The organism is Acinetobacter towneri DSM 14962 = CIP 107472, from assembly GCF_000368785.1.
Lineage (GTDB): Bacteria > Pseudomonadota > Gammaproteobacteria > Pseudomonadales > Moraxellaceae > Acinetobacter > Acinetobacter towneri.
In genome coordinates this window covers 317,655-368,923 of sequence record NZ_KB849690.1, presented here as the reverse complement: position 1 = coordinate 368,923, position 51,269 = coordinate 317,655, and the positions used below count along the sequence as shown (strand labels likewise).

The 51,269-nt window shown below is 43.1% G+C and carries 60 protein-coding genes and 2 pseudogenes (1 of these 62 only partly in view); 11 read left to right on the top strand and 51 right to left on the bottom strand.

What is annotated here, in order from left to right:
• From F947_RS09075 to F947_RS09050, 6 genes and pseudogenes are all read right to left on the bottom strand, one after another.
• Positions 1–282: pseudogene (locus F947_RS09075) on the bottom strand (RNA-guided endonuclease InsQ/TnpB family protein); the annotation flags it as partial.
• Positions 283–491: 209 nt separating this feature from the next.
• Complete coding sequence (locus F947_RS14990) at positions 492–1,865, bottom strand: TRAP transporter large permease subunit (protein WP_410468202.1); 1,374 nt, start codon at positions 1,863–1,865, stop codon at positions 492–494.
• 1,054 nt (positions 1,866–2,919) lie between these two features.
• On the bottom strand, positions 2,920–3,501 hold the full coding sequence (gene rrtA, locus F947_RS09065; RefSeq protein WP_004974760.1) for a rhombosortase: 582 nt from the start codon (positions 3,499–3,501) through the stop codon (positions 2,920–2,922).
• A gap of 103 nt (positions 3,502–3,604) precedes the next feature.
• Positions 3,605–4,651: a hypothetical protein gene (locus F947_RS09060; RefSeq protein WP_004974758.1), complete on the bottom strand. Its 1,047-nt coding sequence runs from the start codon at positions 4,649–4,651 to the stop codon at positions 3,605–3,607.
• 445 nt (positions 4,652–5,096) lie between these two features.
• Complete coding sequence (locus tag F947_RS09055; RefSeq protein WP_004974754.1) at positions 5,097–5,519, bottom strand: hypothetical protein; 423 nt, start codon at positions 5,517–5,519, stop codon at positions 5,097–5,099.
• Positions 5,512–5,769, bottom strand: coding sequence for an FAD assembly factor SdhE (locus tag F947_RS09050; RefSeq protein ID WP_004974752.1), 258 nt, complete (start codon positions 5,767–5,769; stop codon positions 5,512–5,514). The genes F947_RS09055 and F947_RS09050 overlap by 8 nt, the downstream gene beginning before the upstream one ends.
• Positions 5,770–5,954: 185 nt before the next feature.
• Between F947_RS09050 and F947_RS09045 the strand changes: the two genes are divergently transcribed.
• Positions 5,955–7,127 carry an acyl-CoA dehydrogenase family protein gene (locus F947_RS09045; protein WP_004974751.1) on the top strand — a complete coding sequence of 391 codons (1,173 nt, stop codon included), beginning with the start codon at positions 5,955–5,957 and terminating at the stop codon, positions 7,125–7,127.
• A 75-nt stretch (positions 7,128–7,202) separates the two neighbouring features.
• Here the strand turns inward: F947_RS09045 and F947_RS09040 are convergent, their stop codons facing one another.
• The 30 genes and pseudogenes from F947_RS09040 to F947_RS08895 all read right to left on the bottom strand — a co-directional run bounded on the left by F947_RS09040 (position 7,203) and on the right by F947_RS08895 (position 23,624).
• A complete protein-coding gene (locus F947_RS09040) occupies positions 7,203–8,693 on the bottom strand; it encodes a flavin-containing monooxygenase (protein WP_004974748.1) in 1,491 nt (496 codons plus the stop codon).
• Between the two features lie 201 nt (positions 8,694–8,894).
• Positions 8,895–9,260, bottom strand: a complete 366-nt coding sequence (gene rplQ / locus F947_RS09035) for a 50S ribosomal protein L17 (protein ID WP_004974746.1) — start codon at positions 9,258–9,260, stop codon at positions 8,895–8,897.
• Positions 9,261–9,278: 18 nt separating this feature from the next.
• Entirely contained in the window at positions 9,279–10,286 is a 1,008-nt protein-coding gene (locus tag F947_RS09030) for a DNA-directed RNA polymerase subunit alpha (protein WP_004974745.1), read from the bottom strand.
• Positions 10,287–10,303: 17 nt separating this feature from the next.
• Complete coding sequence (gene rpsD / locus F947_RS09025; RefSeq protein WP_004974744.1) at positions 10,304–10,930, bottom strand: 30S ribosomal protein S4; 627 nt, start codon at positions 10,928–10,930, stop codon at positions 10,304–10,306.
• A gap of 12 nt (positions 10,931–10,942) precedes the next feature.
• Positions 10,943–11,329: a 30S ribosomal protein S11 gene (gene rpsK, locus F947_RS09020; protein WP_001040166.1), complete on the bottom strand. Its 387-nt coding sequence runs from the start codon at positions 11,327–11,329 to the stop codon at positions 10,943–10,945.
• A 19-nt stretch (positions 11,330–11,348) separates the two neighbouring features.
• Positions 11,349–11,705, bottom strand: coding sequence for a 30S ribosomal protein S13 (gene rpsM / locus F947_RS09015; protein ID WP_004974734.1), 357 nt, complete (start codon positions 11,703–11,705; stop codon positions 11,349–11,351).
• A gap of 107 nt (positions 11,706–11,812) precedes the next feature.
• Positions 11,813–11,929, bottom strand: a complete 117-nt coding sequence (gene rpmJ / locus F947_RS09010) for a 50S ribosomal protein L36 (RefSeq protein WP_000867907.1) — start codon at positions 11,927–11,929, stop codon at positions 11,813–11,815.
• A 20-nt stretch (positions 11,930–11,949) separates the two neighbouring features.
• Entirely contained in the window at positions 11,950–13,269 is a 1,320-nt protein-coding gene (secY, locus tag F947_RS09005) for a preprotein translocase subunit SecY (RefSeq protein ID WP_171062591.1), read from the bottom strand.
• Positions 13,270–13,314: 45 nt separating this feature from the next.
• Entirely contained in the window at positions 13,315–13,755 is a 441-nt protein-coding gene (rplO, locus tag F947_RS09000; RefSeq protein ID WP_004974728.1) for a 50S ribosomal protein L15, read from the bottom strand.
• A gap of 3 nt (positions 13,756–13,758) precedes the next feature.
• Positions 13,759–13,935, bottom strand: a complete 177-nt coding sequence (gene rpmD / locus F947_RS08995; RefSeq protein WP_004786899.1) for a 50S ribosomal protein L30 — start codon at positions 13,933–13,935, stop codon at positions 13,759–13,761.
• Between the two features lie 6 nt (positions 13,936–13,941).
• Positions 13,942–14,439 (bottom strand): 30S ribosomal protein S5, encoded by a 498-nt coding sequence (rpsE, locus tag F947_RS08990; RefSeq protein ID WP_004974725.1) that lies wholly within the window; start codon positions 14,437–14,439, stop codon positions 13,942–13,944.
• 2 nt (positions 14,440–14,441) lie between these two features.
• The gene (gene rplR / locus F947_RS08985) at positions 14,442–14,792 is read right to left on the bottom strand and encodes a 50S ribosomal protein L18 (RefSeq protein ID WP_004281497.1); all 351 of its coding nucleotides are present in this window, start codon (positions 14,790–14,792) and stop codon (positions 14,442–14,444) included.
• 14 nt (positions 14,793–14,806) lie between these two features.
• On the bottom strand, positions 14,807–15,340 hold the full coding sequence (gene rplF, locus F947_RS08980) for a 50S ribosomal protein L6 (protein WP_004974722.1): 534 nt from the start codon (positions 15,338–15,340) through the stop codon (positions 14,807–14,809).
• Between the two features lie 16 nt (positions 15,341–15,356).
• Complete coding sequence (gene rpsH / locus F947_RS08975) at positions 15,357–15,752, bottom strand: 30S ribosomal protein S8 (protein WP_004974720.1); 396 nt, start codon at positions 15,750–15,752, stop codon at positions 15,357–15,359.
• A 12-nt stretch (positions 15,753–15,764) separates the two neighbouring features.
• The gene (gene rpsN / locus F947_RS08970; RefSeq protein WP_004825185.1) at positions 15,765–16,070 is read right to left on the bottom strand and encodes a 30S ribosomal protein S14; all 306 of its coding nucleotides are present in this window, start codon (positions 16,068–16,070) and stop codon (positions 15,765–15,767) included.
• A 9-nt stretch (positions 16,071–16,079) separates the two neighbouring features.
• Complete coding sequence (rplE, locus tag F947_RS08965; RefSeq protein WP_004974719.1) at positions 16,080–16,616, bottom strand: 50S ribosomal protein L5; 537 nt, start codon at positions 16,614–16,616, stop codon at positions 16,080–16,082.
• 16 nt (positions 16,617–16,632) lie between these two features.
• Positions 16,633–16,950 (bottom strand): 50S ribosomal protein L24, encoded by a 318-nt coding sequence (rplX, locus tag F947_RS08960; protein WP_004974717.1) that lies wholly within the window; start codon positions 16,948–16,950, stop codon positions 16,633–16,635.
• A 9-nt stretch (positions 16,951–16,959) separates the two neighbouring features.
• Positions 16,960–17,328 (bottom strand): 50S ribosomal protein L14, encoded by a 369-nt coding sequence (gene rplN, locus F947_RS08955; protein WP_001982634.1) that lies wholly within the window; start codon positions 17,326–17,328, stop codon positions 16,960–16,962.
• Positions 17,329–17,419: 91 nt separating this feature from the next.
• The gene (gene rpsQ, locus F947_RS08950) at positions 17,420–17,677 is read right to left on the bottom strand and encodes a 30S ribosomal protein S17 (RefSeq protein ID WP_004974714.1); all 258 of its coding nucleotides are present in this window, start codon (positions 17,675–17,677) and stop codon (positions 17,420–17,422) included.
• Positions 17,674–17,871, bottom strand: coding sequence for a 50S ribosomal protein L29 (gene rpmC, locus F947_RS08945; protein WP_004650482.1), 198 nt, complete (start codon positions 17,869–17,871; stop codon positions 17,674–17,676). Before rpmC ends, rpsQ begins: the two co-directional genes overlap by 4 nt.
• A complete protein-coding gene (gene rplP / locus F947_RS08940; RefSeq protein WP_004691317.1) occupies positions 17,871–18,284 on the bottom strand; it encodes a 50S ribosomal protein L16 in 414 nt (137 codons plus the stop codon). Before rplP ends, rpmC begins: the two co-directional genes overlap by 1 nt.
• Positions 18,224–19,040 (bottom strand): annotated as a pseudogene (rpsC, locus tag F947_RS08935) (30S ribosomal protein S3). Before rpsC ends, rplP begins: the two are co-directional and overlap by 61 nt.
• Before the next feature lies 1 nt (position 19,041).
• Positions 19,042–19,371 (bottom strand): 50S ribosomal protein L22, encoded by a 330-nt coding sequence (rplV, locus tag F947_RS08930; protein ID WP_001982638.1) that lies wholly within the window; start codon positions 19,369–19,371, stop codon positions 19,042–19,044.
• Positions 19,372–19,382: 11 nt separating this feature from the next.
• Positions 19,383–19,658 carry a 30S ribosomal protein S19 gene (gene rpsS / locus F947_RS08925; protein WP_004673001.1) on the bottom strand — a complete coding sequence of 92 codons (276 nt, stop codon included), beginning with the start codon at positions 19,656–19,658 and terminating at the stop codon, positions 19,383–19,385.
• Between the two features lie 19 nt (positions 19,659–19,677).
• Positions 19,678–20,502, bottom strand: a complete 825-nt coding sequence (gene rplB, locus F947_RS08920) for a 50S ribosomal protein L2 (protein ID WP_004974706.1) — start codon at positions 20,500–20,502, stop codon at positions 19,678–19,680.
• Positions 20,503–20,513: 11 nt separating this feature from the next.
• On the bottom strand, positions 20,514–20,834 hold the full coding sequence (rplW, locus tag F947_RS08915; protein WP_004974703.1) for a 50S ribosomal protein L23: 321 nt from the start codon (positions 20,832–20,834) through the stop codon (positions 20,514–20,516).
• Positions 20,831–21,433 carry a 50S ribosomal protein L4 gene (rplD, locus tag F947_RS08910; RefSeq protein ID WP_004974702.1) on the bottom strand — a complete coding sequence of 201 codons (603 nt, stop codon included), beginning with the start codon at positions 21,431–21,433 and terminating at the stop codon, positions 20,831–20,833. Before rplD ends, rplW begins: the two co-directional genes overlap by 4 nt.
• Before the next feature lie 11 nt (positions 21,434–21,444).
• Complete coding sequence (rplC, locus tag F947_RS08905) at positions 21,445–22,083, bottom strand: 50S ribosomal protein L3 (protein ID WP_004974700.1); 639 nt, start codon at positions 22,081–22,083, stop codon at positions 21,445–21,447.
• A gap of 59 nt (positions 22,084–22,142) precedes the next feature.
• A complete protein-coding gene (rpsJ, locus tag F947_RS08900; RefSeq protein WP_000070912.1) occupies positions 22,143–22,454 on the bottom strand; it encodes a 30S ribosomal protein S10 in 312 nt (103 codons plus the stop codon).
• Positions 22,455–22,880: 426 nt separating this feature from the next.
• Positions 22,881–23,624 carry a type 1 glutamine amidotransferase gene (locus F947_RS08895; RefSeq protein ID WP_004974698.1) on the bottom strand — a complete coding sequence of 248 codons (744 nt, stop codon included), beginning with the start codon at positions 23,622–23,624 and terminating at the stop codon, positions 22,881–22,883.
• A gap of 148 nt (positions 23,625–23,772) precedes the next feature.
• On the opposite strand from F947_RS08895, the gene F947_RS08890 reads away from it, so the two are divergent.
• The 6 genes from F947_RS08890 (at position 23,773) to F947_RS08865 (ending at position 30,204) form a co-directional block, all read left to right on the top strand.
• On the top strand, positions 23,773–24,963 hold the full coding sequence (locus tag F947_RS08890) for a PLP-dependent transferase (protein WP_004974695.1): 1,191 nt from the start codon (positions 23,773–23,775) through the stop codon (positions 24,961–24,963).
• A gap of 51 nt (positions 24,964–25,014) precedes the next feature.
• On the top strand, positions 25,015–26,598 hold the full coding sequence (locus F947_RS08885) for a helicase HerA-like domain-containing protein (RefSeq protein ID WP_004974693.1): 1,584 nt from the start codon (positions 25,015–25,017) through the stop codon (positions 26,596–26,598).
• A gap of 239 nt (positions 26,599–26,837) precedes the next feature.
• Entirely contained in the window at positions 26,838–28,049 is a 1,212-nt protein-coding gene (gene hmpA / locus F947_RS08880; protein WP_004974691.1) for an NO-inducible flavohemoprotein, read from the top strand.
• A 91-nt stretch (positions 28,050–28,140) separates the two neighbouring features.
• Positions 28,141–28,584, top strand: a complete 444-nt coding sequence (locus tag F947_RS08875) for an RrF2 family transcriptional regulator (protein WP_004974689.1) — start codon at positions 28,141–28,143, stop codon at positions 28,582–28,584.
• A 130-nt stretch (positions 28,585–28,714) separates the two neighbouring features.
• Positions 28,715–29,575: a ribosome biogenesis GTP-binding protein YihA/YsxC gene (gene yihA / locus F947_RS08870; RefSeq protein WP_004974687.1), complete on the top strand. Its 861-nt coding sequence runs from the start codon at positions 28,715–28,717 to the stop codon at positions 29,573–29,575.
• A gap of 215 nt (positions 29,576–29,790) precedes the next feature.
• On the top strand, positions 29,791–30,204 hold the full coding sequence (locus F947_RS08865; RefSeq protein WP_004974684.1) for a VOC family protein: 414 nt from the start codon (positions 29,791–29,793) through the stop codon (positions 30,202–30,204).
• Positions 30,205–30,282: 78 nt separating this feature from the next.
• Here F947_RS08865 and F947_RS08860 read toward each other — a convergent pair whose 3' ends face one another.
• Both F947_RS08860 and F947_RS08855 read right to left on the bottom strand, forming a co-directional pair.
• A complete protein-coding gene (locus F947_RS08860; protein WP_004974680.1) occupies positions 30,283–31,524 on the bottom strand; it encodes a dicarboxylate/amino acid:cation symporter in 1,242 nt (413 codons plus the stop codon).
• Positions 31,525–31,689: 165 nt separating this feature from the next.
• Positions 31,690–32,562: an acyl-CoA thioesterase gene (locus F947_RS08855; protein ID WP_004974677.1), complete on the bottom strand. Its 873-nt coding sequence runs from the start codon at positions 32,560–32,562 to the stop codon at positions 31,690–31,692.
• A gap of 304 nt (positions 32,563–32,866) precedes the next feature.
• Between F947_RS08855 and plsB the strand changes: the two genes are divergently transcribed.
• A complete protein-coding gene (gene plsB, locus F947_RS08850; protein ID WP_004974675.1) occupies positions 32,867–35,431 on the top strand; it encodes a glycerol-3-phosphate 1-O-acyltransferase PlsB in 2,565 nt (854 codons plus the stop codon).
• 90 nt (positions 35,432–35,521) lie between these two features.
• On the opposite strand, the gene F947_RS08845 is transcribed toward plsB, so the two are convergent.
• The 3 genes from F947_RS08845 to F947_RS08830 form a co-directional block, all read right to left on the bottom strand.
• Positions 35,522–35,857 carry a type II toxin-antitoxin system HicB family antitoxin gene (locus F947_RS08845; RefSeq protein WP_004974672.1) on the bottom strand — a complete coding sequence of 112 codons (336 nt, stop codon included), beginning with the start codon at positions 35,855–35,857 and terminating at the stop codon, positions 35,522–35,524.
• Between the two features lie 128 nt (positions 35,858–35,985).
• Entirely contained in the window at positions 35,986–37,047 is a 1,062-nt protein-coding gene (locus tag F947_RS08835) for an RNA-guided endonuclease InsQ/TnpB family protein (protein WP_004974671.1), read from the bottom strand.
• A 124-nt stretch (positions 37,048–37,171) separates the two neighbouring features.
• Complete coding sequence (locus F947_RS08830) at positions 37,172–37,951, bottom strand: NAD-dependent epimerase/dehydratase family protein (protein ID WP_004974669.1); 780 nt, start codon at positions 37,949–37,951, stop codon at positions 37,172–37,174.
• 36 nt (positions 37,952–37,987) lie between these two features.
• Here F947_RS08830 and recG point away from each other — a divergent pair, with 36 nt between their 5' ends.
• Entirely contained in the window at positions 37,988–40,033 is a 2,046-nt protein-coding gene (gene recG / locus F947_RS08825) for an ATP-dependent DNA helicase RecG (protein ID WP_004974667.1), read from the top strand.
• 18 nt (positions 40,034–40,051) lie between these two features.
• Complete coding sequence (locus F947_RS08820) at positions 40,052–40,687, top strand: ComF family protein (protein WP_004974665.1); 636 nt, start codon at positions 40,052–40,054, stop codon at positions 40,685–40,687.
• A gap of 74 nt (positions 40,688–40,761) precedes the next feature.
• On the opposite strand, the gene F947_RS08815 is transcribed toward F947_RS08820, so the two are convergent.
• Both F947_RS08815 and F947_RS08810 read right to left on the bottom strand, forming a co-directional pair.
• Entirely contained in the window at positions 40,762–41,172 is a 411-nt protein-coding gene (locus F947_RS08815) for an NUDIX hydrolase (protein WP_004974664.1), read from the bottom strand.
• A gap of 1 nt (position 41,173) precedes the next feature.
• The gene (locus F947_RS08810; RefSeq protein ID WP_026438479.1) at positions 41,174–41,776 is read right to left on the bottom strand and encodes an LOG family protein; all 603 of its coding nucleotides are present in this window, start codon (positions 41,774–41,776) and stop codon (positions 41,174–41,176) included.
• A gap of 154 nt (positions 41,777–41,930) precedes the next feature.
• Between F947_RS08810 and F947_RS08805 the strand changes: the two genes are divergently transcribed.
• Complete coding sequence (locus tag F947_RS08805; RefSeq protein ID WP_004974662.1) at positions 41,931–42,944, top strand: magnesium and cobalt transport protein CorA; 1,014 nt, start codon at positions 41,931–41,933, stop codon at positions 42,942–42,944.
• Positions 42,945–43,168: 224 nt separating this feature from the next.
• Here F947_RS08805 and F947_RS08800 read toward each other — a convergent pair whose 3' ends face one another.
• The 8 genes from F947_RS08800 to dxs form a co-directional block, all read right to left on the bottom strand.
• The gene (locus tag F947_RS08800; RefSeq protein WP_004974653.1) at positions 43,169–43,456 is read right to left on the bottom strand and encodes an STAS domain-containing protein; all 288 of its coding nucleotides are present in this window, start codon (positions 43,454–43,456) and stop codon (positions 43,169–43,171) included.
• Between the two features lie 12 nt (positions 43,457–43,468).
• Entirely contained in the window at positions 43,469–44,104 is a 636-nt protein-coding gene (locus F947_RS08795; protein ID WP_004974651.1) for an MlaC/ttg2D family ABC transporter substrate-binding protein, read from the bottom strand.
• Between the two features lie 15 nt (positions 44,105–44,119).
• A complete protein-coding gene (gene mlaD, locus F947_RS08790) occupies positions 44,120–44,797 on the bottom strand; it encodes an outer membrane lipid asymmetry maintenance protein MlaD (RefSeq protein WP_004974648.1) in 678 nt (225 codons plus the stop codon).
• Positions 44,797–45,576 (bottom strand): lipid asymmetry maintenance ABC transporter permease subunit MlaE, encoded by a 780-nt coding sequence (mlaE, locus tag F947_RS08785; protein WP_004974646.1) that lies wholly within the window; start codon positions 45,574–45,576, stop codon positions 44,797–44,799. Before mlaE ends, mlaD begins: the two co-directional genes overlap by 1 nt.
• On the bottom strand, positions 45,573–46,391 hold the full coding sequence (locus tag F947_RS08780) for an ABC transporter ATP-binding protein (protein WP_004974642.1): 819 nt from the start codon (positions 46,389–46,391) through the stop codon (positions 45,573–45,575). Before F947_RS08780 ends, mlaE begins: the two co-directional genes overlap by 4 nt.
• 389 nt (positions 46,392–46,780) lie before the next feature.
• A complete protein-coding gene (locus tag F947_RS08775) occupies positions 46,781–48,631 on the bottom strand; it encodes a DEAD/DEAH box helicase (protein WP_004974640.1) in 1,851 nt (616 codons plus the stop codon).
• Positions 48,632–49,115: 484 nt separating this feature from the next.
• On the bottom strand, positions 49,116–49,946 hold the full coding sequence (locus F947_RS08770; protein ID WP_019836885.1) for an inositol monophosphatase family protein: 831 nt from the start codon (positions 49,944–49,946) through the stop codon (positions 49,116–49,118).
• Between the two features lie 104 nt (positions 49,947–50,050).
• Positions 50,051–51,269, bottom strand: partial view of a 1-deoxy-D-xylulose-5-phosphate synthase gene (gene dxs, locus F947_RS08765; RefSeq protein WP_004974635.1) — the 3' portion only. It continues 692 nt past the right edge of the window; the window shows 1,219 of its 1,911 coding nt (coding positions 693–1,911); its start codon lies beyond the right edge, outside the window; it ends in the stop codon at positions 50,051–50,053.

Below are 51,269 nucleotides of genomic sequence, written 5' to 3'. Positions count from 1 at the left end.
TTTATTACTGACACGCCATTTTAGTTTTGCTTTTTTGAACTGCTTGCGTCTTGTGACCAATTCTTCTGTCACTGCCTGAATAGTTTGACTGTGCAAGTTGCATTCTTTCGATGTGCCTTTCGTGTATTTTGCAAGGTCGTATGCTGAAAAGAATTGTTGTTTACGTTGTAGATGCTTAAAACACAAATCATTGACATAATTCCAGACAAAATTTACTTCGGATGCTAACTGATTTAGCACCTTGCAATGTTTGTCTTTTATGCGTAATTTGAGTGTCTTCATCCAATTATTTTAACAGTATTTTTCTTAATAGTGACTATAGTACAAGTATTTAAAACGACATTTCGTGTCGTTCATATGGTTTACTCCAGTCGCTTATATCCTCGTGCTGAACCACGAGGTTTTTCGCTCCAGTGGATAAAAAAACACCCCATAGCGAACTACAGGGTGCTGTTAAATAATAAGATGACAGTGATTAAGTATCCATGTGCTTATTCATACCAGCCGAATAGCTTAAACGCATACGGTGCATAAGCAATAATCAACATCGCAGGAAGCATCACAATCATAGGCAAAATCCAACGCTCATAACGATAATAGAACGATTTATGACGAACTTCTGCATCGGCTGCAGCGACTTCTTCATCACCAATCGACTGCCTTGCCAATAAGTGATTCAGCGCTACAGGTGGCGTCACATAGCCTAGTTCAAAACCAATTAAGGTAATCATCCAGAAATGCACAGGATGAATCCCATATTGATAAGCCACAGGTGCAACCGTTGCAGAAATTAGAATCACCGCACCAAATGGATCCATAATCATGCCCACAAAAATCATCAGGGCAACAATCAGGCTAATCACAATAAAGATGCTGCTAATGTCGGTTGGGAACGCTTCCATAATTTCAATGCGTTCTAAATAGCCACCTACACTGACTGAAAGCGCCATCAAAATTACCAATGCCCCAATATGTCCCACCGTTTCACTGGTCGATAAATGCAGAGCTTTGAAGAAACCATACTGACGCAATGGTGAATCAGGTGCAGTCAATAATGAGCGCTCAGATGAAGCTGCTGTCTGTTGTGCTACAGGCTTGTGATCTAAAGTCTGATCCCACTGCCCCATCGCTGGAATAGGCGCAGGTTCATGGCGCAATTTATCAAACAACACCATCATCAATAAAATAACCGGCATCATTACAGGTGCAGTAAATTCATTCATATTGGTGTCTAAAGCATATTTATAGAACAACCAAATCAACACAAAAATGAGGATATATGGTAGTACAGGGCCAAAAGCACGTAAGGACAATGGCGCAGCTATGTTCGGTGCAGCAATGCGGAATTTATTTTCAGCAAAGAACAACGAAATCACTAAAAATAGGGTTGAAGTCAGTAGGAACACATACAAACCATAGTGATACAGCATGTCCGTTGTGACTTCTTTATTCAGCGATGCCACCACAACAATCAATAGGCATGGACGAAGCACGACCCCCATTGAACCCGACATAGCTGTTGCCGCCAGTGCAAACTGACGTCGTCCACCCGCATTCCAAACTTCTTTATAAATGATCGCACCTGCAGCAATGACAAAAATCCCCGATGCACCGGTATAAGCCGTTGGTAATGCAGCAGCAATCAGAATCAGCCAGGTTAAGGTTTCAGGTGCCAAATTCCACGGACGCAGAATATTCAGGAACAAATCCACAATTCGGGTTTGTTTGAGCAACATCCCCGCCCAAATAAACAATGCCAAGTTCAGGAAAATACTGGAGAATTCGACCAGTTGCCCCAAGTAAATCCCTTGCCCCATTGGATAATCCATCAGGATGGTAAAGGAGAAACCTGTACTAATTGCCATATAGGCATACAAAGGCACACTCAGGAAAGCAAGACCTAAACTACCGCCTTCACGGGTTGGTGCGGGTGGCTTAATGAGCTGGAATAAACTAATCAAAGTCAGAGTTGCAAACAGAATCATCCACATCCAGTAAATGACCTGTGTTTCGCCACTCATCGGTACGCCCGAATCGAGTACTGAACGATATTGACTGATACTTGACGAGGTTAAAAAACCATTCGCCACCACCATTAAGGTCGAATACACCTTAAAGTCAATTTTGGTCGCAGGGCCACGTAAACCAATGTGATGGGTTTTTAAAGTGGCACTAATTGCGGCAAAGACCACCATCAACACCAATAAAATGGCACGGTTTTCAGTACCAAATTTAAAAATGCCAAAGAAAGAGGTTTCAATGGTTCGATACATTTTCAAGCTTGGATGAGCTTGAATATGCTGAATCGCCTGATCATGAAATTGAAATTTTTCTTCACAAATTTGTTTGGCTGCCAAAATTGAAGCGCGGACATCTGACTCAGAGGCGGTGCCAAAAATATCGGCAAACTCATCAGCAGCATTGGCTTGCATTTGGGCATGTACTTGCGCATCGACATCGGGGTTGCGTTCACAGTCAGGTGCAGTGGGTTCGGCACGTAAAAATGAATATTGCATACCTGTTGCAGGGTCACCATATAGGCGTTCACCCATGCGCAACAACTGACCATGTACCATTTCACCTGTACCAATAATGAGGGTCAGTAACAACAAGATCAAAATAACGAATGTAGAAATCCATTCTGTCCATATATGTCTGAGCAAAGCCAAGCCAGACCTGCGTTGTCCGTTATTGTGCATATATTTTCCTGTTTTTATTCTGCGCAGAAACCGAGACTCTCGAATTTCTGTCTATCCTTATTCAACGGAATGTCCATCTTCCATTGAGCATTTTTGTATTCAGTTTAAATGTGCATGAGCGTCGTTATTTTTAAAATGACAATATAGATTTTCTTTTAAGTAAAAATGGTCAATTGTGAGATTTTTTGTGAGCCCTTTTTGCCATCATTTTGATGTAATTTTAATGCGGATCAATGCAATAGGCCCAAATAATATAAGCCAGTGCAAAAATTACTCCCCAAATCACCCCCAATAAATGTGCCTCAACTAATACAGGACTGCCGATTAATTCTGCTGTACCCAAACTGCCCACTGTATTTTCCCAAATCAGTTTAGATAAAATAAGCAGCAAGACCAATGTGGCAAAGCCACGTTCTTTTTTATAAAGCAAATGCACACATGCCACCGCCACATAAGCACCATGCAACACCCCAGAAAGTCCTGCATAGGCATTAATATCGGCAAGGAAGTAATAGAAACTCAGACTAATCGCTGGCGGTAGTACCAACAAAAGCGCCACAAAGTGCCATACTTTGGCATGCGGAAAAATAAAAGGTAAACAGGCAAACGCGATCATATTGAGTAAATAATGAATCCAGCCCACATGCACCCAATGCCCTGTCCATAAGCGCCAAAATTCATCCAATAAATGTGTAGACCAATAAATAAAATGCTCTGCAAAAATCTGCAAACATGCCGAAACCGACATACATGCCGCAATAAACACAATTTTTCGACTGAGAAATTGAGATGAATATTGCATAGGCGCTTGCATCCTCCAAATTATTCTTGTTATGTGCTTCGGCAAACGGATTGCCCAATCCTAAAACTTCTTGTCTATATTGAATTGGGCAATCTTGATATTTTTACAATTGAGCTGCCGTATCCTCATTAAATAAATCATCTAATTCAGATGAATCATCTTGTTCATCCCAGAAACGTTGCTGATCACCAGTACGCACACCTGTATGTTCAGTCCAGTAACGGTCTGAAATTCCTTGTACCATGCTTCCTGCCATGGCATCAATCAATTTAAATTGTGGATTTACAGGTTTTTCGTCACTGCGTGCATTAGAAAAGGCTTTGAGTGCATCGCGGATTTTGGCATCTTCACCACTGGCTTGGGCAGCAACCGCATATAAAGCGTGTGATAAACGCACGCCTTTATTTTCACCAATTTGCATCGACTGCTTTAAGGTTTGATACGGATCAGGTTTGCCATCTCCCGCACCCGGAAGCAAAGTCCAAATTACGGCACGTGTTGCCTCTGGTGCACCCCAGAATTTTTCATTATTTAAACAGGTCATGCCACGTTCAACAATCGCAGCAATGTCTTTAGGCACATGCACTGCCCCGCCTGAATTAATATCATTGGTCATGGCTTGCAAGCCGCTCAACATCCCCAACATATACACGGTTTGGTCAATATCACTGTTCATTTTTGGACAACCTTCGCCCAAAGGTTTCCGATATTTCTTTTCCCAACGATGCTGAAACAGTTGATAGCCTGTGTATTGACGCTGTGCAGCCAAAGCCGCCCAACGCTTTTGTTGAATCCGCGCATCTTGCGCTTCGCCTACTTGCCCTGCTTTTGCTGCACGTAAATAACGCAATTCAGCATCCAAAGCTTTTTCTTCGGCACAAATGCCCGCCGCCGAGTACATCAGTACCGCAACACGGGTTGGGTCTGCGCCCATATCTTTAGTCGCCATAATGGCAGGGGTTAAGGAATTACCAGAATTACACACCATTTCAGCATCTTCCATCGCTAAAATTGGTGGCACAATATGTTTTTCAGTAAATCCAAGTGCGACATTGGCACCTGTTTTGATCACTTGTGAACAACCTGATAATAATAAACTTGTGATTGCAAATACGGCCACACCCTGGCCTATTTTTTGGACTTGCGACATTTTCCTGTCCTCTATAATTGTGTTTATGTCCATTGCAACAAACATAGCAGAAGCAATATCTGAATAAAAGCGTCTACTTGCTGCTTCAGATGGATAACTTTGCCATGTTTTAAAGTGACTAAAATTGACTGAAATCTGTCATCCGACAAAATTTAGGCAAAAAAAAGTAGCATTGCGACGGTTCAGCACATGCTACTTATTAACTGATGCCCAATTCGGGCTTATCTTAAAAAATCTTTCGACTAAATTTAAATCTGCACATTTCAGGAATCTGATTTGTATTGATCTACACTTGTCTGGAATGAATATAACTAAAAATAGGGATATGTGTAATCTTTTATGCCAATATAAAATGACTGATCAGGACACGAAAAATAGATGATAATTTTATCTTTATGATACTTATAGTTTTTTATTATTATAAAAATATACAGCTGTCTGTAAATTAGAGCATTTTCGCCAATATTTTTAGAGCCTTCCATTCCGCCTTGGAAACCTGATCACACCAAATCACCAGAGGTTTAAAGGCTTGCTGAAATTCCATGACGATATAAATTTGATGATCTATCACTTGACGCAGTTGCACACGCTGAATTTCAGTTTGGCGAGCTGTGCTTTTAATCTGTTGTGATACTACACGAGGCGCGAGATAGGAAATTGACCATTCACGGTCATCTAATTGATCTAAACCAACAATTCGGTTTGCACGAACAAATTTAAAATATGTCCAGCCCATAATGACAATACATACAACGCTAAGCCATGGCTTTAACACTTGTAGTAAAAGCCAAACGATGAGTAGAGCGATCATCAGCTGAAACACTATTGCGATGACACTAGGTTTCAGCTGAAACTGCTGCTTAGCCATGCACATAATGCTTTAGTTTACGGATAAAATCTTTCAACTCAGGACGTGGTGGCTCAGACACTTCCATAAACCAATCCAATAAATCTGGGTCTTCCTGCTCAACCAAATCGGCAAACATTTGTTTTTCTTCCGCACTGGCAGTCAAATAATGATTTTTCACATACGGGTCAAAATAGACATCAATTTCCTTTAAACCACGACGGGCACGGTAAATCACTTTGCGTTCTTCTAAGCTGATGTCATCACTCATGCGGTTTCCCCATTAAAATTAAACTCAGGCTAGTTTAACCGACCCCTTTTAAAGTTTCGATGACTTTTATGCAGCATTGACCAAAAGCATCATCTTTCATTTGCAATTGAAACTTTTGCACCTTGTTGCCCCCTATAAATTCTTCTAAGGTGAATTCAAAATAACAACATCAGGAAGATAAAACCATGCAATCTGCCGCAATTCGCCCCATTGCCAATATGTTACCGCGCACCTTATTCAGTGCTGAACACGACAGTTTTCGTGATTTGGTACGAAAATTCTATTTGCAGGAAGTCATCCCCCATACTGAAAAATTTGAAGCGCAGCAGCATGTAGACCGTGAGCTATGGCGTAAAGCAGGTACTTTGGGTTTGCTGTGTAGCACCATGCCTGAAGAATATGCAGGTTCAGGGGTAGACCGCTTATACAGCATGATTTTGATTGAAGAACAAGCCTATGCAGGTGACAGTGCCACCGGTTTTTCACTGCATTCAGATATTGTCGCCAATTACATTAATAACTTTGGCACAACTGAACAAAAACAACACTGGTTACCCCGCATGGCCACAGGCGAAGTGATAACCGCGATTGCCATGACCGAACCCAGTACAGGTTCAGACTTACAAGCTGTGCGTACCTCTGCGGTATTGGATGGCGATGAATACGTGATTAATGGTTCTAAAATTTTTATTACCAACGGCTATTTGTGCGACATGGCGATTGTGGTATGTAAAACAGCGAACACAGACAAAGGTTCAGCCAATCTGTCTTTAATATTGGTAGAAGCAGACCGTGCGGGATTTAGCAAAGGCAAACCACTGAATAAAATTGGTATGAAAGGTCAGGACACTTGCGAATTATTTTTTGATAATGTCCGCGTGCCTCGCAGCAATTTATTAGGTGCAGAAGGCATGGGCTTTATCATGCTGATGAAAGAACTGGCTTGGGAACGCTTAATTGTCGCGATTATTTGCCAAGCAGGTGCAGAAGCTGCTTTTGCACATACATTGCAATATACTCAGCAACGTCAAGCCTTTGGCAAAAGTATTCATAGCTTTCAAAATACGCGCTTTAAACTGGCAGAATTACGCACCGAAATTGATTTCTGTCGTGCTTTTTTAGATCAATGTATGCAGTTACAACTTCAAGATCAGCTCAGTGTTGAAGCTGCAGCGGCCGCCAAATATAAAATTTCAGAGATGTACTCCAAAGTGGTGGATGAATGTCTACAACTGCATGGTGGTTATGGCTATATGCTTGAGTATCCAATTGCACGTGCTTACTTAGACAATCGGGCCAATCGTATTTATGCAGGCACCAATGAAATTATGAAAGAGCTGATTTCACGTTCTTTATAAAATTTCCACCTCAACATAAAAATGGCGCAAGCAATTTTAAATTTCTTGTGCCATATTATTTTTGCACCCAACGATTTAAGACACTAATTTAGGTTTACGCTGCTGTGCAGGCACAGCTTGTTTGAATTTTAAAATACCATCTTCAAAACTTGCTTGTTTTAAAGTTTTGCGATCTTCTAAGTAATTGTTGGTCACTCGCCATGGCGCATGTTTGCCTTGCTTTGGCATCACATCAGCAGCACGCGCGATATAGCCCGAACTCAAACTGCCCATCACCGTATCTTCCAATAACTCTGTTTGGTCACCTTGAGGAATTACCTCGTCATAACCTTGTCGATCCATATAATTGAGCAAACGACAAATATAATCCGCAGCCACATCCACTTTAAGCGTCCAAGAGGCATTAATATAGCCAATAATCATCGCCATATTCGGTACATCGCTGATCATCACACCTTGATATAGCATGTGCTTCGAAGTGTCTAAAGGCACACCATCAATTGTGGCTTGAATACCGCCTAGAATCTGAATATTCAAACCTGTCGCAGACACAATAATATCGGCATCCAAATGTTTACCCGATTTTAATTGCACACCTGTTTCAGTAAAACTTGCAATTTGATTGGTTTCAATCGAGGCATGCCCTTCGCGTAAAATCTTAAATAAATCACCATCAGGCACAACACATAAACGCTGATCCCACGGATTATAATGTGGCGTGAAATGCTTCATATCTACCTTGCCCTTGAGCTGCATTTGGATAGATTTCAGCAACAAAGTCCGCAGTAATTTCGGCTGTTTTTGTGCTAAAGCATAAATGGCGCGTTGCATGCCAATATTACGTACGCGCGTGATTTTGTAAGCAACATCTTCAGGCAAAACTTTACGCATTTGCTGATAAACAAAATCCATTGCAGGCACTGAAGCAATATAAGTCGGCGAGCGTTGTAGCATGGTGACATGCGCTGCACCACCTTTTGACATAGCAGGTACTAAGGTAATGGCGGTTGCACCACTACCAATAATTAAGACCTTTTTACCACGATAATCTAAATTCTCAGGCCAATGCTGTGGGTGAATAAATGTACCTTTAAACGCATGTTGATTCGGAAAGTCAGGCTGAAAACCTTGATCGTAATTGTAATAGCCTGTGCAACCTAAAACAAAATTAGCCACCCAAGTTTCAATCTGTTGCACTGCATTTTCTATACGTAACGTCCACTTACGTGTTTGAGAGTCATAATTGGCAGATAACACACGATGCTGAAAATGAATTTTTGAGTGTAAGGCTTTTTCTTGAATGACTTCTTCTAGATAGTCTTTGATAGATGCGCCATCGGCAAGTACATTGGTTTTTTTCCAAGGCTTAAAATTATAACCAAAAGTCGACATATCCGAATCTGAACGAATGCCCGGATATTGGAATAAATCCCAAGTGCCACCAAAACTTTGACGACGCTCAATAATTTCAAAAGAACGCTGTGGGCAGTTTTGACTTAAATGTGCTGCTACACCAATGCCCGAAATCCCTGCCCCAATAATTAATATATCAACCTGCTTATCCATGTTTTATTGTCCAGCTTGAATGATGTTTTTTATTAAAGCATAAATTTGACAATACACAATGTCAAGTTTAGCAAAAGTTACTAAAATTTATATCAATTCGGGACAATTTCATCATTTATTGAGATTCAATATATTTTTTTCATAAAAAAAGACCGGTAAAACCGGTCTTTTTCTGAACAACGTGCGTTATTCTTGGCGAAATTATTTAACTTCGCGATCTACAAGCTCAACGTAAGCCATCGGTGCAGCATCACCCGCACGGAAGCCCGCTTTAAGAACACGTAGATAACCGCCGTTACGCTCTTTGTAACGAGGGCCAAGAACGGTAAATAATTTACCAACAGTTGCTGCTGAACGAGTACGAGCAAACGCTAAACGACGGTTTGCTACTGTATCGTTTTTAGCTAAAGTGATTAAAGGCTCAGCAACACGACGTAATTCTTTTGCTTTAGGAACAGTTGTTTTGATTAACTCGTGTTCGAACAAAGAATTAGCCAAGTTTTGGAACATCGCTTTGCGATGGCTGCTTGTACGGCCTAATTTCACACCACTATTACGATGACGCATGGTGATAGTCCTACTTAATTAACGGCTACGATAGGCGAAACGATCGTCCATACGGAGACTAGCCGGTGGCCAGTTCTCTAAACGCATGCCGAGCTGTAAGCCTTTAGAAGCCAGAACATCTTTGATCTCTGTAAGCGATTTTTTACCCAAGTTAGGCGTTTTAAGTAGCTCAACCTCAGTACGCTGTACAAGATCACCAATGTAGTAAATATTTTCTGCTTTCAAACAGTTAGCAGAACGAACAGTAAGCTCTAGATCATCTACTGGACGAAGCAAGATTGGGTCAACTTCTTCACGAGGCTCTTGAGCAACAGGAGCTTGATCTTTCTGAAGATCAACAAAAATTGCAATTTGTTGTTGCAAGATTGTTGCCGCTTTGCGGATCGCTTCTTCTGGATCAACTGTACCATTGGTTTCAAGATCAATGATCAACTTGTCAAGGTCAGTACGTTGTTCTACACGCGCATTTTCTACGATGTAAGACACACGTTTGATAGGGCTATAAGAAGCATCTAACTGCAAACGACCTACAGGGCGAGTTTCGCCTTCTGGGAAACGTGAATCAGATGTTTCATAACCACGACCTTGAGCAACTTTCAGGCGCATTTTTAAATTGCCTGTAGCACTTAAAGTGCCAATCAAGTGTTCAGGGTTAACCACTTCAACATTATGCGGTAAACGAAGGTCTGCAGCAGTTACATCGCCTGGACCTTGTTTTTCCAATGTCAAATAAGCTTCATTTTGATCGAACAGCTTAATAGACAATCCTTTCAGGTTCAGCAAGAGCTCGACGATGTCCTGCTGCAAGCCTTCCAAAGTACTGTACTCGTGCTCGACACCTTCAATTTCAACTTCTACCACAGCTGCGCCAGGTAAAGAAGAAAGAAGGATGCGACGTAAAGCATTACCAAGAGTGTGACCAAAGCCACGCTCTAATGGTTCTAGAATAACTTTTGCCGAGGTCCCGCTTGCCGCTTCGACCTTGATCGCTTGCGGAGTAAGAAACTCATTTGCAGTACGCGTCATTATTGCTACCTCAAGGATTATTTAGAATACAATTCTACAATCAAGCTTTCGTTGATTTCAGCAGGTAAATCAGAACGATCTGGTGCAGCTTTAAACGTACCTTCAAATTTAGAATGGTCAACTTCCATCCATGAAGGGATACCACGTTGAGCAGCCAATTCAATTGCGTTTTTAATACGTAATTGTTGTTTTGCACCTTCGTGAACTGCAATTACATCACCAGCTTTAACTTGAATAGACGCAATGTTAACACGACGACCATTTAAAGTAATGCTACGGTGAGATACAAGCTGACGAGCTTCTGCACGTGTAGAACCAAAACCCATGCGATAAACAACGTTATCAAGACGGCTTTCGAGCAATTTCAACAAGTTTTCACCTGTTGCGCCTTTCACACGAGCAGCTTCTTTATAGTAGTTACTAAATTGACGCTCTAAAACACCGTACATACGACGTACTTTTTGTTTTTCACGTAATTGTAGTGAGTACTCAGATTGCTTACCACCACGAGCCCCGCCATGTTGGCCAGGAGCTTTAGCGTGTTTTTTAGTTTTGACGTCAAATGGTTTAACGCCAGATTTTAGTTGCAGGTCTGTCCCTTCGCGGCGAGAGAGTTTGCATTTTGGACCAATATAACGAGCCATGAATGTTTCTCCTTACACGCGACGTTTTTTAGGTGGACGGCAACCGTTGTGAGGGATTGGAGTCACATCGGTAATGCTGTTAATTTTATAACCCACTGCACCTAATGCACGAACCGCAGACTCACGACCTGGACCAGGACCTTTAACAAGGACGTCCAAGTTTTTCAAACCGTAATCTAAAGCAGCTTTACCAGCAACTTCAGCAGCTACCTGAGCAGCGAACGGAGTTGATTTACGTGATCCACGGAAGCCTTGTCCACCTGAGGTAGCCCAAGCCAGTGCATTACCTTGACGATCGGTAATGGTCACAATGGTGTTATTAAAAGAAGCGTGAATGTGTGCAACACCTTCAGAGACGGTACGAGTGACCTTCTTGCGTGTGCGAGTATCTTTAGCCATCTTTTAGCTTCCAGAAATCTTATTTCTTAATCGGTTTGCGCGGACCTTTACGGGTACGTGCGTTAGTTTTGGTGCGTTGACCACGGACAGGCAAGCTGCGACGATGACGAAGACCGCGGTAGCAGCCTAAATCCATTAAACGTTTAATGTTCATGGAAATTTCGCGACGTAAGTCACCTTCGGTCGGAACCTTAGCAACTTCTGCACGAATCGCATCAAGCTGAGCGTCATCTAATTCACGGATCTTTGTTGTTGGTGCGATACCAGCAGCAGCTAAGATAGTCTTAGCAGTGTGGCGACCAATACCAAAGATATAAGTGAGAGAGATAACAGCGTGCTTGTTATCCGGAATGTTTACACCGGCAATACGAGCCATTCAATTTTCTCCAAAAAGGCAGTTAAGATAATCAACCGCCCCACAAAAATCTTGAGGGGCGGATAATAACCTAATTAGCCTACTGAAATCAACAGGTCTTAATCAAATTAACCTTGACGCTGCTTATGACGAGGTTCTGCGCTGCAAATTACGCGAATAACCCCATTACGACGGATAACTTTGCAGCTACCACAAATTTTCTTTACAGAAGCTTGTACTTTCATGATGAAACCTCTAAGTGCGCTTATCCCTTAGGATGAGCAGTCGTTTTTCTCATTAACGTTTGATTATCGTACTGGTGCGAGGTGAGATGTGCTTGAAGCTGAGCCATAAAGTCCATCACAACCACTACAACGATTAATAATGATGTGCCACCTAAGCTAAATGGAATTCCAAATGAGCTTTGTAGAATCATCGGCATTAAGCAGACTACAGTGATGTAAATCGCGCCAATAAAGGTCAAACGACTGAGAATATGATCTAAGTAACGAGCAGTTTGCTCACCTGGGCGAATACCAGGCACATAAGCTCCGCTGCGTTTCAAGTTTTCCGAAACTTCTTTAGGGCTGAAAACCAGCGCAGTGTAGAAGTAACAGAAAAAGATAATTAACGCACCAAAGAGCACCAAATACAACGGTTGTCCAGGCGACAATACCAATGCCAAGTCTTGTAGACTACGCTTGATTAATCCAGCACTAGGATCCGCACTGCCGACCCATTGACCTAAGCTCGCTGGGAACAAAAGCAATGAACTGGCAAAAATTGCTGGAATCACACCTGCCATATTAATTTTTAATGGCAAATGCGTTTGCTGAGCAGTAAATACACGACGACCTTGTTGTTTTTGAGCATAGTTTACTGGAATACGACGCTGCGCCTTCTCAATAAACACAATTGCTGCAAGTACACCCAAAGACAATAAACCAAAAATTGCCAAACCAATCAGGCTTGACTGGCCACTATCAATAGATGTGAAGGATTGCATAATTAAATTAGGCAAGCCTGCAACAATACCTGCGAAAATGATCATGGAAATACCATTGCCCACTCCGCGTTCGGTAATTTGTTCACCCAACCACATTAAGAACATTGTGCCTGCAACCAAAGAGGTCACAGCTGGAACGTAAAAAGCCAGACCTGACGTTAAGGTAATACCTTGACCAATCAGACCTGCACACATCCCAATCGCTTGCACAAGTGCAAGAAACAATGTGCCTTGGCGCGTATATTGATTAATTTTGCGTTTGCCTTGCTCGCCTTCTTTTTTCAAAGCTTCAAGCGAAGGAACCACGGTAGACATCAACTGTACGATAATCGAAGCAGAAATGTATGGCATGATCCCTAAAGCAAGAATCGACATCCGCTCTAATGCACCACCCGAAAACATGTTAAACAAACCAAGGATTGTACCTTGGTTTGCATTAAACAATTGTTCAAGTGCGGCATTATTAATGCCTGGTACTGGAATATGCGCTCCTAGTCGAAATACCAACAACGCACCAATGAGAAACATCATTCGGCGTATAATTTCACGGTATTTCACGTGAAATGGTTGGCCTTTCATCATGTGAACATGACCTGAAGAACTAGGAGACATAGACACTGGGGATTACTCCTCGACTTTACCGCCAGCCGCTTCAACAGCAGCTTTAGCGCCTTTAGTCACAGCAACACCTTGAATAGTGAATGCGCGAGTAATTTCACCAGAAAGTACGATACGAGCACGAGCCATATCTTTACGTACAACGTTCGCTGCTTTTAAAGTTTCAAGGCTAACGATGTCGCCTTCCACTTTAGCAAGCTCAGATAAACGTACTTCAGCAGTTTTCAAAGCGATTTGGCTAGTGAAACCGAATTTAGGTAAACGACGATATAACGCAGTTTGACCACCTTCGAATCCAGGACGTGTACCACCGCTCTTACGTGAGTTTTGACCTTTGATACCACGACCACCAGTCTTACCAACGCCAGAACCGATACCACGGCCTAGACGACGGGCTTCACGCTTAGCACCTTCTGCAGGTGCAAGTTCATTTAAACGCAGAGTCATGGCTTATTCCTCTACACTAACCATATAGTAGACTTGGTTGATCATACCACGGTTAGAAGGCGTATCTTGCACTTCTACAGTATGACCAATACGACGCAGACCTAAACCTTTAAGGCTAAGCTTGTGATTTTTCAAGCGGTGCGATGCAGATTTAGTCTGGGTAACTTTAATCGTTTTCATGATTGATTACCCTTGAATTTGTTCTACTGAAAGACCACGTTTCGCAGCAACCTTTTCAGGAGTTGTCATGTCACGCAAACCGTTAAAAGTTGCGTTCACTACGTTTGCAGCGTTAGTAGAACCACGGCATTTAGTCAATACGTTACGTACACCTGCAGCTTCTAAAACTGCACGCATAGAACCACCCGCAATTACACCAGTACCTTCAGATGCTGGTTGCATGTAAACACGGCTTGCACCATGACGCGCATGAATCGGGTGTTGTAAAGTACCATCTGCCAATTCGATAGTGATCATGTTACGACGTGCAGCTTCAAGTGCTTTAGAAATAGCAGCTGGAACTTCACGTGCTTTACCACGACCAAAACCTACGCGACCATTACCATCACCCACAACAGTTAATGCTGTGAAAGAGAAGATACGACCACCTTTAACAACTTTGGCTACGCGATCAACGGCAACCAGCTTTTCAACAAGACCTTCGTTTTGTTCAACTTTAGCCATGATTAGAACTCCAAGCCGTTTTCACGAGCAGCATCAGCCAAGGCTTTGATACGACCATGATATTTAAAACCAGAACGGTCAAACGCAACTTTAGTTACGCCAGCTGCTTTCGCGCGTTCTGCAATTAAAGCACCTACTTTTTGAGCTGCTTCAACGTTACCAGTTGTACCAGCACGTAAAGTAGCATCTAAAGTTGAAGCTTGCGCTAAAACTTTGCCACCATCTGCTGAAATAACTTGAGCATAGATGTGACGCGGCGTGCGGTTTACACACAAACGAGTCGCACCCAATGCACGGATGTGCAAGCGTGTGCTTTTCGCACGACGCAAACGGGATTGTTTCTTTTCGTTCATAAGAACCTCGCGCCTTATTTCTTCTTAGCTTCTTTACGAAGAACAACTTCATCCGAATAACGAACACCTTTACCTTTATATGGCTCTGGTGGACGGTATCCACGGATATCCGCAGCAACTTGACCTAAAGCTGCTTTATCAGCAGATTTAAGGATAATTTCAGTTGCAGTTGGAGTTTCTGCAGTCACACCTTCAGGAAGGGTGTAATCGATTGGGTGTGAAAAACCAAGGTTAAGGTTAACAACGTTACCTTTTACCGCAGCTTTATAACCAACACCAATCAATTGCAACTTACGTTCGAAGCCTTCGCTCACACCTTTTACAAGGTTGTTAAGCACAGCGCGAGCAGTACCAGCTTGCATCCAAGCGTCTTTCGACTCAGCTTTAGGAGCAATAGCTAAAATACCGTCTTCCTGTTTTAGCTCGACCAGCGCATGCAGGTTGAAAGACAATGTACCTTTGCTGCCTTTCACTTCGACCTGCCGGCCGTTCTGAGTAACTGTAACACCGTTAGGTACAGTTACTGGGGCTTTAGCCACACGAGACATGAGGAATCACCTATTATTAAGAAACAAAAGCAATAACTTCACCACCGATACCTGCAGCACGTGCAGCGCGATCAGTCATGATGCCTTTGCTTGTAGAAACGATTGCAATACCTAAACCTTGCTTAACGCTTGGAAGTGCATCTTTACCGCGATACTGACGTAGACCTGGACGGCTTACGCGTTTCACAGTTTCGATAACTGGTTTGCCTTCATAGTATTTTAAAGTAATCGTTAATGTAGGTTTGCCTTCGTTGTCAGCCACTTCTACATTTGCGATATAACCTTCTTGTTGAAGTACGTTTGCAATAGCAACCTTCAACTTAGAATTAGGCATAGAAACAGTTTGTTTCTTTGCCATTTGAGCGTTACGAACACGCGTTAGCATGTCGGCAACGGTATCTTGCATACTCATTTATAGTGCTCCTTACCAGCTTGCCTTAACAACGCCCGGTACATCACCTTGCATTACTGTGTCACGTAATTTGTTACGGCTTAAACCGAACTTACGGAAGTAACCATGAGGACGACCAGTTAAACCACAACGGTTACGAAGACGTACTGGAGACGCATTACGTGGTAATGCTTGTAATTTCATCATCGCTTCGAAACGCTCTTCGTCGCTTGCATTTACATTTGCAATCGTTGCTTTTAATTCAGCACGTTTTGCAGCGTATTTAGCAACAGTAGCTTCGCGTTTCAATTCGCGATTAATCATACCTTTCTTAGCCATATCGACCTCTTATTTGAACGGGAAGCCGAATGCACGCATAAGCGCACGGCCTTCGTCATCGGTGCGAGCAGTCGTAGTAATGGTGATGTCCATACCACGAATTTGATCAATCTTATCGAAATCGATTTCAGGGAACATGATTTGTTCCTTGAGACCCATAGAGTAGTTACCACGACCATCAAATGATTTCGAAGAGAAACCACGGAAGTCACGGATACGAGGGATCGCGATAGAGATCAAACGGTCTAAGAATTCGTACATACGTTCGCCGCGTAAAGTAACTTTACAACCAATCGGCCAACCATCACGGATTTTAAAACCAGCGATTGATTTACGAGCTAATGTTAAAACTGGTTTTTGACCAGCAATAGCTTGCATATCAGAAAGAGCGCCATCTAACAATTTCTTGTCAGCAGCTGCAGCACCAACACCCATGTTGATGGTAATTTTAGTGATGCGAGGGATCTCCATCACATTCTTAACGCCCAATTGTTCTTGTAATTGAGCCTTAAGTTCGTCGTTGTAACGTGTTTTAAGTCTGGCCATTGCCTATTTCAACCTATTACTTCGCCACCGCCACTGATTCACCATTCGATTTATAAACGCGAGTTTTCACGCCATCAATCGTTTGGTAACCAACACGGTCAGCCTTTTGGGTTGTAGCATTAAAAATTGCCACGTTTGAGATATGAAGCGAAGCTTCCTGCGTTACGATACCGCCTTCAGCGCCCGTAGCACGGTTTGGCTTCTGGTGCTTCTTAACCAAGTTAAGACCTTCGACCTTAACACGGTCATTAGAAACTGACAGAACAGTACCCTGTTTGCCTTTTTCTTTACCTGCGATCACAATTACTTGATCGCCTTTTTTAATCTTAGCCATGATTGCCTCTTATAGAACTTCAGGAGCCAATGAAATGATTTTCATGAACTGTTCAGTACGAAGTTCACGAGTCACTGGTCCGAAAATACGAGTTGCAATCGGTGCTTTGTTGTTATTCAAAATAACAGCAGCGTTATCATCAAAACGGATCACAGAACCGTCTGGACGACGAATACCGAACTTTGTACGTACAACAACAGCATTCATCACGTCACCTTTTTTAACACGTGCGCGTGGAATAGCTTCTTTTACAGTAACTTTAATAATGTCGCCAACAGAAGCATAACGACGATGTGAACCACCTAGTACTTTAATACATTGTACGCGGCGAGCACCACTGTTGTCAGCTACGTCAAGCATCGTTTCGGTTTGAATCATTGCCCTACTCCAAAACCGAGCATCACCGGTCACAATTTCGAAAGGCTCAAAGAGTACTCGAAATTGACCGATGATGCAACAAGAACGTTAATTACTCAGCAGCAGCTTCAACAACTTCAACTAAAGTCCATGACTTAGTTTTAGACATTGGGCGGCTTTCTTTGATGGTTACAACATCACCAATCTTGGCTGTATTGTTCTCATCATGAGCGTGTAATTTGGTTGAACGGCGAATCAATTTGCCATACAACGGGTGTTGAACTTGGCGTTCAATAAGGACAACAATAGATTTTTCCATTTTGTCGCTTACAACTTTGCCAGTTAACGTGCGGACTGTATTTTGACTCATTGCCCGTTCCCCTGTTTTTCGGTAAGGAGGGTCTTGATGCGTGCAATAGTTTTACGAGTAAGCGCAACTTCATGCGATTTACCCAATTGACCAGTTGCTTTCGCCATACGAAGACGGAATTGGTTAAGCTGTTGCTCATCAAGCAAAGCTGTCAACTCTTCTACCGACTTTTCACGTAGATCTTTAGTTTTCATTACATTACCGTCCGAGTCACGATAGTGGTTTTAAACGGAAGTTTAGCAGCAGCAAGCGTAAATGCTTCACGTGCCAATTCTTCGTTCACACCATCAATTTCGTACAAGACTTTACCTGGTTTGATTTGACAAACCCAATATTCCACAGAACCTTTACCTTTACCCATACGCACTTCAAGAGGCTTAGAAGTAATTGGTTTGTCTGGGAATACACGGATAAAGATCTTACCACCACGCTTAATACGACGGCTGATTGTACGACGTGCCGCTTCAATTTGACGCGCAGTCATTTGACCACGTTCAACTGATTTAAGAGCGATAGTACCGAAAGATACTGAGCTACCACGGTGCGCTAAGCCAGTGTTACGGCCTTTTTGCACCTTACGGAATTTAGTACGTTTAGGTTGCAACATGGATTATTCTCCTTTTTCAGCAGAACGATCATTGCGACGACCACGACGCTCTTGACCTTCACCACGACCGCGACCGCGTTTAGCTGGACGTTCTTCAGCAGGTGCTGGGTTCATGACTTGTTTCATGCCACCCAAGATTTCACCACGGAATACCCAAACTTTAACGCCAATCGTACCGTAAGTAGTTTCAGCACGCATAGTTGCATAGTCGATGTCCGCACGAAGTGTATGCAAAGGTACACGACCTTCACGATACCATTCAGTACGTGCAATCTCTGCACCACCTAAACGACCAGAAACTTCAACTTTGATACCTTTAGCACCAGCACGCATAGAGTTCTGTACCGCACGCTTCATAGCACGACGGAACATTACACGCTTTTCTAATTGAGAAGCGATTGCTTCAGCAACTAAACGTGCATCTAAGTCTGGACGGTCAATTTCGTTGATGCTTACTTGCGCAGGAACACCCATAATAGATGTTAATTCGCGTTGTAATTTCTCAATGTCTTCGCCTTTTTTACCGATTACGATACCAGGACGCGCAGTGCTAATTGTTACTTTAGCAGCACCCGTTGGACGTTCGATAAGAATATTGCTTACCATTGCGTTCTTAAGTTTTTTAGTTAAAAACTCACGAACTTGAAGGTCTTTAAGCAAGTATTCAGCGTATTGTTTCGGATTCGCATACCAGTTAGCGTTATGACGTTTCACAACACCTAGGCGGATACCGATTGGATGAACCTTCTGACCCATATCAAACCCCTACCTTAACGGTGATGTGACAAGTACGCTTAGTAATACGATCTGCACGGCCTTTAGCACGTGGCATAATACGTTTAAGGCTCATGCCTTCGTCAACGTAAATCGTAGATACTTTAAGGTCGTCTACATCTAAACTGTTATTGTGTTCAGCATTTGCAATTGCAGATTCCAATGCTTTCTTAACTAAAACAGCAGCTTTTTTGTTGCTGAAGTTTAAAATGTTAAGTGCATGCGCAACAGATTTGCCGCGGATAAGATCTGCAACCAAACGTGCTTTTTGTGCCGAGATAGCGGCACCGCGTAATTTAGCAGTTACTTCCATCATAGCACCTATTAACGTTTAGACTTCTTGTCAACACCGTGACCACGATAGGTACGAGTTGGCGCGAATTCACCGAGTTTATGACCAACCATGTGTTCAGAGATAATCACTGGAACATGGTTACGACCATTGTGAACAGAAATTGTTAAACCAACAAAATCTGGGAGGATCATCGAACGACGCGACCAAGTTTTGATCGGCTTACGGTTATTAGCCGCGATTGCCGCTTCAACCTTAGCGAACAAGTGCGCATCGACGAATGGGCCTTTTTTCAGAGAACGAGGCATTGTCAGATTCCTTTACTTGTTACTTAACGCGACGGTCGCGAATAATCATCTTAGTCGTACGCTTGTTGGTACGTGTCTTGTACCCTTTAGCTTTTTGACCCCATGGGCTTACAGGTTGGATACCTTTAGTACGCCCTTCACCACCACCGTGCGGGTGATCAACCGGGTTCATTGCCATACCACGAACGGTAGGACGAACACCACGCCAGCGCGAAGCACCTGCTTTACCAAGTGAACGAAGGTTGCTTTCTGAGTTAGATACTTCACCTAACACAGCGCGACACTCAACGTGCACTTTACGCATTTCGCCTGAACGTAGACGAACGATAGCGTATGAACCGTCACGACCCAACAATTGAACCGAAGTACCAGCAGAACGCGCTAATTGAGCACCTTTACCGATTTTAAGTTCGATGTTGTGAAGAGTAGCACCGATTGGCATATTACGAAGTGGTAAGCAGTTACCTGGACGAATTGGAGCATCGTTACCAGATTGAACTTGATCACCAGCACGTAAACCTTTAGGCGCAATAATATAACGACGTTCACCGTCAGCATACTTCAACAATGCGATGTGTGCAGTACGGTTTGGATCGTATTCAATACGCTCTACAACAGCAGGAATGCCATCTTTGTTACGTTTGAAGTCTACGATACGGTAGTGTTGCTTATGACCACCACCAACGTGACGTGTAGTAATGTGACCGTTGTTATTACGACCACCAGTACGTTTTTTAGCTTCTACCAACGGCGCATAAGGCGCACCTTTGTGAAGATGGTCGTGAACGACTTTCTCTACAAAGCGACGTCCTGGAGACGTTGGCTTACATTTTTGAATCGGCATAAATTTCGTCCTTATTCCGCTGCGCTTTCAGCGGTATCGCCCAAGTCAGCCATTTCAACATCTTGGCCAGCTTTCAGGGTGACGTATGCTTTTTTAACATCAGAACGGCGTCCTAATGTACGACCAAAGCGCTTAGTCTTACCTTTAGTGATAGTCGTGTTAACTTTAACAACTTCCACACCAAATAATTGCTCAACTGCTTTTTTGATTTCAAGTTTGTTTGCATTTAATGCAACTTTGAATACTTGAACACCAGCAGTTTCGCCTAAAACTTGTGCTTTTTCTGAAAATACAGGTCCTTGTAGGACTTGATATAAACGTTCGTTGTTCATCCGAGTTCTACCTCAATTTTCTTAGCAGCAGCAACAGACATTACAACTTTGTCGAACGCGATCAAGCTAACAGGATCGATTGCAGTAGCATCAACCACATCAACGTGTGGAAGGTTACGCGCTGCAAGATATAGATTCTCATCTACAGCTTCAGTTACGATCAATGCGCGAGTTGCATTCAAGTCGTTAAGTTTTGCAAGCAACTCTTTAGTTTTAGGAGCTTCAACAGCAAACTCTTCAACCAATACAAGACGATCTTGGCGAACAAGTTCAGCTAAGATACATTGCATTGCACCGCGGTACATTTTGCGGTTAACTTTTTGAGACCAATCTTGTGGACGAGCAGCAAAAGTTTTACCACCACCAACCCAGATTGGGCTACGAATAGAACCAGCACGAGCGCGGCCAGTACCTTTTTGACGGAATGGTTTTTTACCACCGCCAGCAACGTCTGCACGTGATTTCTGAGCTTTAGAGCCTTGACGACCACCAGCTAAGTAAGCTGTAACAACTTGGTGTACAAGTGCTTCATTGAATTCACGACCGAACGCAACTTCAGATAACTCAACAGCAGAGCCGGAAACAGTATTTAAATTCACGTTATTTCCCCTCAAGCCTTGATCGTAGGACGTACAGTTACGTCACCACCAGTCGCACCAGGAATCGCACCTTTAACAACAAGAACTGAACGCTCTGTGTCGATAGATACAATTTCAAGACCCTGTACAGTTACGCGTTCAGCACCTAAATGGCCAGCCATTTTTTTGCCTTTGAATACGCGACCAGGAGTCTGGTTTTGACCTGTAGAACCTAGAACACGGTGAGAAACAGAGTTACCGTGAGTAGCGTCTTGAGTACGGAAGTTCCAACGCTTAACACCACCCTGGAAACCCTTACCTTTAGACTGACCAGTTACGTCAACGATCTGACCTACTGTGAACAAATCTACACCGATAGCTCCGCCAACTTCACGACCTTCAAGGTCAGCTTCTGTAGCACGGAATTCTTGAACTAAACGACCAGCAGCAACACCCGCTTTAGCGAAGTGACCTTTCTGAGCGTTAGTTACGCGAGATTCGCGACGTTCACCAGTAGTAACCTGAATTGCTTGATAACCATCTGTTTCAAGCGTTTTGATTTGAGTGATGCGGTTAGGATCAACCTCAATCACTGTAACAGGTACAGAAACACCAGCATCTGTAAAGATACGGGTCATACCGCACTTGCGACCGACTAAACCAATAGCCATGTGCATAAACCTCTAAAAAAGCGGCCTAATTAACTTAGAGTGTTAATTAACCGAAAGCCTTAACCCAATGCAATCTGAACATCAACACCAGCTGCTAGATCTAATTTCATCAACGCATCAACAGTTTTATCTGTAGGTTGAACGATATCGATCAAACGCTTGTAAGTACGGATTTCATACTGGTCGCGCGCATCTTTGTTTACGTGTGGTGATGTTAAAACGTTGAAGCGTTCGATGCGAGTTGGCATCGGGATTGGACCACAAACTTGTGCGCCAGTACGCTTAGCGGTTTCTACGATTTCTTGAGCAGATTGATCGATCAGACGATGATCAAAAGACTTCAAACGGATACGAATTCTCTGGTTAGACATACCAGTTAACTCCAAGCCAAATATATAAAGAATCACCCTTGACGCATCTCACCCCACTAATTTAAGGCAAGTGTCAAAGGCAGTGAATTATCACTAAGGTCATGATCGATGCCACGACTGTCACGATGTTAACTACTTTCTTCGCAGTTAACCCCCTTGCATAAAGGGTCGCCCATTATAACGATTGTTTAATGCATAAGCAAATCTCTTTTTGGCTTTATTGCTTTATTTTTCACGCTCTGCCGATTTCTCTTTTTAAAATATACGATTAGCACTTTATATATGAGTTAGGCAGCATTCCTATCCATTTATTGAGTGTAAATTTAGACAATCTGCATTTTGACCATTCCAACCATCCCTGACAGCAGAAATCGTCATCGCCCTGACCTAACTTTCTTTTCTGTGTTTGCACCACAATCCATGACTTTATTCTCGAAGTTTGCTTTGTGCTAAAACATAATCTATTGCACGATTCATTAATTGGTTGCCTGCCTGAAATTGTGCTGCAGACATCTGTTTTAATTCATGCGCGGGTTGTACATACATGCCTGAAAATGCAGGTTTCATTTCAGCATTGTCCAAAAACAACTGCAAAGCCCGTGGGGTAATTTCTGGATGGAACTGAAATCCTAGTACGTTTTTCCCAATTTGATACAGTTGATTGGTGCAAGCGGCATTACTGGCAAGTCTTACCGCGCCCTTAGGTAATTCAAAAGTTTCGCCATGCCACTGCATCACTGAGATTTGATCAGGCATTTGGAAACAGCTTTCTGGTATATTTTCGACTTTATAGACAGGATGCCAACCGCGCTCCTGTTCAGGATTAGGACTCACTGCTGCACCCAACGCATTGGCAATCATCTGCCCACCTAAACACAAACCGATTGCAGGTTTACCCATCGCCAAATAACGCCTAATCCAGCGTTTTTCTGTTTTTAACCATGGATAATGTACTTCATCATTTACACTCATGGCACCGCCCATCACAATTAACAGGTCAATCTCTTCAACTTTGGGCAGAGCTTCAATTTCAATATTTTGCTCAGGCGGTAAAGCAAAAAATTCGGTTGCAGTGATATGCGCCCCCATCTGCTTTAAATAGTCATAGCAACTTCCAAAACCTTCACCTGCACTATGCTGAAAATAATGCACGCTTAGTGGTGCTTTCATCTGGATCATCCTTTGTATTTTCTATACTTCAGCTTCTGCAAAAATAGCGCCAAGTTCAAGGCATGTCTTGTAGTGCAGCTTTTTATAGCCTAAAGCCAGTATTTCTCTTAAGCTAAACTCAATATTTGCTTATTTTCTGAGTGAACCTGTGAAGAAAAATGCTCAAACTGCTTTAATTCATGCACCAAGACGTGCCCCACAATATATTCAAACGGTACAGCCTCCCCTATTTCGTGCATCGACCATTATCTTTGAAAACACAGATGCACTGTTTAATCGACACTGGACTGATGCTTATGATTATAGCTATGGCACACATGGCACACCGACTACATTCACACTCGCTGATCAGATTGCGCAATTAGAAGGTGGTGAATACTGCTTACTCGCACCAAGCGGACTATCAGCAATTAATTTGGTGAATTCCTGCTTTTTAAGTCAAGGCGATGAAGTTTGGGTGGCTGACAATATTTACGGCCCAAACATGGAGCATTTACGCAATTTAGAGCAGCGTTACGGCATCACCGTTCAAGTCTACAATCCAATTGATGTCGATAGCTTTCAACCTTCTGCCCAAGCCAAACTGATTTGGCTAGAAGCGGCAGGTTCGGTCACACTAGAGTTTCCAAACCTAACTGCATTAGTCAAAAAAGCCAAATCACATCACATGCTCACAGCCTTAGATAATACTTGGGGTGCAGGACTTGCGTTTAATGCTTTCGATTTTGGTGATGAACATTTAAGTGTCGATATAAGCGTCCATGCCCTGACCAAATACCCAAGTGGTGGTGGTGACATTTTAATGGGGTCTGTCGTGACCCGTGATCAACACTTACATCATCAACTGTTTCGTATGCATGCCATTCAAGGTATTTGCGTATCGGGGGATGATGTCGCGCAAGTACAACGCAGTTTGGCTTCGATGCAACTACGTTATGAGCACCAAGCAAAAAGCACAATTGAATTACTCAACTGGCTGAAACTACAACCACAATTTGCTCAGGTGTTGCACCCTGCCGATGCCACATCTGCGGGGCATGCGTATTGGAAAGAAATTTGCCGCGATGGACACAGCGCAGGTTTGGTCAGTGTGATTTTTAAGCCTGAATATGATTTAGCCGCTGTACGCCAATTCTGTGATGCACTATCTTTATTTAAACTCGGCTTTAGCTGGGGCGGCCCCGTAAGTTTAGTGATGCTTTACGATCTCAAGTCCATGCGTACCCTAGAGCACTCTCACTTGGCTGAAGGATTATTGGTGCGTTTTTGTATTGGGCTAGAACATCCTGCAGATTTAATTCAAGATATTCAAAATGCCTTACAACGCTTCAGCGACTAATGCAGCACAGATCATCATTTTAACAATAGCTATATAAATCAGGATAAAAATATGAGTACAGCAATCGTTATTGGTAAAAAAACTGCCGACGTTCAACAAGACGTGGTTTTACATTCACAGTTTGCCAACCGCCACGGTTTAATTGCAGGTGCAACAGGTACAGGTAAAACCGTCACCTTAAAAGTCTTGGCAGAAAGCTTTTCACGAATTGGTGTACCCGTATTTTTAGCCGATGCCAAAGGCGATGTTTCCAGTCTAGCCAAAGCAGGCAGCAGCAGCCCAAAGTTTGATGCACGTATTAAGAGCTTAGGTATCGAAAGCATTCCGTTTGCAGCATCTCCTGTGGTGTTTTGGGATTTATTTGCCGAACAAGGTCATCCGATTCGTACCACCATTTCTGAAATTGGCCCGTTATTATTGGCGCAAATGCTGAACTTGAATGACACGCAAGAAGGTGTTTTATCTGCAGTATTTCGTATTGCCGATGATCAGGGCTTATTACTGATTGATTTTAAAGATTTAAAAGCCATGCTGACCTATGTTAGCGAACATGCCAGTGAATTCAAGGCAGAGTATGGCAACCTCTCTCCTGCCAGTTTAGGCGCGATTCAGCGCAACTTACTGGCTTTGGCAGATCAGGGTGGTGATCAGTTTTTTGGTGAACCGAGTTTAGATATTCTGGATTTTATTCAGACCGATAGTCAGGGACGTGGCAATATTAACGTGCTCGCAGCCGACAAACTCATGAACACCCCTAAACTTTACGCCACTTTTTTATTGTGGATGTTGTCAGAACTGTTTGAGCAATTGCCTGAAGTGGGCGATATGGACAAGCCAAAACTGGTGTTCTTTTTTGATGAAGCACACTTGTTATTTGACAATGCCAGCAAAGCCCTGCAAGAAAAAATCGAGCAAGTAGTACGCCTGATTCGCTCTAAAGGTGTCGGGATTTATTTTGTGACCCAGAACCCGCTAGACCTCCCTGAAAGCGTGTTGGGGCAGTTGGGTAACCGTGTACAACATGCTTTACGTGCTTTCACACCTAAAGATCAAAAAGCAGTGAAAACCGCTGCAGATACTTTCCGTGCCAACCCTGAATTTAAAGTTGAACAAGCCATTACCGAACTGGCGGTTGGCGAAGCCCTGATTAGCTGCTTGGATGAACAAGGCACACCGCAAGTCGTAGAGCGTGCTTGGATTATGCCGCCTTACTCTGCTTTTAGCCCAATTAGCACTGAAGAACGTACAGCCTGCATCAATCAAAGCGTGATTGCAGGCGTGTATGAAAAGCAGCTCGACCGTGAAAGTGCCTACGAGATGTTGCAACAAAAAGTTGAACAACGACAGCAACAAGCTGCAGCGGAAGAGCAAGCCAAAATTGAAGCAAAAGAAGCCGAGGCACGTGCCAAACAAGAAGCCAAAGAAACAGAAGCCTTGGCAAAACAGCAGGCACGTGAACAGGAACGCTTGGCCCGTGAACAGCAAAAAGAAGCAGAGCGCGCTGCCAAACAGCGTGAAAAACTGACTCAGGATATTGTGGGAACCTTTGCCAAAAGTGCAGCACGTAGCTTAGGCGGTTCTACTGGGCAGAAAATTGTACGAGGTTTGTTAGGGTCATTATTTGGTAAGAAATAGCATGTTATAAACGATGAGGTTTGTATAGATTTCATTCATGGATGCACCATCCAAAACCTAAATGAACACTTACAAACCTCTCGCTGTCACATCTACAAACCCCATAAAAACTTTAAAAATAATGGGATATTTTTATAATCCATATTTTTTTTAAGGTTTCACAAAAAAATGTTTGCAATCCTTATTTATAAGATGTATTTTGAATACATCTTATAAATAACAGCCATGAGAGATCGAACATGACTCCACAGCAAATTGACCTTGTAAAAGCAACTGTTCCTGTACTCCGTGAAAATGGTGTCGCACTGACTGGTTATTTCTATAACCGCATGTTGGGGAATAATCCTGATCTAAAAGAAACCTTTAACATGGGTCACCAACGTAGTGGTGCGCAGGCTCAAGCGCTTGCAGGTGCTGTATTGGCTTATGCTGAAAACATTGAAGATCCTTCTGTGCTTGCGCCTGTGATTGAATTGATTGCCCACAAACACGTGAGCTTAAACATTCAAGCACCTGACTATAATATTGTGGGCGAAAACCTACTTCACTCTATTAGCGAAGTATTAAATATTTCAATGGAAGATCCTCTAATTGATGCATGGGCAGCTGCTTATGGTCAGTTAGCAGAAGTGTTTATTAATGCTGAACGTGCAATCTACGAACAACACGAACAAACTAAAGGCAGCTGGTTAGGCTGGCGTAATTTCAAAATTGCCAAGAAAGTTGTAGAAAGTGACGAAATCACTTCAATCTACTTCGAGCCAGTAGATGGTGGCGATTTACCAAAATACGAAGCAGGTCAATATATTTCAGTACGCGTATTTGTACCTGAACTTGGCTTGAAGCAACCACGTCAATACACGCTATCGACTAGCCCACAACAAGATTACTTACGTATTTCTGTAAAACGTGAGCCAGGCAATGGTGCAGATAAAGTTGCAGGTTGGGTATCGAACGTATTGCACCAATTACCAGAAGGTTCTGAAGTTGAAGTATCTGCACCAACAGGTAACTTCTTCCTCATCGACAGCAACAAACGCAATGTCTTCATTAGTGGCGGCGTTGGCTTAACACCAATGATTGCAATGTTGAATCAATTGGTGACTTTAGATGTGCCACAACCTGTGACATTTATTCACGCATGTCGTAGCAAACAAGTACATGCCATGAAACAGCATCTCCAAGACTTAACTGCAAAATGTCCACGTATTCATACGTTGACTGCGTATGAGTTCCCGAACGAAGGTGATGTACTGGGTCAAGATTACGATGTTGCAGGTCGTTTAGACCTCAGCACTGTAGATGCAGCGCTGTTACCAGCCGATGCAGATTACTACTTATGTGGTCCAATGCCATTCATGGCAGAACAGCGTAAAGCTTTACTTGCGCGTGGCATCAAAGATGAGCAAATCCATAGCGAAGCGTTTGGTACAGGTGGTGTTCGCCACTAATCTAAAGCGTTAAAAGCTAATAGGTAAGGCTAGTCTAGTTATGCTAGACTAGCCTTAATTTATTTGTATTTAAAAAAACATCTGTGCGATCATGCAATTAAATAAATTCACCGACTATGCGCTGCGTATTTTAATGTATATCTCGCGTCCTCGAGATGTACCCTATACCATTGCGGAAATTGCACAGGATTTGCATGTTTCCCAGAACCATCTGGTAAAAATCGTTCACTTTATGGGTAAGCAAGGATGGCTCATTACCACTCGTGGTAAAGGTGGCGGGATTCGCTTGCATCCTGAAGCATTGCCTTTGCGTTTAGGTCATGTGGTGAGAATCCTGCAAGGTGAAAATCAAATTGTAGAGTGTAATACCCCGCCCTGCGTGCTGCGTGCGCAATGTGGACTAAAAGGCATTCTCAATCAGGCAATGGAACAGTTTTATCAAAGCTTAGATCAATACAGCTTGGGTGAAGTGCTACAGCCTGTACCCAATTTACAGTTCAGTACACAATCTCCAATCCCGCTGATTCATCTTTAAAGTAACTTAAACGGTCAAAGCAATATCATCCTAGATGTTGCTTTTTTCGGGCATTCAGGGCGCAAAGGTCGCTTGCCTGTATGACTTGCTTTATAATGCCTGTTTGTAGACCATGAATTGAAGTTAAGTTATGCACCATAGCAGAGGAAAATCGAAAAACAGTAAGGCAGCAGCACAGCCACGGCAGAAAATTAGCTACGAGAAAAAAGTAGACCCTGCCATTACTGAATACTCTGTTCGCGCCTTAAACTGGCTGCGTAAAGCCGAGTTTTTAATGAGTGCGCCTAAACTGAATTTATGTGTAGAAGATACTGGCTACGAAGTGGCTTTTGCAGGACGCTCCAACGCAGGTAAGTCCAGTGCAATTAATGCTTTAACCAATCAAAAACAATTGGCACGTGCTTCTAAAAAACCGGGTCGTACTCAAATGATCAACTTCTTTAGTTTGGGCAACCCCGAACAGCGTTTGGTCGATTTACCCGGTTATGGTTATGCAGCCGTACCTGAAGCCATGAAAATTGTGTGGCAAAAAGAACTCGAAAATTATTTGATTCATCGTAAAAGTTTACAAGGCTTGGTGTTACTGATGGATATTCGCCATCCCTTACAGCACTTTGATGTGATGATGCTGGAGTGGGCATATTCACGTAAATTGTTCGTGCATGTATTGCTCACCAAATCGGACAAACTCAACCGCGGCCCTGCCAATAAAGTATTGCTTGAAGTCAAACAGCAGTTGAAAAAGATGAAACTAGATTTCTCGATTCAATTATTTTCATCACTCAACAAACAAGGTTTGGAAGAGCTTGCGAGTGTGATGGGCGGACGTTTGAACTTTACCTTAGAACAAGCGCATCAATTTGATTTAGACAGCATTCCAGAAGCGACTGGCGATGATGTTGATGTTGATGTTGATGTTGATGTTGATGTTGATCAGCCTGAATTTTTAGAAACTGACGATTTAACCGCATCTGATACCGAAACCAAATAGTCCGTTAAATTACTGACTATTGGTCTATAACATAAAGTCCTATTCGCTCAATCTCGAATAGGACTTTTTATTTGTATGTCCACTTTCAGTTTTACGCCGTAATCACAATCTCCCTCACCACCAAAGTTGCACTTTACAACGCAGCCAGAAATGCCCTACTGTCAAGATCATAACAATTAGACATTAAACAATTACATGCGATAAGGAGATCAAACATGCAAGCACACATTTCAGTGATTACCTTAGCGGTAGAAGATTTACAACGTGCACTCGACTTTTACCGCGACGGCTTAGGACTTGTAACTGAAGGCATTATTGGACAGGAATTTGAACCAGGTGCGGTGGTCTTTTTTGAACTGCAAGCAGGCTTAAAACTGACTTTATGGTCTAAACAAAGTTTACAACAAGATACAGGCTTAACAGGTACAGCCAGCAGTGCTGCACAAATCACTTTAGGACATAATGTACATAGCCCACTCGAGGTCGATCAGGTATTGAAACAAGCAAAAAATGCAGGTGCGAAAATTTTAAAACCTGCACAGAGCACCTTTTACGGCGGTTATGCAGGTTATTTTCAGGACTTAGATGGTCATATTTGGGAAGTGGCCTACAGCCCATGTTGGGATTAATCTGCTTTGGCTCATGTCTTTACATAGCACAATAAAACAGGATGATGCTGAAAACTTGATTCGATTTTAAACCCATTATCAGGAATGCAGTGCAGGGTCATCACGAGTATGCCGATCGACCACCACACTAATCATCATATCGCCCTGCACATTGACCACAGTACGCACAGTATCCAACAAACGGTCGATCGGCAATAAAATCGCAATCGCTTCTGCAGGCAAGCCCACCGATTGTAATACCATAATCATCGTCACCATACCTGCGCTTGGAATACCAGGCGCGCCCAAAGAAGCGATCATGGCTGTGGCACAGACAATTAATTGCTGTCCTAAACTTAAATCCAGCCCCATTAAATTGGCAACAAACAAAGCCGCTGCAGCTTCATACAATGCCGTTCCATCCATATTCAGTTGTGTACCTAACGGGATCACAAAGCCTGCAGTTTGCGGACGCACACCTAAATTTTCCTGCGCACATTTCATCGAAAGTGGCATAGTGGCAGAACTGGAACTGGTGGCAAAAGCCGTAATTAAGGCAGCACGTGTGCCTTTAAAAAAGGTGATCGGATCCATTTTGCCAAATATCCACAACAGCAAAGGCAAGACCACCACACCATGAAAAATCGTGGTGCCCGTGACCACTGCAGCAAACTCTGCCAAACGACTCAGGACTGAAATATCTTCGGTTGCAACCAACTTAGCCAATAAAGCAAAAATCCCCAAAGGTGCCAGTTTCATTACCCAGCCAATCATCAACATCATAATTTCAAAAAATTGCTGACTGAGTTTACGTACCGTTTTAAAGTGCTCCCCGCCTTTGACCAGCGCCACACCCACCAATAAGGCAAATATCACCACTGCCAAAACATTACCCTCGGCAAAAGCTTTAAACGGATTGATTAAGGTGTTTTGAATGAAATTGGTAAAAAACGAAGACGGCGTAAGCGTGTCTGGGCTTTGATGCTGCGCCATAGCATCTTGAAACATCACAATATCTACGCCTTTACCCACTGCAAATAAATGCGCACACGCCAAACCTAAAATTAAAGCCAAAGTCGTGGTGGTGACACAACACGCCAACGTAATTTTCCAGACTCGACTCAATTGCCCTACAGCCTGTAAGTTCGACACACCGACCACAATTGAGCTAAAAATTAGTGGGATCAGCAGCATTTTCAGTAAACCAATAAAAATACTGCTCATTAAACCAATGCCATACAAACTGGCGCTAAAAAATGTGCTGTCTGGAAATAGATTCAGAATAAAACCAAACACCACACCCAAAATTGCGGCAATTAGAATTTGTGTATTGAGGCTCATACGCAATTGAGTTTTTTAATGTGATGTGTGGACTATGCCATGTGGCTGAAATTGAATCGAGTATTATTTTTCTAGCGCACTTTGATTAGGTTCAGATCGTGCTTCAGGATGTAAAAAAGCCGACATGAATGTCGGCTGATGAATGTAGATTTTAAAGGCTATATTTTATTGCGTTTCGATTTCACGTAAACGAATCAAGCCTTCCTGACTGGTGCTACACACCAATTCACCATTTTGCCACATGCGCCCAAAGTTCAAACCACGCGAACTAGTGCTAATGGTGGCTTCCATGTCGTACAGCATCCAGTCATCCACACGGAACGGTTTATGGAAATACATGGCATGGTCAATACTGGCACACTGCAAACTTGGTGATAAATAGCTCAAACCATGCGGACGCAGTGCTGTGGTCATTAACGTGAAGTCTGAATAAAATGCCGCAATTGCCTGATGCAAAGACACTTCATCCACCTCTGGTGAAATGCTGTCATGGGTACGAATGTAGTGTGCATAAGCAGGTGCTTCAGGCTGCGGTAAAAATGGATTGCTCGGATTAATCGGGCGAATCTCCACCAAGCGATCACGCATAAAACTGGCACGCACATTTTCAGGTACAAACTCGACAATATGCTGTTTGAGTTCCGCTTCGTTTTTTAAAGCTTCTGCTGCAGGATAGTTTGGCTCTGAAATTTGATAATTCAGACCGTCTTCCAACGGCGCAAAGGACACCATCGCAGTAAAAATGGTACGCCCATGCTGAATGGCACGTACTTGACGGCTAGAAAAACTTTTACCATCACGCAAACGGTCAACTTCATAAATAATAGGTGCGTTGACATCGCCACCAAACAAGAAATAGGCATGCAATGAGTGCGCAGGACGATCAGTGGTATAAGATGCAGCACGTAAAGCCTGTCCCAAAACCTGTCCACCAAAAACACGTTTACCCACCAAGTTACGACTGATACCTCGGTAGATATTTTCTTCTAACTTTTCTAAACAAAGAAGTTCAACCAGCTCTTGTGTGAGTGCGTTCATAACTAACCTATGTATGGCGGAAATTGGGGATGCGGGATCGAAGTCGATGAAAAAATAAATCGTCAAAATAAACTGACTATTTTAAGCCTGCTATTTTGCCATAGATTCTGCATCTTTTACCCATCAAAGACTGACCGCTGTGTCACAACTTAGCCGATCAATTTTGCTAAAAATACGATTTTTAACGATAAAATCTAACAATATTCATGCAAATTATCTAAAAATGCAGCGCGATTATTAGATACAATGACGCAAAATAAATTCCCTACTGGCTAGGGACTTAGGTGATGAAGTAGGAGTGAGTATGTCCAAGCGTGGTTTTGGTCAAATGTATCGTCAGCTTTCTGGTAAGCTGCTTGACCTTGTGGTGACACCGCATGTTTTGGGTGAAGTCCCTGTCAAGGATGCGCAAAGTGTAGACTCAAATGCCACTCGCACCAAGATAACTTGCTACGTATTGCAAAATCACTCACGCAGCAATGCCTTGGTGGTCGATGGCGAAACACGTCGCTTAAAACTCACGCCTGCGCTTGATCCATTGGTGATGGGTTCACATAAAGAAAAAGCCTCGATTCTGTTTTTACAGCATCACGATGAGAACAACCTACTCAATCCACCACCTTATGCTTTTCCGCCACGCTTGTTACGTTTAATTGAACAATTAGAACAACACCCAGAACTTGATATTGAATTGGTACCTGTGACCGTGTTGTGGGGACGTTCTCCAGACAAAGAGGATTCGTGGTTTAAACTACTGTTTACCGATACGTGGGCAACGCCTGGCACAGTCAAGCAGTTAATGAATATTGGGGTGCATGGTCGTCAGTCTTATTTGGAATTTCACGAGCCACAATCATTACGCGCTTTAATTGAACATGCCAAAACTGAGCATCCGAACCTGTCGCCTGCGACCTTTATTGTTAACACTCTAAATAATTACTTAGATGGACAACGTGAAGTCGTACTTGGCCCAGACTTGTCTGACCGCCGCAATGTCATGCTCAGTCTGATTAAATCTCCCGATGTGCAAGATGCCATTCGTCGTGAAAGTTTACGCAGTAAAATTAGCGTGATTGAAGCCGAGCGTCGTGCGATTGGTTATTTAAATGAAATCGTGTCGGACTACTCTCATGCAGCGGTACGCTTTGCCGATATGGCACTGACCCGCTTATGGACACAATTGTACGATGGCGTGGAAGTGCATAATTTTAGTACCGTGCGCGAACTGGCCAAAGACTATGAAATTATCTATACCCCATGTCACCGCAGTCATATCGACTATTTATTGCTGTCTTATGTGATTTACAAACGCGGCATGATGGTGCCGTACATTGCTGCGGGCGATAACCTGAATATGCCATTTGTAGGTCAATTGCTTCGTGGTGGCGGTGCGTTTTTTATCCGTCGTACTTTCCGTGGCAACGGCTTATACACAACCGTCTTTAAAGAATATTTATTCAGTATTTTGTCGCGTAACACGCCGCTTGAATACTTTATTGAAGGTGGACGTTCACGTACAGGCCGCTTGTTGCCACCAAAAACAGGCATGCTCGCCATGACCATTCACAGTCATTTGCGTGGTCGTGCTAAACCGATTGCTTTTGTGCCAACTTATATTGGTTATGAACGCCTGATGGAAGGTTCAACCTATGTCGGTGAAATGCAAGGCAAGCCAAAAGAATCTGAATCGCTAATGGGCATTTTAAAAACCATGCGCAAGATTGAACGGATTTTTGGCAAGGTGCATGTCAATTTTGGCGAACCTGTGTTTTTAGATGATGTTCTAAAACAACACGATGCCGAACACATCAGCATTGAAAAAAATGATGATCCTATTCCACCACAAGTGTCAGATGCAGTGAATACTTCAGCACATGCGATTTTGGAAAACATTAACCGTGCTGCGGTAATTAACCCGGTATCTTTGTTATCGCTGATTTTACTGGCAACACCAAAACATACCTTGGATGAAGAAATTTGTGTGAAGCAGTTAGACACTTACCGTAATCTGCTCACTGCCCTGCCTTATGATGAGCGCACTCAAGTCACACCATTATCAGGTAAAGAAATTATTGCCTACGGCTTAAAACTCAAACTGATTAAACGAGTGCAGCACGTTTTGGGCGATATTATCGCGATTGAAGACCATCAGGCGGTGTTACTCACCTACTTCCGCAACAATATTTTGCATGCCTTTGTCTTACCATCTTTAATTGCAGCATTGGTGAAACATAATGGTTCGATTCGTCGTGGTGATTTAATCAACGTCATTCGTACTTTATATCCGTTCCTGAAAGCTGAGTTGTTCTTGAAATGGCAAGATCAGGAACTCAAAGAACGGATTTGTGCCTATGTAGAAGCGTTAATTCAGGCCAAATTGATTTCTGAAGATGCGGAAGGCAACTTAATTTCACCTGCACCAAATAGTGAAGACCATAACCAGTTGGTAGTATTGGCTGCACCTGTAATGCAGAGTTTAGAGCGTTATTACATGACACTGGCGCTGATTACACAACGCGGCTCAGGCAATATTTCGGCACGTCAGGTCGAAGAACTCAGCCATTTGGTCGGTCAGCGTTTGTCGGTGCTGTATGAATTCAACTCACCTGAATTCTTTGACAAAGCCTTGTTCCAAAGCTTTATTAAAGTCTTAACTCAGCAAGGTTATATCAGCACCAACAGTGACAATGCGATTGTGTTTGATGATAACTTTAAAAACGTCGCACAATACGCCAATTTGGTGTTGGATGATGTGACTTTACAGATGCTGCAACACATCACCACCTTTAGCGATGAAGAATTGCGTGAGGCGTTAGAGGCTCTTGCTGCACAACAGGCGAAGAAACGCTTAAAACGTAAGAAGAAGTAATTTTCACACAAAAAAACATAGCGATCTGTATAGCAATAGGTCGCTATGCTTTAAATTGAATATAGAATAAAGTTTATAGCATTGATAAAATCATACACCTAAGCGCATTAATTTCTCTTGAATTGCATCACTCACAAATGCATTCAAAGAACTCTCCTCCGAAGCTAAAACAGCTTTGCGATGTAATTCAGGACTGATACGAACATTAAATGTTCCCTTGAATGGCTGATCAGGTTTCTTCCCTAATTCTGCACAAGAATCTAAATATCCATCTACCGATTCCTGAAAAGCTTGCTCAAGTGTTTTTAAGGTTTCAGCCTCATAAGTAATAAGATCTCGAATGAACGCCAATTTTCCAAACAACTCACCTGTTTCAAGGTCTGGTTCAATCGTCCCGAGATAACCTTTGTATTTAAAATAACTCATAAAAAACCCTCCTGCTTGAGTGCTTGCTTTACAGCTTTCAATGCCCCACCTTTGATTTCATTTTCAGGGTGAGGTCGATGCAGTAAAATCATGTGCTCGGTTTTGAGGTTTTGATATCCTCCCCCCCCTTAAAAGAGGGTGATTCCTACAGCTAGACGCTTATGCCCAAGCGCAAGAATGTTTAGAGCTGAGTTTATATCTCGATCATGAACTGTACCACAGCTCATGCACTCCCATTCTCTTATTCCAAGATCTGTACTACCTTTGGGACTACTTGAGGTGATCTCACCGCAGCACAAACAGATTTGGGTGGTATAGGCTTCTTGGACTTCTTCAAACAATACGCCTGCGTTCTCGCATTTATACTTGAGCATTGTTTTTAGTGCCGAAAATCCTGTATCCAAAACAGATTTTGCCATTTGGGTTTTTACTAATTTTTTAGCACTCAAGTCACCTACAATAATCAATGCATTTTCATTCACAAGCTTGGTGCTTGCTTTATGCAAATGATCTTTTCGACTATTTGCAATCTTGGCGTGTAATGCACGAACACGCTTCTTATTCCTGGCTCTCTGAGCAATACCTAATGTCTGCTCATATTTTCGATAGAATTTTGGATTTGAAATTACAGTGCCATCAGAACAGGTGGCAATATCTTTTAAGCCTAGATCAATACCAATCGATTTGGTTGCTGTCGATTTATCTTGCTTAGGCGATTCAACAACAAGACATACATACCAACGCCCACGGCTATCCTCTACAAATGAACCTGTTTTTAACGTGTATTTGCTTAAACCGTAGCTATCCCAAAGCTTAAATTGGTGTTTTCCATACTGGACATATCCAGTGGCATATTTGATAGCCACCTTTTTAAAGGGAACCCATCCCAAAGAGCGCCTTGCTGATTTTTTATTGCTGATACGCCATTTCAGCTTTGCCTTTTTAAATTGCTTTCTTCGGGTGACTAATTCTTCAGTTACAGCCTGAATGGTTTGACTATGTAAATTACATTCTTTGGATGTGCCTTTCGTATATTTGGCAATATCAAAAGCAGAGAGAAATTCACCTTTCCGCTTCAAATGCCTAAACCCTAAATCATTGACATAATTCCAGACGAAGTTCACTTCTGATGCTAGTTGGTCTAACACCTTGCAATGTTTGTCTTTTATACGTAATTTAAGGGTTTTCATGTACTTATATTAACAATCAAAACTCAAGGAAAATAGTCCTTAGTTAAATCAAACGACACTTCATGTCGTGTCGCTTATATCTCTGACCTGAAGGACTGAGTTTTACGCTCCATTTGATAAATGATTACACATTGAATAATTCAACCCCACTCGCCACCATCCTCTGAGCAAAAATCCTTTTCCCTGTTTCACGCTCACCTTCCAACACCAACTCAGGTAAATTCAATTCACGCTGAATCTTTAAAATCATTTCATGCAAAGGCTGAGCTTGGTTATTGCTGCAAATATATGATGGTTCTGGATGTTCCACGTGAAGTAAATGTGCCAAAAAACCTGCCAAATCATCAATATGAATCCGATTTGACCAATGTATATTCGGGTAACTTTGTGTGCTTTCCGCAAGTTTGAGCATGCGTGCAGTCGAAGTGCCATAAATACCCGAAGGACGTACGATCACACATTGTTCAGGATAAGCCTGTTGCCACAAGTGTTCCATCTGCAACAACAACTGCCCTTGTACATCATTCGGCTTAGGCACAGTATCATCATCAATACATTCACCTGCGTTTTCGCCATAAACCCGTGTAGATGACACCACAATAATTCGCTTTACAGGATGATCTTTTAATGCAGCGACAATCGGCTGCACAGAATCTACATAAGTCTGTTGATACGCTTCTACAGAACTCAAAACCGTATTCCGAGATGGTGCAAGTAATACATAAACGGCATCAACAGGTTGAGTCTGTGATAAATCGAGCTGTTGAATATCTTGAAGCAGATGCGTCATATCAGGATCTGTTTTCGGACTGCGGCTAATTGTGGTAATTTGATGACCGAGCGTAAATAGTTGTTTTGCAACACGCTGCGATGTTTTACCATAACCAATAAATAGAATATGCATTCAGCACCTAATCATAGCATTTGAAGTTGAGGGGACATGGCTGCAGTCCATCAGTTGCAAGGGGTAGGCTCTGCCTCTGCTGCATTACTTGAAAAACTAAATATTTTCACCACAGATGACTTGCTGTTTCATCTACCGCGTGACTATGAAGATCGTAGCACGATCATTCCCATGAACCAATTAAACGTGGGGCGCAGCTATTTACTCGAAGGTGTGGTTAAAGGGGTCGATTTTCCACCGGGTAAACGCAAGTCGATGGCGGTCAATTTAGAAGATGAATTTGGAAAAATCACCTTACGTTTTTATCATATTTATAAAGGTATTACAGATCGTGCCAAACTCGGCAATCGTTTAAGAGTATTTGGCGAAGTACGGGTTGGGGCGCGTGGTCTGGAAATGTATCACCCCGAATTACAACTGATTACTGAACATACCCCACTGCCTAAAACCCAACTGACTGCCATTTACCCAAGCACCGATGGGCTGACCCAAGCCAAATTACGTGAATACGTCAAACAGGCCTTGACACAGCATAGTGATGATTTGCCTGAACTCCTGCCTGAAAAAATGACCAATGGCTATGCACTCAAACAGGCGTTGGATTATATTCATCATCCACCTTTAAATGCCAATATGCTGCAATTGGCACAAGGCTCTCACCCTGCACAGCAACGCCTGATTTTTGAAGAATTGGTGGCGCATCAAGTCAGTTTACTGACCCGACGGGCTTATATTCAGCAAATTGCCTCACCTGCCTTTTCCCCAAGTCAAAAACTAGCGCCTGCGTTACTCGGTAACATGCCATTTCAAATGACAGGCGCACAGCAACGGGTTTCGCAAGAAATCATGCAGGATTTGCAGCGTAATAAACCCATGCTGCGCTTGGTACAAGGTGATGTAGGTGCAGGTAAAACCTTGGTCGCTGCAGTCGCAGCCTGTCATGCCCTAGAAGAAGGCTGGCAAGTCGCGCTGATGGCACCCACTGAAATTTTGGCAGAACAACATTATCTGAACTTTCAAAAATGGTTTGAGCCGTTGGGCTTAACAGTGGCGTGGTTGTCTGGCAAGCAAAAAGGCAAAGCACGGGCAGCGGCTGAACTGAGCATTCAAGACGGTAGCGCCAATTTGGTGGTTGGGACACATGCGTTATTTCAGGACAATGTGCAATTTGCCAAATTGGGTTTGGTGATTATTGACGAACAACACCGTTTTGGGGTCGATCAACGTCTGGCTTTGCGCAATAAAGGTGCCAATCATACTACACCGCATCAATTGGTGATGACTGCAACGCCTATTCCGCGAACTTTAGCCATGTCCGCCTATGGCGATTTGGACACTTCGGTGATTGATGAACTACCGCCAGGGCGTACGCCTATTCAAACGGTGACTATTCCGCTAGATCGGCGTGAAGAAGTCTTACAACGTATTGCCAGCAATTGTGCCGAAGGCAAACAAGCCTATTGGGTCTGTACCTTGGTGGAACAGTCGGAAACCTTAGATGCGCAAGCTGCCGAGGTGACTTTTGCTGAAATTAAAGAACGCTTTCCTGAACTGAATATTGGGCTGGTACACGGCAAAATGAAAGCCGATGAAAAACAAGCCGTCATGCAGCAATTTAAAGACAATCAATTACAGTTGCTGATTGCCACCACAGTAATTGAGGTCGGGGTCGATGTACCCAATGCTTCAATTATGGTGATCGAAAATGCCGAGCGTTTAGGACTTTCACAGCTACATCAGCTACGTGGACGAGTCGGACGGGGTGCCAAAGCCAGTTTTTGTGCCTTGTTGTATAAAAATCCACTTTCGCAAAATGGACAAGAACGCTTGCGGATTATGCGCGAAACCAACGATGGTTTTGTGATTGCAGAAAAAGATTTAGAACTGCGTGGCCCTGGGGAACTTTTAGGAACCAAACAAACGGGAGATATGGGCTTTCGGGTGGCTAAATTAGAACGGGATGATCATTTGCTGGCACAGGCGCATCATGTGGCACAGCAAATTTTAAACGATTATCCTACACATGCCGAAGCTTTGCTAAAACGCTGGCTGCCTGAGGCACCACGTTATGCCTATGTTTAAACGGATTGCAGTCCTAAGATGACTCAGCCGATCAATCTACTACAATGCGGCATACAATGGCTGCGCCAACTGCAACCGTGTCAGCTCTGCCATAGCGACACGCAATGGCAACATTCGGTCTGTCAAACCTGTTGGCAACAATTGCCGTGGCGTAGCCAAGCGGTACAACGACAAGAAATGCAGATTCAGGTTGCCTTTGATTACCACTATCCAATTAATCGCATCATTCAACAATTTAAATATGAACAGCAGTTACATTACCAACTGCTTTTAGTAGGCGCGCTAAAACAACTGTCTTATCCTAAAATCCAAGCAATTGTACCGATGCCAATTTCCACTGCCCGCTTGACTGAACGCGGCTACAATCAATCTTTATTGTTAGCAAAAGGACTAGCGCGGCATTTAAATGTCCCGATTTGGCAACCTGTGACCCGCTTACAACAGCACGCGCAAAAAGGCTTAAGTCGCTTAGAACGATTGGAAGACATCCAACAGCAATTTCAAATTCAGAATGCGCCTAAAATCCGTTTTCGTCGGGTTTTAATTGTGGATGATGTGGTCACGACGGGCAGTTCAATTCATGCACTCAAACAGCAGTTGCTCAAGCTCGGCTGTCAAAAAGTCGAGGCGGTTTGTCTGGCCAGTGCTGAATAAAAAAACTATTCGGTTGAATATGCTCAACGCATTAAAAAGTTGAACTTAAAATATAGAAGAATGATCAACTGCTCTTAATTTTGTTGTAAATATTGTTTTAACCACGGCATCACCACTTCACGGGTCAGCGGTGCCAACAAAGTATCTTGATCATCCAAATCTACCCACTTCATTTCGGCAATTTCAGCAGCAATTTTTGGTGCCTGATCAAGCTGAACCCAATACACATAACTGACCAAACGGCAGTCGGGCTCATTGGCCGTTGCTGTTTCATAGCGTCCAATAAATTGTTGAATTTGCGCCTGACAGCCAATTTCTTCGGCAATTTCTCGCAACATGGTCGTTTCAGGCGCTTCATTGGGTTCTAATTTGCCACCGACCTGCATAAAACACGCGGTATGCTGTTTACGCACCACCAATAACTGCTGTTTGACATTTAAAATAATTGCAGCTGCAACGGTAATGATGTTGTTGATCTCAGCCATTTTATTTCGCCAGTTCCTGCTGCACCCACTCTAGCTCAGGCACTTCCCATTTCATTTCAGGAACACGGTATTGTTCAAATTGCTGCAAAATATTGTCAATACAATTCGATACAATCAATGCCTCACAAAAACGTGGCTGAGTAAAACCTTTTTCAGAGGTCTGTCTTAAAAACTTCAGCAAATCATCATAAAAGCCAGCTACATTAAAAAAGGCACAGGGTTTTGAGTGAATTCCTAATTGTGCCCACGTCCATTGCTCAAAAATTTCTTCTAAAGTTCCAGAACCACCCGGCAAAGCAATAAAGCCCTCGGCCAATTCTGACATTTTTATTTTGCGGGCATGCATGTTTTCAACAATATGTAATTCGGTCAAATGCGGATGCGCCAATTCATGCTCTGCCAAACTTTCAGGCATGACACCAATTGCACGCCCACCTGCGGCCAAAGTACTATCTGCCACCACACCCATTAAGCCTGAGCGTCCACCGCCATAAATTAAAGTTTTGCCTTGTGCAGCCAATGTTTCACCCACTTTTCGTGCATTTTCAACAAAAACTGAATCTTTTCCTGGGGCAGAACCACAGAAAATAGCAATTGACGACATCATTTTTTCACCATGTTATCTGGCTGTCATGCCATAAAATTAAACTTCAGGGAGATTTTTAAATAAAATAGCATTCTGAGCAGTGTATTTAGTAAGATCCTTGTCTAAAATACACCCATCCACAAAACCCATACTGCGCAAGGAGAAAAGACGAATGCTTGAAGCCTTTTATGCCACAGAGCGCGGTAGTCTGGAAGATGCCACCATTAACGGTGGTTTTGATTTGCATCCAGATCTGGTCTGGATTGACCTGATTGCCCCTTCACAAGAAGAACAGCAATGGGTACTAGACGCATACTCACAAAATTTACCAACCTTAAAATCTTTGGAAGATATTTCATCTTCAGCGCGATTCTACCGTGATGATGACGGTATTTTACACATTAGTACCTATTTTTTAACTAAAAATAAAAACTATCAAGTCGATGGTGAAACTGAAGACAATTCCAGTATTTTAGCCACAGTGCAAACCGTTGCCTTTATTTTACATAAAGAACGCCTGTTTACCCTGCGTGGTGAAAAATTAGTGGCGTTTCGGGCATTTCGGGCGCGTGCACGACGTAACGACTACGAAATTGATTATAAAGACCCGACTTGGGTGCTTTTGGGTTTGCTTGAAGCCAAACTAGACGAACTTGCGGATATCTTAGAAGATATCCACAAGGACTTGGAAAAGTATTCCACAGAAGTTCTGAATAACCGTCATCGTGAGCAAATTTTAGACCTCGATGACATGATTACCCGACTGGCACAATTAGAAGACATGCTTGGAAAAGCGCAATTGTGTTTGATTGATTTACGTCGTGTCCTGACCTTTTTGGCACGTCCGCGTGCGTTGGGTAGTCATATTTACGATGCCGACATTCGAGAACTCAGTGAAGATGTACGCTCACTGGTCGAACACGATGCCTTCTTATTCCAAAAAGTGCGCTTCTTGCTCGATACCACTTCAGGCTTCATTAACACCGAACAGAACGACACGATTCGTCGATTCTCGATTTTGCCGAGTATGTTAGCGCCACCGATGTTAGTTGCCAGTGTTTATGGTATGAACACCGACGTGTTACCTTTTGCCAAAGGCACCACCAGTTTTATAGTGGTCAGTATTATTTTAATTGGCTTCTTTATTGGCCCATTAATTTACTTTAGATGGAAAAAATGGATTTGATGCCTTTTATTCCCTCTCTTTTTAGGTTTAGGAGAGGGTTAGGGAGAGGTTTGCAATCTTTTCTCTCCTTTTAGAAGCGGGTTAGAAAGGTTTGCAATCTTTCTTCTCCTTTTAGCAGCGGGTTAGAGAGCTTTGCAAGCCTACCTCACTTGAATAAAGCGGGAAACTAAACGCAATAAAAAAGCACCTTACAAGAAGGTGCTTTTTTGATGGTTTTTTCAGTTTTAGACGATTAGCTGCAAATCATCTTGCAAATGACAGGCTTGAATGATCTTCATCATTTTTTCAGGAACCGCTTTAAACTGTAAGCCCTTGGCTTCAGGCGTCTGACGCAACCATTGCACCAAAACGGCCAAAGCTAAAGTACTCCCGTGTTCTAGCTGCGCCAAATTGACCACCAAAGGCAACTGCTGCTGACGAATCAACTGCAGACCTTTTTGGTAATATTGCTCTGCATTACTGAAATCTATTTTTCCAGAAACACATAATTCCTGATTTGATAATTCAATCACGCCACACCTAACCTATTTTTTCTTTTCAACCGCAGCTTCTGCATCTGGCTTAAAGGTTGCAATGGCTTTATCAATATTGCCGCCATTACGCTTCACGTTCGCTGCAAACTGGTTACGGAATTGCAAACCTAAATCAATACCCGACACGTTAATGTTACGGATTTTCCATTGGCTGCCTTTGTCTGCCAACTGGAATGACACAGGAATTTTTTCACCATTATGCAAGAAGTCAATGGTCACCACTGGGTTCTTGCTGTTGGTCGCCTTATAAGGACGCATGGTGTAGCTTTGGTTGCTAAATTTCGCAAACGCTGTGCCATAATTCTCAATTAAGGTTTCACGGAAGTTTTTCTCAAACTGCGCGCGCTGTGCTGCTGAACTGTATTGATTCGTCGCATAAGTACCCATCACAATACGGGTAAATGCTTGCGCATCTACATACGGATCAAGGTTTTGACGCACAATCGTTTTGACCAATGCTGGATTGTTCTGCAATTTAGCATGATCTGCTTTTAAACGTGCAATCAAGCTATCGGCAACTTTTTTCACAAAAGCTGGTGGCGCTTCTGCAGGTGCAGCAAATGCAGTTCCTGCCAACATGGTTGAAAGTACACTTACCGCCAGAGTTTGCTTTAAAAGTGTTTTCACGGACAATCTCCTTCATTACTCAACAAATGACACTTCTGCATCTGTTGTTTCAGCTGTCGCTGTGTCTTTATCTGCGTCTGACGCTGCGTTGGATGTTTTCGCTGCACCGCCAGTAATAAACTTACTGATTAAATCTTCTAAATCCATGGTGCCTTGTGTGTTGGCAATACTTTCGCCACGCTTCACAAAGTTCAAACCACCACCTGGAACCACTTTGAGATATTTCTCACCCAATAGACCATTGGTTGCTACCATTATGTAAGCATCTTCATCAATACTGGTGATGGATTTCATGTTACCCAACAGTTGTTGTTCCATTTCTTTTTGTTGCTGAGGGCTTGCCTCTTGGTATTCTGCACTGTAACGCAATTCTTCAAGCGCATAATTTTGCACTGTTTTTAGTTGTTCAGGATTAAAACTGGTCAACCTGCCATCCAGTTCAAATTCAACTGTAGCCAAACGCGATACAGGGTCTAAAGTAATATCATTAACACGACCAATGGTGACACCGCTCATGGTGACTTTAGCACGTGGTTTTAAACCATTCACGTTGTCAAAAGTTGCTGTCATATTGTAACTGTCGCGCAAATTGGTACCCACCAATCCACTGACTTTCATGGCCAAGAAAAATAATGCAATGCCTGTCAAAATGACAAATACACCTACGGCCAGCTCACTTGTACGTGATTTCATTAAACACCTCCGAACATGACCGCAGTCAACACAAAATCAAAACCTAAAACACATAATGAAGAATACACCACGGTTCGTGTGGTCGACGTCGCAATGCCTTCCGATGTTGGGACACAGGCATAGCCTTGATATACTGCAATCCAAGTACAAATTAATGCAAAAACAAAACTTTTAATAATTGTGCCGTTAAAAATATCTTTATAGAACTGCACGCTGCTTTGCATACCGCCCCAGAAAGAACCTTCATCGACCCCTAGAAAATCGACCCCAACCATTTTGCCGCCCATAATGCCAATTGCAGCAAAAATAATGGAGAGCATTGGCAGGCTGACTATTCCCGCCCATAAACGTGGTGACACAATACGCTTGAGTGGGTCTACCCCAATCATTTCCATGCTGGCCAATTGCTCTGTGGCTTTCATCAGACCAATTTCTGCAGTTAAGGCAGAACCTGCACGACCTGCAAATAACAGCGCAGCGACCACAGGTGCCAACTCACGTAATAAAGTCAAAGACACCATCGTGCCCAACATGGCTTCTGAACCAATATTGACCAAAATGGAGTAGCCTTGTAAGCCCAATACCAAACCAATAAATAAACCTGATACCGCAATAATCAATAATGACATCACACCAACACGGTACATTTGGTACAGGAACAGCTTCACCCCAAGCAGGGTTGGCATGGAAAATAGAATTTGCAACAACATTTGGGTGGCGACACCAATGCCACGAACACGCTCAATGACGCGTTGACCTAATGCGGCAATAGCATTCATGAACGCACCTCATCACTTAAATAAGCCCGATGGCTAAATTGATAATCGACTGGCCCTTCGGCAGCGCCTGTTAAGAACTGACGTACAAATGCCGATTCATGCTGTTTTAATTCTGCAGGTGTACCTTCGCCCTGAATCACGCCTTCCGCGATAATATAAATGTAGTCGGCAATTGATAAAGTTTCGCCAACATCATGCGAGACGATGATGGTGGTTAAATCCAACGCTTCACGCAAGGAACGGATTAAACGGGTCAACACACCTTTTACAATCGGGTCTTGCCCTGCAAACGGCTCATCGTACATGATCAATTCAGGGTCTAACGCAATCGCACGTGCCAATGCCACACGACGGTTCATCCCGCCTGAGAGTTCTGCAGGCATAAGTTGTTCTGTACCACGCAAACCGACTGCTTCAAGTTTTAAAGCCACCAATTCTGCAATTAAATGTTCAGGCAACTGGGTATGTGCACGCAATGGAAACGCGACGTTTTCATATACGCTCATATCGGTAAATAACGCACCGCTTTGGAATAACATGCCCATACGTGCGCGCGCAGCAAATAACTCCTGACGCGACATTTGCGCAAGATTTTTTCCATCCAGAAAAATATCACCATGATCGGGAGTCAACTGACCACCAATCAAACGTAATAACGTGGTTTTACCAGTACCTGAAGGTCCCATAATGGCAGTAATTTGACCACGGCGAATCTTTAAACTGACATTTTCGAAAATGACACGTTTCCCTCGTTTAAAGCTCAGTTCATTGACTTCAATCAATGACGGCTCATGTTGAGGCATTGGATTATTCATAGCTGAGGGTCTTCCTGCATTTTTTCAGCACGCATACTATAAAGGATTGAAGCGCAAAATGTTATCTAGCAAATTTTTAAAAACTGTGCACGTATTGTTCAAGCAGTCTTATTATTGTTATTTAAATCACTTTTAGGACAGCAACAATTTAAAAGTAAGAAGAAATAATATAATACATTAAATTGCATAAGATGAGTGCTAAACCAATATACGGCATCATTCCCTCTCTCGTCTGCATGAGCAATCGTAAGCTATTGATGTTCATAATTAGCAAATAGAGTTAAAAACGTGACCTATTATACATTTTATTTATCTAAAGCAAAAATATTTAACATAAAAAAACCAGTGCTGAGCACTGGTTTTTCTTTATACAAATGACTATAGCGGTCTTAGTCGTTAAATTTACGACGTGGGCGATCAAAACCACCTTCACGGCGTGGACGATCTGAATTGAACTCGCGACGTGGACGATCTTCGCCACCAAAAGAACGCTTAGGACGATCATCAAACGAACGTGGTTGACGGTCACCAAAACCACCTTCACGACGTGCAGGACGATCACCAAAATCACGTTTTGGACGATCACCGAAGCTACCTTCACGACGTGGTTTGTAATCTACGCGGTTGCCACGGTTGTCATCATTCGCATCAAAACGCGGCTTATCGTTGAAGCCACCTTCGCGACGCGGACGATCTGAATTAAATTCACGACGTGGACGATCATCAAATGAACGCTGTGGACGATCACCAAAACCACCTTCGCGGCGTGGACGATCTGAATTAAATTCACGACGTGGACGGTCTTCAAATGAACGCTGTGGACGATCACCGAAACCACCTTCACGACGTGGACGGTCTGAGTTGAACTCGCGACGCGGACGATCTTCACCAAATGCAGGACGTTCACCACGTGGTTTGTCATCAAAGCTGCGACGTGGACGATCATCACCACCTTCACGACGTTTAAAGTTGCTTTCGCCTTCAAAACGACGACCGCCACCAAAACCGCCACGACCACCGCGACCGCCATCACGACGACCCCGACCACCGTCACGACCAGAACGTGCTGGAGGTGGAGATGGCTCTAAGCCTTCAATTTCAGAAACGCTTAAACGTGCATCTAAGAAATCTTCCAACGCACGGATTTTGCCGCGCTCACGGTAAGTTGCCAAAGTAATCGCGTTACCAGTACGACCCGCACGACCTGTACGACCAATACGGTGTACATAGTCTTCATTTTTCATTGGTAAACCGAAGTTAATCACGTGAGAAATAGTTGGTACGTCTAAACCACGTGCTGCAACGTCTGTTGCAACCAAGATTTTTGCACGGCCTTCGCGAATGCTGCGTAAACGACGGTTACGAACGGTTTGTGGCATTGCACCGTGTAGTGCAACAACCGAGTGACCCGCTTCAGCCAATTCTTCAGCCAGCATATCGGTATCTTCTTGAGTAGATGCGAATACAACCGCTTGATCTACACCTTCATCAGATAACCAGTGTGACAATAATTTTTTCTTGTGCTCGAAACCATCAGTCCAGTGTAAAGTCTGGGTGATGTCCATGTTCGTTGAGTGACCTGTTTCAATCGCAATACGTACAGGCTCATTCATCATGCGTTCTGCAAGTGTGATAATACGGCTTGCAAAAGTTGCAGAGAACATCAAGGTTTGCTTACGGTTAGCAGCTAAATCGCTAATCGCTTCTAGGTCTTCAGAGAAGCCTAAATCGAGCATACGGTCAGCTTCGTCTACAATTAAGGCATCAACTTTATCAAGTTTGATTTGACGACGGTTCACCAAGTCAAGTAAACGACCTGGAGTCGCTACAACCACTTGCGCACCTTTTAATTGTTGGATTTGCTTACCAAAAGGCATACCACCCATGATTGCTGCAATACGTACACCTTTCATGTGACGTACAAATGCAATCGCGTCTTGGCTAACTTGTTGAGCCAATTCACGTGTTGGGCAAAGCACTAAAATTGACGGCTGAGTAATAGCTTTCATACGCTCTTTAAATGGTACGAAAGTATCATGATTAGCAAGCGCGTTTAAAGTTGGGAGTAAAAATGCAGCAGTTTTACCAGAACCTGTTTGGCTAGATACCAATAAGTCTTTACCTTCAAGTGCCGCTGGGATCGATTGTTCTTGAACAGGAGTCGGCGTAGTAAAGTTCAAGCCTTCTAAAGCTTGTTGTAAAGATTCATGTAAAGAAAAATCAGCAAAAGTTTTGCTCATAGAGATTTTCACCCTGAAAATGGGTGCTCCATTAAATAAAGTCAGATGGACATCGGCAAAAAGCGGTACAGCAATTATCGCTGACAATTTAAGATTCAGCGGCGATCCGAGTAACGACGATGTGATATAACGCACGCATGATTACGGCTTAACCTGAAGGAATCGCTTTAGCGATTGGGGCGCGAGATATCGTCCTCTCTTTGGACCGCACGCGCATACACAATGATTAGAAGAGAAATGTTCAGGTAATGAACAGAAATTAAGTGCGTGCGCGGATTATAGCAGGATTATTTTAAAAGTCACCTTATTTAATCGACTTTTGCAGTTTTTTGTGTAAACAGTGATAGATTCTGCTTTTATGGCTAGTATATGGACGATAACAACAGATTTAAAACCAGCAGTTTTAGACCGTTAGGTAAAAGAAAAGCCCTCAGGATGAGAGCTTTGCTAAGTGTCTTATTTAAGTATAAATATGATCAGCTGATTATTTCGCTGCTTCGCCCCAAGCAGGCACAACCGCTTTCATAAGTGGTTTTAACATTTTCATTGAACATGCCAAAACTTGCCCATTTTCCATAGAGTCGCTGCCACCACGTGCATCGACCACAGTACCGCCCGCTTCTTTCACAATTAACTCACCCGCAGCAATATCCCACGGTTTTAAGCCAAGTTCAAAATAACCATCTAAACGACCTGCAGCCACATAAGCCAAGTCTAATGCAGCAGAACCTGCACGGCGGTATTGAGCGCCTGCTTCTGTCACATTCAATAAACTTTCAAAATGGTTTTTGGCATAAGAAACAATTTCGCCATCGCGCTTAGCACGATAAGCATGACCCACTGCCAAGAAGGTGTTGTCTAAACTGTCTTTTACATTTACACGAATACGACGTTGATTCATCATCGCACCACGGCCACGGCTCGCAGAGAACAACTCATCTTTTACAGGATCGTAAATAACACCGTGCTGTGTCACACCTTTGTGTTGCACTGCAATCGAAATACAGAAATGAGGGAAACCGTGAACAAAGTTTAGCGTGCCATCTAAAGGATCAATCACCCAACACCAGTCGGCATCGTGACCTTTGCCTTCCTGCATGCCAAATTCTTCGCCCAGGAAGCTGTGATTTTTATAACTTTTGCGTAATGTATCAATGGTCAATTGCTCGAGGTAACGATCTACGCGCGTTACAGGACCATCAATGCCTTTTTCTTCGACTTGTAGATCGAGTTTATGACGATTCTGATGCGCTTTTAAAAGCTCTTGACCAACTGTTTGAGCCGCACGCGCAGCCATCACCACCATAGGTTCCATTGAACACCCACTACAAATTTGAAGAGTTTGATAAAGAATAATGCATGAAAGCCCCAATATTTTAGCAAATATTGAGGCTTTTGGGGAAGAAGTGTTGCTAAAAATTAATTCAATATAGATTGATGCAGTTTTTGCCAAGCATTTTGCATTGATTTTTCAATGCCTTGTGCATCTAAACCTGCCTGTTGCAGCATTTGACCATGTGTCGCTTGTTGCATAAAGCTATCTTCTAAACCTAAATGAATAATCGGTTTGACAATCTGGGCCTTCGCCAAGTATTCACTCACGGCACTGCCTGCACCACCCATAATCGCATGCTCTTCTACAGTGACGAATAATGCAGTGCTGTCTGCAATCTCAGCTAACAGTTTTTCATCCAATGGCTTCACAAAACGCATATTCACCACACGTACTGCGACATCATGCTGCTGAGCAAATGCTTCTGCCGCCTCAACTGCCGCTTGCACACGGCTACCAAAAGCCAGCACTGAAATATAGTCATCATATTGTGGATTGAACTGCGCCACAATTTCAGCTTGTCCTAATGGAATTGCTGTCATTTGCTGCTGAATTTCGACACCCAAACCATGCCCGCGTGGATAACGCACTGCTGCAGGACCGTTATATAAATAAGCGGTGTGCAGCATTTGACGACATTCATTTTCGTCTTTTGGCGCCATAATCACGATATTCGGTACGGTACGCATATAGGCGTAGTCGTAAGCACCTGCATGGGTTGGACCATCTTCACCCACCAAACCTGCACGATCGATGCCAAAAGTGACATCTAAGTTTTGCAAAGCGACATCATGAATCAGTTGGTCATAACCGCGCTGCAAGAAGGTAGAGTAAATCGCCACCACAGGCTTTAAACCTTCGCAGGCCATACCCGCAGCCAAAGTCACCGCATGCTGTTCGGCAATCGCGACATCAAAATAGCGTTCTGGGAATTGTTTGGCAAATTGCACCATGCCCGAACCTTCGCACATGGCTGGCGTAATTGCCAATAATCGTGAATCTTGTTCTGCCTGATCACATAACCACTGCCCAAATACATCAGAATATTTAGGTGCGCTAACTGGTGCAGCTTTGGCATGAATTTTACCAATGGCATGATATTTAATTTGATCAGCTTCGGCAGGCGCAAAGCCTTTGCCTTTTTTAGTGTAAACGTGAATTAAACGTGGGCCTTTACGTTTTTTCAGCGCATTAAACACGTGTGTGAGTTGTTCAACATCATGTCCATCGAAAGGGCCGAAATAATCAAACCCAATCGCTTTAAATAAGTTGTCTGCAGCTTCAGTGGCAGCACAGTGCAAACGT

Coding starts and splice junctions, on each gene's coding strand:
- F947_RS14990 (WP_410468202.1), bottom strand. CDS start 1,865: ATGGCAATTAGTACAGGTTTCTCCTTTACCATCCTGATGGATTATCCA.
- rrtA (WP_004974760.1), bottom strand. CDS start 3,501: ATGCAATATTCATCTCAATTTCTCAGTCGAAAAATTGTGTTTATTGCG.
- F947_RS09060 (WP_004974758.1), bottom strand. CDS start 4,651: ATGTCGCAAGTCCAAAAAATAGGCCAGGGTGTGGCCGTATTTGCAATC.
- F947_RS09055 (WP_004974754.1), bottom strand. CDS start 5,519: ATGGCTAAGCAGCAGTTTCAGCTGAAACCTAGTGTCATCGCAATAGTG.
- F947_RS09050 (WP_004974752.1), bottom strand. CDS start 5,769: ATGAGTGATGACATCAGCTTAGAAGAACGCAAAGTGATTTACCGTGCC.
- F947_RS09045 (WP_004974751.1), top strand. CDS start 5,955: ATGCAATCTGCCGCAATTCGCCCCATTGCCAATATGTTACCGCGCACC.
- F947_RS09040 (WP_004974748.1), bottom strand. CDS start 8,693: ATGGATAAGCAGGTTGATATATTAATTATTGGGGCAGGGATTTCGGGC.
- rplQ (WP_004974746.1), bottom strand. CDS start 9,260: ATGCGTCATCGTAATAGTGGTGTGAAATTAGGCCGTACAAGCAGCCAT.
- F947_RS09030 (WP_004974745.1), bottom strand. CDS start 10,286: ATGACGCGTACTGCAAATGAGTTTCTTACTCCGCAAGCGATCAAGGTC.
- rpsD (WP_004974744.1), bottom strand. CDS start 10,930: ATGGCTCGTTATATTGGTCCAAAATGCAAACTCTCTCGCCGCGAAGGG.
- rpsK (WP_001040166.1), bottom strand. CDS start 11,329: ATGGCTAAAGATACTCGCACACGCAAGAAGGTCACTCGTACCGTCTCT.
- rpsM (WP_004974734.1), bottom strand. CDS start 11,705: ATGGCTCGTATTGCCGGTGTAAACATTCCGGATAACAAGCACGCTGTT.
- rpmJ (WP_000867907.1), bottom strand. CDS start 11,929: ATGAAAGTACAAGCTTCTGTAAAGAAAATTTGTGGTAGCTGCAAAGTT.
- secY (WP_171062591.1), bottom strand. CDS start 13,269: ATGAAAGGCCAACCATTTCACGTGAAATACCGTGAAATTATACGCCGA.
- rplO (WP_004974728.1), bottom strand. CDS start 13,755: ATGACTCTGCGTTTAAATGAACTTGCACCTGCAGAAGGTGCTAAGCGT.
- rpmD (WP_004786899.1), bottom strand. CDS start 13,935: ATGAAAACGATTAAAGTTACCCAGACTAAATCTGCATCGCACCGCTTG.
- rpsE (WP_004974725.1), bottom strand. CDS start 14,439: ATGGCTAAAGTTGAACAAAACGAAGGTCTTGTTGAAAAGCTGGTTGCC.
- rplR (WP_004281497.1), bottom strand. CDS start 14,792: ATGAACGAAAAGAAACAATCCCGTTTGCGTCGTGCGAAAAGCACACGC.
- rplF (WP_004974722.1), bottom strand. CDS start 15,340: ATGTCTCGTGTGGCTAAAGCCCCAGTAACTGTACCTAACGGTGTTACA.
- rpsH (WP_004974720.1), bottom strand. CDS start 15,752: ATGAGTATGCAAGATACCGTTGCCGACATGCTAACGCGTGTTCGTAAC.
- rpsN (WP_004825185.1), bottom strand. CDS start 16,070: ATGGCTAAGAAAGGTATGATTAATCGCGAATTGAAACGCGAAGCTACT.
- rplE (WP_004974719.1), bottom strand. CDS start 16,616: ATGGCCAGACTTAAAACACGTTACAACGACGAACTTAAGGCTCAATTA.
- rplX (WP_004974717.1), bottom strand. CDS start 16,950: ATGGCTAAGATTAAAAAAGGCGATCAAGTAATTGTGATCGCAGGTAAA.
- rplN (WP_001982634.1), bottom strand. CDS start 17,328: ATGATTCAAACCGAAACGATGCTTGACGTAGCTGACAACAGTGGTGCT.
- rpsQ (WP_004974714.1), bottom strand. CDS start 17,677: ATGAGTCAAAATACAGTCCGCACGTTAACTGGCAAAGTTGTAAGCGAC.
- rpmC (WP_004650482.1), bottom strand. CDS start 17,871: ATGAAAACTAAAGATCTACGTGAAAAGTCGGTAGAAGAGTTGACAGCT.
- rplP (WP_004691317.1), bottom strand. CDS start 18,284: ATGTTGCAACCTAAACGTACTAAATTCCGTAAGGTGCAAAAAGGCCGT.
- rplV (WP_001982638.1), bottom strand. CDS start 19,371: ATGGAAGTAACTGCTAAATTACGCGGTGCCGCTATCTCGGCACAAAAA.
- rpsS (WP_004673001.1), bottom strand. CDS start 19,658: ATGCCTCGTTCTCTGAAAAAAGGCCCATTCGTCGATGCGCACTTGTTC.
- rplB (WP_004974706.1), bottom strand. CDS start 20,502: ATGCCGATTCAAAAATGTAAGCCAACGTCTCCAGGACGTCGCTTTGTA.
- rplW (WP_004974703.1), bottom strand. CDS start 20,834: ATGAACAACGAACGTTTATATCAAGTCCTACAAGGACCTGTATTTTCA.
- rplC (WP_004974700.1), bottom strand. CDS start 22,083: ATGGCTATTGGTTTAGTCGGTCGCAAGTGCGGTATGACCCGTATCTTT.
- rpsJ (WP_000070912.1), bottom strand. CDS start 22,454: ATGTCTAACCAGAGAATTCGTATCCGTTTGAAGTCTTTTGATCATCGT.
- F947_RS08895 (WP_004974698.1), bottom strand. CDS start 23,624: ATGAAAGCACCACTAAGCGTGCATTATTTTCAGCATAGTGCAGGTGAA.
- F947_RS08885 (WP_004974693.1), top strand. CDS start 25,015: ATGAGTACAGCAATCGTTATTGGTAAAAAAACTGCCGACGTTCAACAA.
- hmpA (WP_004974691.1), top strand. CDS start 26,838: ATGACTCCACAGCAAATTGACCTTGTAAAAGCAACTGTTCCTGTACTC.
- F947_RS08875 (WP_004974689.1), top strand. CDS start 28,141: ATGCAATTAAATAAATTCACCGACTATGCGCTGCGTATTTTAATGTAT.
- yihA (WP_004974687.1), top strand. CDS start 28,715: ATGCACCATAGCAGAGGAAAATCGAAAAACAGTAAGGCAGCAGCACAG.
- F947_RS08865 (WP_004974684.1), top strand. CDS start 29,791: ATGCAAGCACACATTTCAGTGATTACCTTAGCGGTAGAAGATTTACAA.
- F947_RS08860 (WP_004974680.1), bottom strand. CDS start 31,524: ATGAGCCTCAATACACAAATTCTAATTGCCGCAATTTTGGGTGTGGTG.
- F947_RS08855 (WP_004974677.1), bottom strand. CDS start 32,562: ATGAACGCACTCACACAAGAGCTGGTTGAACTTCTTTGTTTAGAAAAG.
- plsB (WP_004974675.1), top strand. CDS start 32,867: ATGTCCAAGCGTGGTTTTGGTCAAATGTATCGTCAGCTTTCTGGTAAG.
- F947_RS08845 (WP_004974672.1), bottom strand. CDS start 35,857: ATGAGTTATTTTAAATACAAAGGTTATCTCGGGACGATTGAACCAGAC.
- F947_RS08835 (WP_004974671.1), bottom strand. CDS start 37,047: ATGAAAACCCTTAAATTACGTATAAAAGACAAACATTGCAAGGTGTTA.
- F947_RS08830 (WP_004974669.1), bottom strand. CDS start 37,951: ATGCATATTCTATTTATTGGTTATGGTAAAACATCGCAGCGTGTTGCA.
- recG (WP_004974667.1), top strand. CDS start 37,988: ATGGCTGCAGTCCATCAGTTGCAAGGGGTAGGCTCTGCCTCTGCTGCA.
- F947_RS08820 (WP_004974665.1), top strand. CDS start 40,052: ATGACTCAGCCGATCAATCTACTACAATGCGGCATACAATGGCTGCGC.
- F947_RS08815 (WP_004974664.1), bottom strand. CDS start 41,172: ATGGCTGAGATCAACAACATCATTACCGTTGCAGCTGCAATTATTTTA.
- F947_RS08810 (WP_026438479.1), bottom strand. CDS start 41,776: ATGTCGTCAATTGCTATTTTCTGTGGTTCTGCCCCAGGAAAAGATTCA.
- F947_RS08805 (WP_004974662.1), top strand. CDS start 41,931: ATGCTTGAAGCCTTTTATGCCACAGAGCGCGGTAGTCTGGAAGATGCC.
- mlaD (WP_004974648.1), bottom strand. CDS start 44,797: ATGAAATCACGTACAAGTGAGCTGGCCGTAGGTGTATTTGTCATTTTG.
- mlaE (WP_004974646.1), bottom strand. CDS start 45,576: ATGAATGCTATTGCCGCATTAGGTCAACGCGTCATTGAGCGTGTTCGT.
- F947_RS08780 (WP_004974642.1), bottom strand. CDS start 46,391: ATGAATAATCCAATGCCTCAACATGAGCCGTCATTGATTGAAGTCAAT.
- F947_RS08775 (WP_004974640.1), bottom strand. CDS start 48,631: ATGAGCAAAACTTTTGCTGATTTTTCTTTACATGAATCTTTACAACAA.
- F947_RS08770 (WP_019836885.1), bottom strand. CDS start 49,946: ATGGAACCTATGGTGGTGATGGCTGCGCGTGCGGCTCAAACAGTTGGT.